Below are 57671 nucleotides of genomic sequence, written 5' to 3' on the forward strand. Positions count from 1 at the left end.
GGGTAAAACGTTTGTCCAGTCCCTGTGGACTAATGGGGAGCTGTTGGAAGGCGGCTGTCCGACTTAATCCATCCAATGTGCTGGCAGGATTGCCCATCCAGCCAAACACCAAGCTGCGGATGAAGTTCGAGCCGCTGAGTTTGCGCTGGCGTTGAATGAAGCCGCTTTTTTTGCTAACGCGTCCGCTTTTTCATACAAGATGGCTTGCAATGCGGTGGCTACTTTTGTCAGTATCAATGCGCGGTCTCCTTGTCGAAGTCGATCTATTCGGTGTGCAAAACTAATAGCCTACCAGAGAGGGAGACCGCTTTCGCGGGTTAAAGTTGATGCGTATAGGGCACTGATTTGCCCACCCTTGAATTCAACCCGTTTCAATTCAAGCACGGAATCTTCGCCAAGGGCGATTTCTTGAGCAGATTGTCGGTTGAATCTGGCATGGTTGTATCCTTCAGGGTGGTCTGGAACAGGAGATATGACGACTTGCTTAGGATAGCATAGTTGGATGGTGTCTAACCTTAGAACGGTGGTAGGTGCATCCACCGTGAATATGCGCGGGGACACAAGCCTACGTAAGTATTCACTCCACCTGTATGCCGCACCATCTCACTTGCCTGAATTTTATGCTAAAATAAAAAAATACTCACATAAATTAAATAAGTTGATCACGATTTACTTATTGTCTAACCACATAACATTGCGAGGTACGACTCATGAATCAGGCAAATGTAAAACGGACAAAAATAATTATATCAACCAAAAGAGACGTCAGGCTTCATCGTAAGAACAAGGCAAGAGTCGGCCTTGAGTTCTTAGCTAACACTCACCCTGCCATTCGGGAACACTTGGCTAGTGCAACTGATTTGCCAACGTTTATTAAATCGGCTGATTCTTTGAATCTTACAGAGCGCAAACAAATTGTTGAGCAAGCTCTCATTTTGTTCAATGATAACTATGTGCACTTGCCGTTTAAAAGGGCAATGCATGGCGTTAATCCTGTTCAAAAATTACACTTACTGAAACATCGTCTTGACCAAACCATAGAGACTGAATTGGATCACTCATGGTCATTTCATGATGAGATGTTAAAAATTTTTAACTCTGTTAGGGATATACACACTAATTATCTATTACCTAGCCCATTCACCGACAAATTTGCTTTTTTACCATTCCAAATTGAAGAATACTTTGAAAACAACAAGCCCCATTACATTGTTACTCACATTATTCAAGGTTTTTCACATCCATATTTTAAAATAGGTGTCGAAATTCAGACATGGAATGGCGTTCCTATTATGCGTGCCATAGCCTTATCCGCAGATATGCATACTGGGAGTAATTTAGCAGCCCGTCATGTTCATGGTATCGACGGGTTAACGATTCGCCCATTGATTGTTGCGCCTATGCCAGATGCTTTATGGGTTATTGTTGAATATACTGATCTTGATGGCATCCAACGTGAGTTGAAACATAATTGGATTGTGGCGACATTTATGCCAGATCTTGCCGGGATTGATGCTGGCTCATTGAGCACAAGCGCAGTTTCTATAGGAGAAGATTTACAAGCCGAACTTACCCACCAAGCCAAAAAGATGCTCTTTGCACCAACAGCAGTGGCAACAGAAAAAGGGGAAGTGTTGCCCCATGACACATCTGCCAGTCAAACTATTCCGACGTTAATGAAGGGGATTCTTCATGCAAAGAGCGTCGATACCTCATCGGGGCTATTTGGGTATATCCGAATCTTTTCTTTTAATGTTGAAAATCCTCATGCATTTATCAGTGAGTTTGTTCGCTTAGTTGAGTCACTACCACAAAAGGGGTTAATTATAGATGTTCGCGGCAATGGGGGAGGACATATTTGGGCTAGTGAAGGTCTTCTACAGTTACTAACTCCAACGGATATATCACCAGAGCCAATGCAGTTCATTAATACAGCCTTAAACCTGCGCATTTGTAAACGACATCAAGCAAGCTTACTAGGTGAAATTGATCTTGGAGCATGGATTCCATCAATCTTGCAATCAGTGGAAACTGGTGCCACATACTCATCTGCTTTCCCAATTACTCCTGTGGATTTTGCAAATCAAATTGGTCAGAAATATTATGGCCCAGTCGTACTAATCACTGATGCACGCTGCTACAGCGCGACAGACATATTTGCGGCTGGCTTTCAGGATCATGAAATTGGTCATATTCTTGGAGTAGATGCCAATACCGGAGCAGGCGGTGCCAATGTTTGGAGACATAGCTTCTTGAAAGAGTTGCTAGAGACGCCTCAACCATCGGATCCTGAAACACCCTATAAAAGTTTACCCAAGGGGGCTGATATGCGAGTTGCTATCCGCCGTTCACTTAGGGTTGGCAAACAATCAGGCACACCCATTGAAGATTTAGGGATTAAACCAGATTCACGCCATCACATGACAAGAGACGATTTACTAGACGGCAATATAGATCTTATCAACAAAGCTGGAGAAATTCTTTCCAGTATGCCAATCCATCAATTAAATGTAAAATTTAGAAATAATCAAGGAACAGCCACTATTCACGTAGAAACTATCGGACTCACACGTCTCGATATTTATATTGATGGCCGCCCCATTCATAGCATTGATGTTATTGATGGCATTCAGTCACTTACCATTTCAATTCCTCACTCAGCAACGTTGCTAGAATTTGCTGGCTTTGAAGACAATGAATATGTAGCTGCCAAAATGATTGATCTTTGATCAACCATTAAGATAAAAAAGCCGATCGATGTTTTTCAATGATACCATTGTTGAGAAACACCGATAGCCATACTAATGTTCCTAAAGAACCTTACCGCATATTTTTTTACATAATTCTTTTAATGGATCGTTGCTGTCGGCTGGTGTTACGGGTGGCCCCCCTAATAATGCAAGAGATGCATGGGTAACTGTCTTTTTCTCAATATTAAGTGACAACATATTTCTATAGTGACAGTTAATAGTCAACATAAGTTCTAGAAAATCTTCTTTCCAACCCATCAATTTTTCATCCGCCATTGTTATTTGGCAATTTTCCTGTCTCGTTAAGGAAATCAAGGATATTTTTAAGTATTGTATATAATCGTCATGAGTTTTCTTAATTAAATCAATTTCTTGATATAATTCCCTTATATCAATAAGTAACTCATCTCTGTTGGCTACCCCCTCGGGAATACACTTAATGGGGTCTGTACTTTCCTCTACCTCTCTTTCTAAAATAGGGTATGTTGCCTTCGCTTCTTCATAGTATTCTTTTAATTGCTCTATTTTCTCCGACTCTATCCTTGAGGTGTCAATATTGGGAATCGGGTTTTTGATGAATACATTCTTCATTCTGTCATTTTCCATGGTGGTCACTCCTTGTCTTCTGTCAGGATTTCATACAGGCAGGTATCATTATCAGTCAGTGTTGTTGCGAGATATTTTTTCGAAAGGTGGCTTTTCAAATGCTCTACAGTGATTATTGCCGTTTTATCCCCTTGGCAATGTTTTATTGCGTATGCGTGCATTAAATAATAAATAGCTTTATAATACATATCTTGCTTATTTAGTTTATTATCATAAGCATCATAGTCATTTATTTTTTCGAGCAATACTTTTCCATATATTATAGCATGGTCATTATCTGCTGTTTTTTCATTAGTTGTTCTGATTTTTACAACTGCTCTCATTAAAAATAAATTGGCAAGCATTTCGTACTTAAAAATTAAATATCTTTTATTAATTTTCTCATCTTCTATTGCTTCTAATTCCTTGCCCATGATAATAAGACTATCTTTTATTGCAATGTCCTTGTTTCTTGAGTTTTCCTTAAATTCACCAGATACTAAGCTATATTTTTTATTAATATCATCAATCTTATTCTCAATTTGTATATCTGGAAGCTGTATTGCAAGAAAAATTAAAAGAATGGATATAACAAAAATAGATATTAGTGCAGTTAAATTATAGATATTTTTATACCGATAATGTTTGCGACTTTTCTGAATGATGGCTGATTCAACCCTGTCCTGCTGCCAGTTAATAGTTCCGTATTGACCTTTTTCTATCATTTTCAAAGCAAAACTGTCCAATACAGGTTCTTTCCTCTCCCCTGTCACAGCTCTATCAGACCAGTTTTTTTTCCACTCATTTAATAATCGACGGGCTTTTTGTCCTGGAAGCTCAGACTCAGCAAAGCGAGTAGCAATGAGCTGTGCAATAGTATCATGGGCAAGACGGGTCTTCGTAAGGGTATCATTGTCTTTATCCGACTGAGGCTCAATAATCAGGTAACGGTTTTTTAAGGCTATTAGCAAAGGCAAACGATAATCGACATGGCTATATAAGTTGTCATATTCTTTGTAATGAAGTGTTTTGGCTGTATTTTGAGGAGTAACATGACTGTGGAGTACATCCAGTAATAGACCACTATTTTTGGCAGATTTCCCCCAAGCTTCCTTATCGGCAATATCTTGCACTTGTTGATCTAGATAGTTTTCTAGGAGCAGACCAGTTTTTTGCTCCTCCAGATATAACTTCTCATTCCAAATGCGATGCTCATGCTTTTCGACCCTCTGCCATAATTTAGACAAAATAATTTGCAAAGTTGGTGTGATATTGGAGTTTTTATCTTTTAATAAATCATCTGCGATTTGCTCAGCGAGCCTGTTGTCTTCTGTATTTTCAATTTCCAGACGGTATTTGTCATACAAGTAATGAACTTTAGCAGGTGCTTCAATTATCTCGATAATTGCCTGTTTATTCAAAGGGGGCAGAAAGTATTTCCAACAATCAAGCTTATACTGTTCACATGCATATTCGAGTTCTGAATACCACTCCTTGCGTATGCACAGAATGGCTTTTGTCTTTCCATCCAACGGGTAAAGCAAGTTGTGCAGAACTGTCAGTAATTCTTGCAGACGGTCAGGGATAATGTGAGCCGGATTGTCCCCACTGTACTGAAGAAAAATTTCCTCCATTTGGTCGATGATCCAAACTGTTGCCAAAACACTGTTTGTAGCTGGCAAGTCATTGCGCACATTGAGTGTTTCATCCTTGCCAAAAATCTGTATGCCTAAACTGTATTTTGGATCATATTCGCTGTAGCGGAAATAATGTAGTGTCTGCCCTCGACTCAACAGACGTGGTATTAGTCCTGCCTTCAGGAAAGAGGACTTACCAACCCCTGTCCCACCATGTAACAAGATCACTGGTTCTGGCTTATCTAGTGCATTCAGAATATCCAGAGTTGCCTGGCAGCGTCCGAAAAATATTTCGGCATCACTTTCTGTGTAGTAATACAGATTCTTGAAGGGTTTGGCTGGTAGTACGCCACCATGTAGCAGGGACGGTAGCCGGTTACATGGATTTGCCGCTTCTTCCAGCCGCCAGCCACCTCCCGTCGAAAATTCCCGGATCCACGCCCAATCCTGACTGGCTGCATCCTGATTTATAGCCAGTGAGCGGTATTGCTGCCCCCAACTGGTTTGTACATCGCTACATGCCTGTTCATAAGCACATGCCACGCTTAACCCTTGTTCTGCCAAGGCGCTGAAAAAACCCTCACTGAAATCTTGTGCCGTTTTATCCCCGATGGATTGCCGCGTACCAATCACATTCGGAATACCAACGTCCACCAACGCCTTGACCAAGCGGACATTGTTACAACCATTAAGGAAAACCAACTGCAATTGACTACATTCATTGAGTTTGGTGGCAAGCCCCTCGGCATACACAGTGCCTTCATCCAGTTGCAACAGCCTTGTGCCGGAATGCCCAGCAAAGTGCAAAATCACCAGCCGCTCACGGTCGATATTCAGTGCATCAATCACACCTGCGACCGTGCTGTAATCAAGTTCTTTCACCTCAAGATTCAGTTGTTCAGCAACAGGCTTCAATAGATGGCTCAGGCGCTGCCGTTCTTTGGGGATATTTTCAAGGTATGCAATCCTATCGTTGGCAAACACCAGTAGAATTAAGGGTCTGGTGTCATTGCCGCTTTGCCTCATCACCGAATCCCCGCCACAAACGCATCCACAATCCTCGTATACCCCGCCGTATTCGGATGCATATCATCAAACCAGTACCCATCTTGCGTCAAACCACGGCAATTGATAAACGTCACTTGTGGAAACTGGGCAGCAGCCTCCTGAATCCGCTGGTTCAACAAATCCATCATCGGGCTGAGAATGCCCCGCATCCTCTCCTCAGGAATATGCTTGGCGGTCAAATGCTGCCCGATATACTGGCTTTCCTCGGTGGGTTTAGGGTAGTCGTAGCCATACACCAGAATTTTCACATCCGGCTTGCGTGCCAAAACCTCCCGGATCAGCGCGGCATAAGTATCCCGAATCCAGACCAGCAAGTTATGCCCCGCCGGGTTCAGGTAATCATTGACCGCCCGACTGGGGTGGTAAGGGTGGACAATATTGCGCAAATTGACCTGCAAATCATTCCCCCCCGCACTCAGCAAAAAATACTGCGGCTGAAAGCTGTCAATAACCGTCAGGTATTCCTTGCGCTGGTAAATCTGCCCCAAGGTGTCACCCCAATGCGCAATATTCTTCACCTCCAGACCGGGGCGGTGCTGGAGCTGTGTGCCAATCGCCTTAGGAAACAGTCGCGGCAACAGGAAAATGCCCGGAATTTCCGGTAAGCGACACCACGAATCCCCCTCCACCAACACCCGAATGGCATCCAGTGATTTGGGCGTATCCAGCGCATCGCCCGGCAACAACACCAGATTAGCCGGGTCATCCCCCTCCTCTGGAATCTGCGCCGTGTCACCCTGCGGATTGACCAGCAGCAAATCCTGCAAGGCTTCATTCAAGCGCTGGTCAACGTCATAACCGGGTGGCAAACCCTCCACCGCCACTTCCGGCTTGATGCGCAGCTTGATGACGGGTGAAGTCGGGTCAAGCTCCACATAATCCCGCAGCGCCGAGCCGTTCGTACCCGCAAGGTTGTTGATCAGGTGTTCCAGTTCAGTAAACGTAACCGTCGTGTTCATGCCGCATTCTCCTGAAAACATTACTCACGCAATTGCTGGGCAATCTTCTGCACCGCCGCCGGGTCAGCAAAATAGGACAGGTGGTCACACTGCACCGGCTCAACCGTGACTGCCGCCTGCCATACCGGGTTGAACTGCACCATGCTGCCATGCCCCACCGCCATGTCGTTGGCTTCCTTAAACAGCTTTTCCGTTAACAAGTCGTAAGCAGCGAGTTTGGTACGTTGCCCCAAGTAGGCTAACAATGTGCTAAGCCGCGCTGTATGCCTGCCGGGGGCAATCATTTGCCCACTGGTATCCCCTGCCACCACCCGGTAACGCACATTGGTGGGTTCCGCCGCATTTGCCAGTTCATGGATGAAATCACTGTCCGGCGCGAGTTGATCAAGGGTGTTATCGACCGCATCCAGCAATTTCATTAGTGCCGCGACCACCACACCACCCACCGCTACTGTGGTCAGGCCATTCAAGATAGCGACCAGATTGCTGTACGCCCAAGTTTTAAGGACGGCATAACCGTGCTCTTTGAAAGACGCCAGCGGCGAACCACCATTGGGCGTGCCGACCATCACCAGCGTATTGACGAGCTGATCACCCCCCTCACGTTCGATAAACCAACGTGCCACCAGCCCCCCCATCGAATGGGCGAGGATGTCGAGGCGTTTGCCACCCTCTGGCGTAATCCCGGCCTGTTCCAACTGGGCTTTCAAAGCTTTGGCAACGTCTTGAATACGGGTATTGAGGTTTTCGTAATCAAAGGTCAGGATCAGGTCATACGCTGCGCCCAACGGCGCTTGCCCCGCACTGTGGACGAGGTTGACGCAACCCACCATAGCGCTGCTGTGACCGATAATGCCGTGAATCAGCAATAGGATGCGTTGGGCATCCTTAGCTTTGGCGACAACTGTGGGTTTATCGTGGGTATAGCCCTCTAGTCTGGCGGGGTCATTGGGGGCAAAACGCGGTGTCCCCAGCACGTGAATTTCCTCATCAATCCGCAGCAAGTCACGGTAAACCAGTTTGCGGAACAAGACTTTCAGAGCGCTGCCAAGGCTTTTGGTGCCATCATCCGGGGTGGTTGCTGCTGCTTCTGGCAAGCTTTCGATACGGATAAAAGTACGCCCATCCTCCCCTGTTGTGGCATAACCCAGTGGCAAAAAGAACTGGTTTGCACTGTCATAAACATAGGGGATGATCTGCTCACCCGCAGCCAGAGGCTGGTTGATGGAAAGTGTGAGTGGATTCGCTGGGGAAACAGCCGCCGCATCACGGGTGAGATAAATATCCAGCGCATCCAGCCCCAAATCCGCGCCGCGCCCATCGCTAAACGTAAACACACTGGCATCAGCGCTGAGTACGCTTGGTTCGTAGACGGTTTGTGCCATGCCCCGGCTATTTTCCTGATGTGCCGTTGTCAGGCGCACCATCCCCCGAAAGGCAGGATGTGGCTCAATGTATACCGCGTGATTGCCAACTTGCAGCAACAGTTCGGCATCCTGTTCCGGGACAGCCTTGCTTTCCTGTGGGCGGATCACCGTCAGATTGATGACTTTGCTCGTCCAATCCGTGGGTGCTGCGGAAACCTCGTCACCTAATGAACGAAAGTGGGAGTCAAACGCCAGTTGTTCCAAACTGTTCATCAAAGCGCGTGTACCCGCCGCTTTGCCGTCATACAATTGCAACCCCGGCTGGTTTAACAGACTGGAATCAAAAACGCTTTCACAAACAATCAGTTTAAGGGAATCCTGAATACGGGTAATGCCTTGTGTCAGCAATTCATCCTTGATTTTGAGGGGGATGACTTTACCTTCGCGGGCTTTGACCTTGGGCTGGGCTTTGAGCTGGTTTTCCTGATCGGAACCTTCATGGCTAAGCCAACCACCACTCGCCAACACATTGGAAACCTCCCCGGTGCTGCCATCGAAATACAGCAAGGCATAATACAACGGGGGCTGGTTAGGCTTAAGGCGCAGTTCCAGATGAAAACGGGGTTGCTCCCATTGCGAGCCGTTAAACGCATACTTTAAGGTGACATCCTCATTTATGTATTCCTGACCGTCGTAAGTCACCACCATCTCAACCGGATCACCCAACCGGGTTTGCGGATTGTGCAAATCCCGTTTCTGCTGCCAACGCACCAGCGCCGCCGCCTGTTCCAACACCTTCAAGGCATCATCCGCCTTTTTAAACAGCGGGCGTGTATCGCTGGTTTGGGTCAGGTAATACGCGCCCGCCTGCGCATGGACAATATAATGCGCTTCACCATGTTGCTCCTCCTCCTTGAGAAAACAACCGGGATCAGCCGGTGATTCCCCGGCTTGCAGAATGGCGCGTGCCTCCTGAAGACTGCTGGCATCACCCTGCAAACGTATGGCTGTTTTGGCAAAATGCTGGCGGGTAATAATAGCGGTATAGGGCTGGTCAGCCACCTTCAACACCGAGGCATCTTTAATCAGCAAGGTGCTGTTGAAACTGCCTGCCTGCTGGATGCGTGCCGTCGTCAGGCAAGTATCCGGTTTGCCAATAGCAGCGTCTTTGCCAAACAACGCCAACTCATCCCCTGAATGCAAACCGTGCATCATGCCCGCATCCAGTTTCCACTCCCCCGCTTCCTGTGAAACCAGAATCCTTAACGACAGACGTTCCGCCCCCAACACCACTTGGGTAACATCCGCCCCAGCCACCGCCTCAATTTGCGGAACCTGACTGAAGTTTTTGCTTTGCAGGCGCAAATGGATGTGGTTGCGCAATTCCTGATAACTGATCGGGTATTGCAAAGCAGACAGGGTTTCGCACAAGGCAAACGTAAACAGACCGTGTTTCTGGAATCCAGAGGACACCGAACCTTGTGCTTTCTCAATCGACACCTGAAAGTCCTGACAGCCCGACAGCAAAATGTGTTTGCCCGATGCCGGGATCAGGGTTTTGAGTTGTGCCTGATCTAGGGTTTTATCCACCTGTTGCCAGAAAATGAAACTATCGAGTGGGTATTCAGCCGTATCAACCGGGGCAAGCCGCCATTCCTCTTCCTTGTCACCCAATACCCGCGTGCCATGCCCGCCATGACAACAATCCAGCAAGACAACAATGTGTTGGCAGTGGTTTGCTGCCAGTTGCGCAATCAGGTAACGCAATTCCTTGTCGCGCAAATCGGGAATACCGGCGGTACGGCTATCATGGCAAACCAGTGACTCATTCAAATGGTCAGGTTCCATATCCCAGAAAATCTCCGGTGCAAGCGTCTGCGCCCCGTGACCAGAAAAGTAGAAAACGGCACTATCCTCTGCTTGCCAGTCACGCCCCAGCAAATGCTGCTGGAAATGCCCGATAATGTTTTGCCGGGTTGCCTGCGCACTCAACAGTACGTCAATATTTTCCGGGGGGATACCAAACTTTTTCTGCAAGGTATTGGAAAACAAGTAGACATCATTTTCACAGCCATACAGCGTTCTAGCCTGTGAACTCTGATAATGGTTAATGCCAACCAGCAAGCCATAAACAGCCATTTATTACCCCCTTCTTTGTTGCCTACTGTTTACCTCTTACATAAACAAGGAACCATACCCAAATTCGCGGTATATTTCCCTGATTTCACCTTCCACAGGTTCTTTTATCAGATCACTGAGCTGATCTTGCATGGATTTGCCGGTCTGCTCACCTTTGAGCGCAATATCCACCGCAAAAAAGAAAGCACGCCCGTAGCGGGCAATCAGTTCCGCCCGATCCAGCCCGTTAACGATCTTGCGGGCGTTGTACCAGTCGCTATCTTCATGAAAATACTTGCCCAAGCCCACACCGGTAAACAAACCGTGGATCATGCCTTCAAACAGGATTTGGGTAGCAATAGGCATATCCAACGCTTTATCAGGGTAGTTCAGCAGATCCACCTTCAACCGTTCACCCATGGTCTTGTAATTGTAATCCCACGTAAGCTGTACAAAACCGCGCCCGTAATAAGGCGTATTGCCATATTTTCTGCCAGCCCCCTTGCCATACTCCTCAATCGGCTGCATGGTACGGGCGGTTTCATGGTAGGTGGTCGCCAAAATGTAAGCCAACCAACGGGCATCGCTTAGCTTGCGTTTATCCCATTCAGTAAGAATCGCCTCCATCCCTTCCACTTGGCTTTTAGCTAGCACCCCATCAAACGGTGCATTGCGCACTGCATTGTAAAAAATTGCCTTGTCCATGGTTCATCCCTCTTATTTGGAAGGTTTCAAGTCCGCATAAGCCTCATAACGCAAGTCTTTATACTTGGCTTCGCTCAGAAACTTATCAATATCTTTGGGAGCGCCCGGTTTCTTGTTTAACCACGCTTGTAAAACCGCCTTATTGCCATCCTGCTTAATCCATTCGCGGAAATATTCATCCGGGGTTCCGGGTGCGTTTACAATGGGCGAAGGCTTGGGTTTAGGGTCAGGTTTTATTGTCGGAGGTACAGGTTTAGAAGATCCCGCTCCCGTGTTTGCCACCGGAGGCGTTTTATCCTTATCAGGTAGCTCAGCAGATTGTTCAAACACAGAACAACCGGCAAGGAATACAGCAGCAAAGGCACAGGCCAAGATTGCACTCTTTTTCATCACTTTCACCCCGCTATCGTGATTGGCTAGTCATCTTAAGTGTATAGCCTAAAGATCACTCAAATACTGATTTTTCTGAGTATTTTATTGACTTATATCATGAGATTTTTTTATGAAAAACAATGAAAAATAGTAATTAACCTTGGTTTACAGGCTAATTAATCATACCCCGACATCTCCAAATACCCCCGCCCCAGCACTTCGCCATTCGCCACATCCACCACGCGCACTGCCCCTTCCCAGTACGTAATCCCCGTCTGCATCAACTGATCATCCACCACCGCCTCAATCCGCCAGCGTTTTCCTTGCTGCGGCAAAGACATCTCCCACGCCACCGGATACCGCACCCCGCTTGCCGCCTGCCAGTAACGCAACGGTTTCAGCATTACATCATCACTGGCAAGCGTTTGCGCCGTACCCTCCGGTAACACCCACTTCCCCGCACTGTGCGCATCCGCCTCCCCCGACTTTTTGCGCAAGCGGTAAAACATCAGCTCATGCCCATCGTGCAATTGCAGCGAAAACCAATCCCACCCCGCCTGATCCGCCCCCAGCGCACTGGTACTCCATTCCCGATCCAGCCAAGATTCGCCCGTCACGGTGAAACGCTGCCCATCACGGTAAATTTCCCCCAGCGTCTGCAAGCGCGTCAGCGAGTAATAATACGAGGCATTGCCCACCTCACTGCTTTTCTGGCTCAAACCCTGATCACCCTGCAACACCGGCGGCTTTTGCGGGCGCAATTGCAAATTCAGGGTGAAATCGTGCGCCTTCACCGCAATCGCCCAGGGAAATTCCCCCGCCCCATTGCCGACCATCTGCCAATCTTCCAACCACACCCGAAACGGCTGCACGGATTGCCCCGCCAAGCCTGCCGCTCCCCGCGCCAACCGCTGATCATGTAAATGCTCACCAGCTTGCACATCGGTCAGCGCCACATGCGCCATCCACACCTGATTGCTTGCCCACGGTGAAGCACTCACAGGCTTATCGGGCATGAATGCAATCCGAAACCACGTCACCTGATAGCCGAATTGCCGCCCGTCATCGGTTTGCACATTGCCCGTCACATACCACCATTCGTTACGGAAATCGGGATGCGCCGCGTGATCTTGCGGAAACTGGAAGGCGCGGGGCGCAAGCGCACGGCTAAACCGCGCATCCGCCACCCCGCCGAGAGCGGCGTTTAAATCGAAGGTGTCAGGTTCGGGAGTTTTGCTACACCCCGCCAACAACAATAAACAGAAGAGAAAGATAAGAGGGCGTATGCAATACGCCCCTACCATCCCCTGTAGGGGCGTATTGCATACGCCCTCTTCCTCTTCACAACATTTCCATTTACCGCGCATCCAATCCCTCCCGCACCGAGGCTCGCCCAATACGCCGCACCGGATAAATACTTGCCAGCAACGCCGCCACCAACGCCAGTGCAACCGCTTGCAACGGCACCAACGCGAACACATGCGTTTGCATCGTCCACCCAAACGAACGCTGGTTAATAATCTCGATCAACACCACCGACAGCAACCACCCCAACGGCAGCGACAACAACCCAGCCAGCAACCCAATCAACGCCGCCTGCCCCAACACCAGCCGCTGTAATTGCTGCGGCGTAAACCCCGTCGCCCGCAAAATCGCAAACTCACGCCCCTTTTCCAAAAACAACGCCATCAACGCACTGAACACGCCCACGAACGCCACAATAATTACCAGCAAGCGCAACACATTGGTAATCGCAAATGTCCGGTCAAACACCTGCAAGGAAAACTCGCGAATATCCTGATTGGAACGCACCACCAACGGCTGCCCCGCCTGCTGCAATTCGCCCGCCCAGGTTTGTAACTGCCGCTTCAGCGCCGCCACATCCGCCCCCGCTGCTGCTTGTATCCCAATCGACGAAATTCCCCGATCCGCCCAATAACGCTCGTACAACCCACGCGGCAATACCACCATGCCCTGCGTTGCACTGTAATCGCGAAACACCCCCAACACCGGCAAATTCACCTTGCCCGCCACTTCTGTCGTCACTTGCACCGTATCACCGCGCCGCTTGCCCCGATGATACGCAAACGGCTCTGACACCAGCAGCCCTTCGCCTGCCAGAAACCGTTGCCAAATCGCCGCCGCATCACCCTCCAAAAACGCAAACCCGCGCCCGCTATAACGACTCGGCTGCAACACCAACACAGGCATCGGAAAATCTTCCACTGTCAACCGCGTCGTGCGCCCCGTACTTACTGCTTCTACGCCCTCTAACGCCTGCACCCGTGCCAACCAATCGGGATGCAATGAACCATCCACCCGCGACGCTTCCTGCGACGTTGCCGACACATACACATCACTGGCAAGCGTCATTTCCAGCCATTCCGCCACACTCGCCCGAAACGAGCCGATCATAATGCTCACACCCACCGTTGCCGACACCGCCACCGTCAGCGCAATAATCGCCAAACTGGTACGGCTCAAACTCGCCTGCACCCCACGTATCGCCATGCGCAGCAACAAGTGCAACCGCAGCCGTTGCAAACCGTGCAAGGCCATGCGCAATACCAACGGTACACACAAGCTATACCCCACAATCAGCAAAAACAGCCCGAAAAACCCCGTTACCAACTGCTTACCGGAATAGCCAATCAACCCCGCACTCGCCAACATCAGCACCACACCAGCCACCGCCAAGCCCGTCCCCCTACGCTGATTGCCCTGTTCCAAGGTCGATTGCCGTTGCACTTGCACGGGCGACACCTGCGCTGCTTCCCACGCAGGCGCTAACGTCGCCACCAACACCGCCAGCAAGGTAATGCCCACGCCTTTCAGCAATACCACCGGCGTCAACAGCAAATCCGTCGCCCGCACACTCACGTATAAATCGCTGATGGTTTGCGTCACCAACACCAGCAAACCCTGCCCCAACAACACACCCAGCAAGACTCCCAACACACTACCGACCACACCCAATACCAAGGCTTCCAGCAACAAATGGCGGAACAACTGTCCACCCGTTACCCCCACCATGCGCCCAATCGCAAACGCCTGCCGCCGCTGCAACACCGAAAACGTCATGGTGTTGTAGACCAGAAACGCCCCCACCAACATTGCCAGCAAACTCATCGCCAGCAAATTGGTACTAAACGCTTGCGTCATCTGGGTGAACACTTGTTGGCGGGCGGCGAAGGATTCGAGCTTGAGCGCAGGCGGCAACCGCGCTTGCAATTCAGCCGCTTGTTCGTCGGTAAGTTTGAGCTGGATTTTGGTGAGACCGGACGCCGAACATTCCCCCCATCCTAACCTTCCCCCGCAAGGGGGGAAGGGACAAGAAGTACGCCCATCTTCTGTCTTACTCCCTTCACCCCTTGCGGGGGAAGGGCTGGGGATGGGGGGGCAGTTCGGAGCAAGACCCTGTACCGTCGCAATATCCGCCACCCACAACTCGTCACTGATTCGCACCCGCGCCCCCGGCTCAGTCAGCAACTGCCGCACTTCCTCAGCGTCAATGTCTACCCCCGCCGCCTGTTGCAACGGCGCAGCGAACGGATCAATCCCCAGCAACGTCGCCTGCAAACCCTCCTTCTCAATCGCCACTTCCACCACTGGCGCAGATTCCCGATACCCCCATTCCACCCGCAACTGCCGGTAAAAATCATCAGGAACATTGCCGCGCACGGCAGTGATTTCATGCGTCATCGTCCCCGACAGCGCATTTACCGACGCCCGAAACGATTGCCCCGCGCTCTGATTCGCCAAATCCACTGCAATAATCACCGCCGTCCCCAGCGCAATGCTCAACAGCGTCAGCCACAACTGCCAGGGATGTCGCGTGAAAAACCGCCAACTGGCACGTGCCAGCAAAGTATTGCTCATGTCATAAACCGCACACGCCACCTTCGTACACATCCATCACCGCTTTCAGTTCCTGATAGATATAGTCACGCTCGTCAACACTGAAGGCCACGACCCGCTCAGGCACATCACCGTTTTCCATTGCATACAGCAACTTGTTTACCTGAATACAGCCCAGACTCGCCAGTACATCCACCTCTGCGTCCAGCCGGTGCGTATCGAGTGTTTGCACCGCACACGCCACTTCAGACGCAATGCTGCTGTTATCACCAAACCAGAAATCCAAGCCTTTGGACAAGAACTCCTCATAACTCAGGTAATGCGAACCGTCACACGAGAAATTCAGCCCCACCGTGCCATTCACAATATTCAACGAAGCCGAACGCAAATAAATGGTTTCATCCGCAAACCGCAAGGCTTTTAACTGCTTCAATACCCTGCCCACATCGGCAGGCGGCACAATGGCACGCTCGAAATAAGGTCGGCGTGGGTAAGCCAAACAAATGCTGGGGTCAATCAATTCCTCATTGGTCAGGATGCGGTACACATACGGGTCATCCCGATGCCAAATCGTGGTACGGCTGCTGGAAAAGTGAATCTGAAAATGGTGTACGCCCTGATCAAGAATCAGCGCCTCATGCACCGACAGCACCACATCAATGTGCCGATCCATCACACTCTCCACCCGCTGTTGCGCAAACAAACCACTACGAATCGCGGGGTCACCCTTGATTTGTCGCCACTGACTCGGCTCTTCGTAGATCACTTCCGAATGCGGCAATTCGCGCAAGTCGTAATCCACGCCCAAAAACCCGACGCGTTGCCCATTGGCATCCCGAATACTTTGAATCGCCGTGATCGATGGGCGCTTTTTATTGCGGCTGATGTAAGCTTCCGATAGGTTAAAGTCGATACTGGCATCGTGCATGTGCTTCATGTACGGGCGCTCGGAACGGTCACGCCCGCGTGCTTCCGGGTCAGCGCCGTAACGGTTCACCGTGGAGCTGATTTGTACCCCGTGCGCATCCAGCACGTACACGTATTTGCAATAATCCAGTGCGCTGAATACCCGCCGCATACACTCATCCAGCCGCTCGACCTCATCCATCTGCGGCAAGATTCTGCCCGCATACTCATTGAGCGCATTACCTAACAAATCCGTGAGCAACGCACGGTGTGAGTTAATCGAATGTTGTAGTGATTTCGCCATAAATACCCTCATCAATTATCCGTGGTGCTTACCACGCCAAGGCTTGTGCGCCAGTTTGCAAGCCACCATCCACCATCACCAAAATACGCCCTGCGCGTTCTGCCACCGTGCGGCTATGCGTCACCACCAGCAAGGTTTGTTGCGCCGCATCCGCCAGTGAAAACAGCAAATCCAACACCAATGCACCGGTTTTCGCATCCAGATTGCCGGTGGGTTCATCCGCCAATACCAACGCCGGTTGATGAATCAAGGCGCGTGCAATCGCCACACGCTGCTGTTCCCCGCCGGACAATTGATCAGGAAACGCCGCGCCACGTGTCGGCAATTGCACCGCTGCCAACCAATGTTGCAAACGGCGTTGCTGTTCCGCAGCTTCAACCCCCAGCAACATCAGCGGTAACAAAATATTTTCTGCCACCGTTAACGTCGGAATCAGGTTGAACTGCTGGTAAATAAACCCGATGTGTTGGCGGCGAAACAGCGTCAATTCCGGCTCACGCAAGCGTGACAACACCTTTCCCGCCAGTTGAATTTCACCGCTGGCAGGCATATCAATTCCTCCCAGCAGGTTTAATAGCGTAGACTTGCCCGAACCACTGCTGCCCACCAGCGCGACGTGTTCGCCCGCTTGCAAGCTCAGGCTGACATCACGCAGCACCGTGTGTTCACGACCGGCTTCGGGGTAAGCATAATGAAGGTGGCTGGCTTGTAACAAAATACCGATCCGTCAGTCAAAAAAGCAGGTGTAACACGGAAACCCAGCGGCGGTAAAATACCTTTCAACCCATCAATGGAATGGGGAAGCAGAAACTTTCTGCTATTCTCCACACATCATACGACTAACGAGAATTCGACATGAGCGGAATCACCAAATGGATCATCGGCGCGGTGCTGGTCATCTTCGCCCTGATTGGCATCAAGAGCCTGTTTGCCCCCAACCCGGCGGAAGCCCCACCTAGCGCTTCCGGCTGGGAACAGCCGCTAGTCATGCCCAATGCCAACCTGCCCTCTCCTGATGCGATTGGCGACAAATCCATTTTCACGCGCCCCCTGAATGACAAACCCGTGGAAACGGAAGACAACACCATCGAACTGGTGGGTGAACCGGAAGACAAAGAAGACACCACGGAAACAGTTCCCACCACACCACCCAAACCCACCACACCCGCTCCGGTTGCCACAACGCCAGATGACAACTTACCCCCTGATGAAGTCACCACCGCATTGCCCACACCCCCGACGCCAACACCTGCGCCTGCACCGGCTCCCCCCGTCATCGGCAAAACTGGCACGCTGGAAATTGTGACGCAAACCGAAACCGGCAAGCCCATCAAAGCCAATGTCTACGTGCAACAAGCCAACGGCGTGAATCTGGACAAAGCCATGTACACCAATAAAGCCGCTTTCACGCTCAAACCCGGTAAATACAAAATTACGGTACGCGCCGAAGGTTACGCCAGCCTGTCACGCACAATCAGTGTGCCTGATGGTGCTGTGGTCAATGAAATTTTTCCATTGCCTGCCCTTGCTGCTGCACCCGCACCAGTGGCACAGCCGCCACGCCAACCTGTACCCGCACCTGTTACCCAAACCCCACCGGCAACACCTAGCGGTAAACTCAGGGTCGTGGCACTCGCGGCGGATGATGGCAGCCCGTTACCGGTCAATTTCACCATCGCCCGCTTAGATGGCACAGTGGTAGAACGTGCAAATAACGTTTCCCTCACCGAACTCACTTTGCCTGCGCAAGAATTTGTCGTAAGCTTTGAATACCAAGGGTTTCAAGGTTACAAATCCCTGACTGTGCAAGCGGGGCAAACGCTAACGCACACCTTCAACATTCGCGGCGTGAACGGCGAGCAACCACAAGCCGCCATGCCTCCATCTGAGATTCCCCCCGCACAACAACCGCAACAACAGCCCAATATCGAAGACCTGATCATGCAGAAATTGCAGGAAGAATTGCAGAAACGTTTAACGAACTAGGATTTGCACTTATTGGTAGTGATACCGACACATCGCTATCAGGAAGTCCTCGCCTTCCACTTTGTAGATCAGCCGATGTTCATCATTGATTCGGCGTGACCAATAACCAGAAAGCCCGTGCCGCAACGGTTCGGGCTTACCTATACCGTCAAACGGATCACGCGAAATCGCTTTGATTAGGTCATTGATGCGTTTGAGGATTTTCTTATCGGCTTGTTGCCAATGCACGTAATCCTCCCACGCTTTGGATGAAAAGATTATTCGCATTCGATCAACTCACGCACTTGCCCTTGACCACGCTCCAATTCCGCAATGGACTCCAGCAAGCGGCTAGCATTGGCAGGGCTACGCAATAAATACGCGGTTTCTTCCATCGCTTTGTAATCTTCCAGCGAAATCATCACCACGGCTTGCTCGCGGTTGCGGGTAATGATGACGGGTTCGTGATCTTCGCAGACCCGATCCATCGTTTTGGCGAGATCCGCTCGCACAGCGGTGTAGGAAATGGCGTTCATAGCTAACAAACCTGTACGTGATTATGTACATAAAACTATAGACTAGAGAGTCAAGCAACACAATACCCATAACCTAATCGTAAGCATACAAATCGGAAATCTAGTTGCAACTTCAAAAAAAGATTTACAAAGATAGAACTGGTTGACAAAAATTAAAAAAAGCATACTATCAGGGCATCTCTAATCCATGTGCAACATAACTAAAGTAAAAAGCATGATGAACCCATGGGACGTTAACCCTGACCTTCAACAAGAACGACTGATCCAACTTGCAAGTATGTTAGCGAAGGTGAGAGCTGATGTCGTTGATTTACATAATCCAGAACTCGGTGATACAAAAAAATCTTTAGGTCTTCGAGTGTACGAATGTTCCAGAAGCCAAAGCATAGTTCAAGCAGGTCAATCAGATTTTGAATGGTTAGGTATTCTAACAGAGGATGGGAGATTTACTCTCAGAATAGGTTCGACACCTGTCCGATTTTGGAAAGGAGAACCAGAAAAACTACCGTCGGGAAAGTTATTGCGATCCCCGGAAGCACTCAAACAAATTGAACTTTTTCATTCTGAAAACTCAAGCGATGAACTGATTTGGTTCTGTATTTTAGACACAAACTCAAAAAAATTAGTTGAACGCGCTTATTTTGTTGGCTATACAGAGACTGGTGAAATCTCTATTAACTGGCAAATTCCTATTCGTAGCCATATCATACTAATGGCTGATATGAACCATACACTATCTGAGAGCATTGAACTTGACTCAGCAGTTAATCGTTTAAAGGCAAAAATATCCAAGAGCGATGCGGTAAAAAATGAATAAAGAATTTTTTGGTGACAAAGTAAGGCTAGCAAGACTAATGAATGGCTTAACTCAACAAGAACTGGGTGACTTAGTTCTTGTTAGCAGACAATTCATTCATCAGCTAGAAAGTGGTGTCAAACAACCAGCAGATGATACCTTATTTGCTATTGCAGAAGTTTTACGTGTAAACACAAGATTTTTTTACATTCCATTGGCAAATGACGTAAAACCCGAGCAATGCCACTTTAGAAAGAGAAAAACCACACCAGTAAATCTTTCAAATAGAGTACTTGCTTTAGGGACTATTTTTGAACAATTAGTTTTTATATTGGATAAAAATCTAGAGTTACCTCATATTGATTTCCCTGATATTAATATTCCGAATGAACTAACTGCAGAAGATATAGAACGTTCTGCTGAGGAATGTAGAAAATATTGGGGACTAGGAAATAATGCCCCTATCTCAAACATGATTAGAGTTTTAGAAAATGCAGGTGCTGTAATTACATGTTTTGATGGCGTTTCAGACAAGGTAGATGCATTATCCATAAATAGGAACAGACCTATTATTGTTCGTAATAATGCAAAGGAAAGCATATGCAGGATGCGTTTTGATTTAGCACATGAAACTGCTCATATCGTTCTACATCAGGGTGTAGAAACAGGCTGTTCAAAAACAGAGTCTGAAGCAAATGCTTTTGCTAGTGCTTTCCTTTTTCCACGCTCCGCATTCCTGAGAGAGTTTCAAGGCTGCATTGGTAAAATCAGAATAAACTGGGATAAGGTCTATGCCTTAAAACTACGCTGGAAAATGAGTGTTAGGGCTATTATGTATAGAGCATACTATCTTGGATTGTTAACAGCACAGCAATTTCGAAGCGCCAATGTCTACTTAAATAAAAGCGGACAAACAAAAACTGAGTATTTCGATGAAAAAATACCCGATGAGCACCCGGAAATATTATCAGCGGCATTAGATATTTTGAATCAAGATATGAATATTTCAATTTACGGGATCGCTGAAAAACTTGGCATTTCTGAGGAAATCATTGCTCAATTAACTGGTTACGATTTATCAAAACAAGTAAAGCATAATAATGTCAGAAGCTTATCCCTTGCCCGATAAAGTCTGACGTCTATAATCTGATACACAACAACTTGGAATTCAAAAATGTGCGGCATTTGCGGTGAACTACGCCTCGACGGGCAACTCCCCGAACTGAAATACCTCAACAGCATGATGGCAAAGCTGGAAAAGCGCGGCCCCGATCACGCGGGCAGCTTTTCCGACGGTGGCTTGATGTTTGGGCATCGCCGCTTGGCGATCATCGACCTGTCGTACAAATCCAGCCAGCCGATGGTCGACATCGAATCCGGCTTGGCACTGGTGTTCAACGGCACGATCTACAACCACCCCGAATTGCGGGCGGAATTGAAGGCTCGTGGGCATCATTTCTTCTCCGAAGGCGATACCGAAGTCATCCTCAAAGCCTACGCCGAATGGGGCGAAGACGTACCCAAGCATTTGCTCGGCATGTTCGCCTTCGCGATCTGGGATATGCGCAAGAAAACGCTGTTCCTGGCGCGTGACCGCATGGGTATCAAGCCGCTCTACTACGCCGCCGATAGCAAAAGTTTCCGCTTTGCCTCCAACACGCAAGCCTTGCTGACCACACCGGGGATTGATACCAGCCTCGACCCGCTCGCAATCCACAACCTGTTTTCGCTGCACGCGGTTGTGCCAGCACCGCGCACTGTGCTGAACGGCATCCGCAAGCTGCAACCCGCGCACAGCCTCACCATCCACGCCGATGGGCGACAAGAGCTGAAACGTTACTGGAATTTGGTGGCACGTCGCCCCGCCGAACCACGCACCGAACAGGAATGGATCGACGCGGTACACGCATCGCTGAAAACCGCCGTGCGCCGCCGCAACAATATCGCCGACGTACCCGTGGGCGTGCTGCTTTCCGGCGGCTTGGATTCGAGCCTGTTGGTCGGTTTGCTGGCTGAAATCGGCATCAAGGACATCCGCACCTTCACCATCGGTTTCGACGACCAGCCGGAGGAAAAAGGCAGCGAATACGAATATTCCGACGCAGTAGTAGAACGCTTCCAACCCAAACACCACAAGTTCCACATCCCCAACGAACACACCCTGTCACGCCTGCCCGAAGCGGTGGCAAACATGGCGGAACCGATGTTTGGGCAAGATGCGATTGGCTTTTACCTGCTCTCCGAACAGGTCTCCAAGCATGTGAAAGTGGTGCAATCCGGGCAAGGCGCGGATGAAGTGTTCGGCGGCTATTTCTGGTATCCGCAAGCGCACGCCGACAAAAACCCCGACATGCTGCAACGCCTCGCACCGTATTATTTCGACCGCGACCACAGCGAAATGGCGGAAATGTTGCAAACCCCATTCCAGACTCGCGATTACACCGGCGAATTGGTGCGCGAATTGCTGGAATCAGCGGATGCGGAGGAAACGCTGGATGCGGTATTGCGTGCTGATGTGACCACGTTCATCGTCGATGATCCGGTCAAGCGCGTGGATAATATGACGATGGCGTGGGGGCTGGAAGCGCGTGTGCCGTTCCTCGATCACGAATTGGTGGAACTGGCAGCTCAAATGCCGACCGAATTGAAACTGCGTGATGGCGGTAAATACGTGCTGAAACAAATTGCGCGGGGGCTAGTGCCGGATAGCGTGATTGACCGCCCCAAGGGGTATTTCCCCGTGCCTGCCTTGAAGTTTGTGCGCGGTGAGTTTTTGGAAATGATGCGTAATTTGCTGGATTCGCAAGCGTGTCGGGAACGGGGCTTATACCAGCGTAGCTATATCGACAAGGTGATTGCTCAACCTGAAGCGCATTTGACGCGGATTCAGGGAAGTAAGCTGTGGCACATGGCGGCGTTGGAAATGTGGTTGCAGAGTCAGGGCGTTTAGTATCAATCCCGAAACTGCTCCCTGTCCAAACCGTACTTTTTCATTTTGTCCGTCAAGGTTTTACGGGGCAAATCCAATGCCTCCATCACCGCTCGTGTATTGCCTTGGTGGTGATTTAACGCCTGTACAATCAAGGTTTTCTCGAAACACGCGACTTGCTCAGTCAGTGACAACCCTTCCAATTTGTCACCGGCATTCATTAGGGTCGCCAGATCGAAATTGTATGCCTCCCCCAACAACACATAACGCTCCGCAATATTGCGTAATTCACGAATATTGCCCGGCCAGTCATGCCCCATCAGCACATGCAAGGCTTGGCTATTGAGCGGTGGCACTTCGGTTTCGCAACGGGCTGCCGCAATCAACACAAAATGCTGAAACAGCAACGGTATATCCTCACGTCGCGCTCGCAACGGGGGAATTTCCAAGGTCACCACATTTAAGCGGTAGTACAAATCCTGTCGAAACTCAGCCCGTTCTGCTGCATCTTTCAAATCGACTTTAGTGGCAGCAATCACCCGAATATCCAGAGGGATCAGCTTATTAGACCCAAGCCGCTCAATCTTGCGCTCTTGCAGTACCCGCAATAAGGGGGCTTGCGTGGTCAGTGGCATTCCCTCGATTTCATCCAGAAATAGCGTGCCACCGTTTGCATGTTCAAACTTGCCAATGCGTTTGCCTTTTGCCCCGGTAAATGCCCCCGCCTCATGCCCAAATAGCTCACTATCGAGCAAACTGGCGGGAATCGCCGCACAGTTAATTGCCACGTAATTGTGATCGCGTCGCTGGCTTTGTTCGTGGATAGAACGGGCGACCAACTCCTTGCCCGTGCCGGTTTCCCCCATCACCAACACATCGGCATTGACGTTGGCAATGCGCGTAATCATTTTACGTAACATCATGATAGCGGGGGTTTGCCCAATAATCCGGGGGCCGGGGCGCGTTTGGTTTGCCAGTGCTTCTTTCAAGGCACGGTTTTCTAGGGTCAAACGGCGTTTGTCGCTGGCGCGTTTCACCACTTCCACCAATTGTGTATTGGAAAAGGGTTTTTCCAGCAAGTCATAACCGCCATTGCGGATCGCGCTCACTGCCGTCGCCACATCCGCATGTCCGCTGATCAAAATGACCGGCAGATCACGATCAATACGCAATACCCGCTGAAGAAACTCCAAACCATCCATTTCCGGCATTCGGATGTCAGAAATAATCACGCCCTCGAATTCAGCCGTTAGTTTTTGCAAGGCATCAGCCGCACGGCTAAAGGTTTCCACCGTGTATCCGGCTAACAGGAGGGATTGCGCGGTAGCATCCCGGACTGTCTTTTCATCATCAATCAACAGGATATTAGGGGCAATCATGGAAAACCTCCGTGAGTCGCTGCTTGCAATGTGAGCGTAAACACTGCGCCGCCTTGTGGGGCATTGGCTGCACGTAAATCACCATTCATCTCACGTGCCAAACGATAGGAAATCGACAACCCCAAGCCCAAGCCTTTACCAACGGTTTTAGTGGTGAAGAAGGCTTCAAAAACATGGGGCAACGCTGCTTCACTGATCCCCGTGCCATTGTCACGTACACTCACCTGCACTTGCCCATCATGTGCTTGTAACACAACCCATAGGCGCTGCTCGGTTTGCTCTTGCACCGCTTCGGCGGCATTGCTCAATAAGTTGACCAGAATCTGTTCCAACCACACCAGATCCGCTTGTACATAACGGGTCTGTTCACCCCGTTGCTGTTCCAATACGATATGTGTTTGTGTCAGCTTAGGCTGGACAATGCTTAACGCTGAATCCAACGCCCAATGCAAATCACAGGTTTCAATTTGCCCGGCACTTTTGCGTGAAAACGTTTTAAGTTGGCGGGTAATCGTCGCCATGCGTTCGGTTAGCCCCACGATTTCAGTCAGGTTGTTGCGGGCAATATCGGGCTTGCCAAGTTCAAGAAATTGCGCGGCATTGTCAGCGTAAGCACGAATCGCCGTCAGCGGGTTGTTGAGTTCGTGGTTGATTCCGGCGGAAAGTTGCCCCAAAGCTGCCATTTTTGCCGCCTGTACCAATTCCTCTTGGGTACGGTGCAATTCTTGCGTGCGTTCTGCGACTTTAGCTTCCAAATCTTCGCGGGCTTTTTGCTCGTATTCACGGCGTTGGCGCTGATTTTTCCACAATACGTACAATAACAACAACGTTAGCAATAACATAAAAGCCGTCATCAGCACCATGGTGACTACTGTACGGGTGACACTGCTCCAGTCCGTTAGGATGTACACATCCCAGTCGATGAAATCCATCGGGCGTTTATGTACCAAATACTGTTGCTGAGCGGTGCTGACACGTTGCCATTCTAATGCCGGGTTAATACGCCAGTTGCCAGGCAAACGTTCAATGGCTTGTTGATCGTAACGCTGGTTTTGGTGCAATGCTGCTTGAGTGGCAGCGGATAAAACCTGCAAAGAACGTAAACGCCATTCGTCACGGCTGGACATGAACACCACAGTGTCACGATCCGCCACCATGAAATCAGCCGTTGTCTGTTTCCAGCGTTCTTCTTGCAGATCAATATCGACTTTCACCACCATCACGCCGATGGCCTTATCCTCACGATCATGCACTGCATGGGCAAAGTAATAACCACGCTTTTTTGATGTCGTGCCTAAAGCATAATAGCGTCCTAACTGTCCTTGTATCGCTTGCTGGAAATACTGCCGAAACGCGAAGTTTTTGCCGACAAAAGAAGCACGGGTATTCCAATTACTGGCAGCAATGGTCAAACCATCAAGACGCATCAGGTAAATATCCGCAGTACTAGCGATGCGGTTCGCTTTTTCCAGCGTCTGGTTAAACGCTGCTAAGGCGGCTAGATCAGGTGAAGGAGAGCTGAGTAGCGAGCGAGCCTCTGTGGATTGAGCCAGTAGCTCCGGTAAGTAGCGGTGTTTTTCTAATTCAGCCGTTAATTGCCCTACCAATTGTTGTGAGAGGCCGCTGGTTTCTTGCTGTAAACGCTGCTCTGCACTTTGACGTACTGCGTAATACACAGTAAGCAACGTTAACGCCACAAACAGCACGGTTAACCCACCGGCAACCGTGCTGTTATGGACAGGTAAACGGGAGGAATGCTTTATTCCAATACCTCAACTTTAACTTTGGCAGTACCCGTAGCAACCATACCGATTTCTTTAGCGGCTGCTTTCGACAAGTCAATCACACGCCCGTGCTTATGGAAACCACCCCGGTCATTGACTTTCACTTCCACCGCTTTGTTATTGCGCAAGTTTGTCACACGTATACGGCAACCAAAGGGTAGACTACCGTGAGCACACGTCAAATCATTCTGATCGAAACGTTCCCCACTCGCCGTCTTACGACCATTAAATTTGTCGCTGTAGAAAGAGGCTGTACCTACCTGATGGGCTTTGCCTGATTCAGCCACTGGTTTGGCGGAGATAGGTGCTTCGGGGGGTAAAAAGGCGGGCTGGCTCGGCGGGTTTGCGGCTGTACCGGCAACGGATGTAGGTATTGTGTAATAAGCTTGCTTTGGTTCTTGAGAAGGGTTCCATACCCATTGCTGCGATTCATTCGTGGACTTACTTCGTTGTTTACTAAGCACACGACTTTTTGCTGCTTTGGTATGCTTGGCACGTATTTTGGTTTTATGAACCTTTTTACTTGCCTTGTTGTGACTGACTTTCTTGCTCGACTTCTGCTGAGCACTCACTTTACTGGCAGCTTTTTTCTCTTTGGCTATGGCTGCGGTAGGCAAGCTAAACGTAGTGGCAAGGGCTAAGGCAGTGATACTCACCCCGATACGGCGCGTCCATCCTGTCCATAACGATTGTTTTAATATTTTCATTATTTTAAATTTCCTCCGACTAAAAAGTTGAGTCGAATAAAAGCATAACATGCTACCGGACATTCTCAAACCCTGCCCACCAATAGCACATTTCTTCACCACATCGTGATAATTCAAGTATGAAATGTAGTTGTTTTTGACAGACGCTAAAATCTGATTTAACGTCTGGAAAATTACACCAAATTCGGGCTACGAACCTACAAGCAATGCTTAGGAGCTAGTTTATGAATAAGTATGATGTAGCAGTCGTTATGCATATCGACGAAGAACTTTCCGATGCCGAAATCCACACACTGGAACATGACCTATCCTTTTCCCCCGGTATTCTCTCCGCGTGTATGAATGAACGCACCCGTCACTTAATGGTCGTGGATTATGATCCCGAACAAGCCTATTCTTACGACATATTGAGTAATGTCCGAGACCGTGGCTACCACGCTGCATTGATTGGTCTTTGAGCAACATCCCCAAAATCGAGCCTACCCCAAGATTGATCCGGGTAGGCTTTTTCGTGAGACTGTCAAGCAGAATCGGGAACTTTTGAGCCGGATTAAGTCTCTATTTATGCAAGTCGTGAAAGACTTATCAGGCAACAGGGCTTACAATATTTATTTTTCATCTCACCTGTTTTCAGACGGGGCGCTAACATTATTGGGTACGGAAACATGAAGAACGGGGAATCTATGCGCATTTTGCATCTGGGCACATTACTGATGCTTTCTGTATCGCTGGTAGCGTGCAGTTCACAAAATGTCCAACCGGGTACGGCTGTCGCGAGTGCTGGTACTACTCACACGCAAGCGGAATTGTTTGGGGAGACACCCTCTCAGACTTCTGTACCACAGGCGGCGACACCCGTGCAGCAAAGCCAATGGCAAGCACGTACCGCTAACCACCAAGCAAGCGCGGAGCCTGTCGCCAAGTTACAACCAACGCCATTAAATTCAGCCGGTGGTGACAAGACTTATCGGGGTGCGGGCAAACTCAACCGTTTACCCGACAACATCGCCAGTAGCCTACGTTTACGTGGCCTGTCAGAGCAAAACCTTGGCGCTTATGTGCGTCCGGTAAATGGTGGTCAACCCTTACTCGTGGCTTATGCGGATACCCCTCGTAACCCAGCATCGACCATGAAACTGGTCACTAGTTATGCCGCGCTAGGGGTACTAGGCCCGGATTACCGTTGGCCAACCGAAATTTACACCATCGGCAATGTAGCAGGCGATACTTTGCAAGGGGATGTCATCATTAAAGGCTACGGCAACCCGGATTTCCGTGAAGCTGACTTCCGTCAATTATTACAAGCGCTGCGAGCACGGGGTATCCGCAATATCGCGGGTAACTTTGTGGTTGATAAAACCTATTTCAATGTTCCCTACCAAGCAGCGATTGATGGCAAGGAGGGTGCAAGTTACAACGCCCAGCCCGAAGCCCTGCTCTATAATGAACGTGGCAGTTGCTATGAAATGCGCAATAAAGCGGGGCAAATTCAGCGTATCTGCCCGATTGCGCCACGCAATGGCAATGATTTAAACGTTAATCTGTTCGGTGATTTCTGGAAAATCTGGGTTGGCGAAATGGGCGGGCATCTCAACGGTGGGCTTCAGGTACAAGCCGTCCCGGCTGGTGCACAATTAGTCAGCACTCACCAATCAGCACCTTTACGCGACGTATTGGTTGAAATCAATAAAGACAGCAATAACGTCAAAGCTCGCCAAGTCTTGTTGTCCATGGGGGCTAAACAATTCGGCGCACCCGGCACAACCCAAAAAGGGGCAGGTGCTGTTGGACAATTCATGGAGAGCAGAGGCTTACGCTTCTCTAACCTCAAAATTGAAAATGGCTCCGGTCTAAGCCGAGTAGAACGGATTTCAACCCGTGAAATGGGTGAAATGCTCGTCGATGCGTATAACAGCCCTTACCGTGATGAACTGATGCGTTCGATGGCTGTGTTAGGAGTGGATGGCACGGTGAAAAGCCGCCTGAAAAACCTTGCAGGGCGTGGCAAATTTAAAACCGGCACGTTGCGTGATGTACGCGCACTCGCGGGTTATTTAACCGCAGCCAATGGGCAAACTTATGTGGTAGCGCTCTTGCACAATGACGCCAGCATCCGGGCGACAGCCAAAGAATCACACGATGATCTTGTCGAGTGGGTGTACTACGGCGCACAAAACAATGTTGCCAGTGCGCAGTAACCCCTTACCTTGTTGATCCGCTCAAAAAACCCGCTCAAGCGGGTTTTTTGATGTTTCACAGAATCATGGTCAAACCAAAAGCGACGAATACAATCCACCCTAACATGCCCACAATTTCAGAGAGCGGGATCTCAAGAATCGTCATCTGATAAAACAAAACAATAAGCAGAATAGGCAAGGCATCGTGCAGATTCGTTGCGATAGAACCACGCAACTGGTTGAAAAATTTCATCATCTTTATCAGCCCTTATTTAGGCATTATAATTAAATAGCTATAACTTATATTAATGGATGTTGGTTACATAGTACAGTAGCAACACTTACATTAGATGCAAATTAACTAATTAATTCATTGCCATCATTTAATTATTTTATTTTTAATCAAATCTTCGCAAAAAGATCTAATAATTAACATAAGTAAACTAAGCGGCTAAAGCAAGATAAATTATTTTATAAGGAAGGATTAAATTTCCCCCCAAAGATCATGTTCATCCGCATGAGTAATACGTACTTGAGCAAATTCCCCAACCGGTAACTCCACCCCTTCGATAATCACCTGTCCGTCGATTTCAGGTGCATCACGGTGAGTACGGGCAATACTTTGACCCTCTCCCGCTTCATCCACTAACACGGTCATGGTTTTACCAATTAAACGGCTGAGTTTAGCGGCACTGATATCAGCCTGTACTTCCATGAAGCGTTCGAGGCGTTCCTCTTTGACCTCTTCAGGCACAGCACCGTCAAGCGCATTCGCTTCCGCACCCTTAACAGGGGAATACGTGAACGCCCCCACACGGTCGAGTTGCGCTTCTTGCAAAAAATCCAACAAGGTTTCAAAGTCATCCTCAGTTTCACCGGGGAAACCCACAATGAAGGTACTACGCACCGCAATATCCGGGCAGGTTTCACGCCACTTAGCCAAACGCCCCAAAACTTTTTCAGCATGGGCGGGGCGACGCATCGCCTTTAATACCGTAGGGCTTGCATGTTGAAAAGGAATGTCCAAATACGGCAGAATTTTGCCTTCCGCCATGAGGGGCAGTAGATTATCCACATGCGGATACGGGTAAACATAATGCAAGCGCACCCATACCCCCATTTCACCTAAGGCTTCCGCCAGTTGCTGCGAATGCGTTTTAATCGGGCGACCTTGCCAGAAACCCGTGCGGTATTTAACATCAATCCCATAAGCACTGGTATCTTGCGAAATCACCAGCAATTCTTTCACGCCTGCATTCACCAAGTTTTCGGCTTCTTGCAACACATCGCCAATCGGGCGCGAAACCAAATCACCCCGTAGCGAGGGAATAATGCAGAAAGAACAACGGTGGTTACAGCCTTCCGAAATTTTCAGGTAAGCATAATGACGGGGGGTGAGGCGAATCCCTTGCGGTGGAATCAAGTGCGTATAGGGGTCATGCAACGGCGGTAAGTGCTGATGCACCGATTGCATAACAGCCTCATACGCATGAGGGCCGGTAACAGCAAGTACATTCGGGTAAGCGTCTAATACTGTGCCTGCATTTGCACCTAAACAGCCGGTGACAATCACTTTGCCGTTTTCATCCAATGCCTCACCAATGGCTTCCAAGGACTCTTCCACCGCCGAATCAATGAAACCACACGTGTTCACCACCACCAGGTCAGCGTCATCGTAACTGCCACTGATTTCGTAACCTTCGGCACGTAATTGGGTAAGGATGCGCTCGGAATCGACCAATGCCTTGGGGCAACCGAGACTAACGAAACCGACGCGGGGTTGAGCTTGCTTCATAACAAATAACAGGTAAGTGATTGGAAAGCTGGTAATGATAGCTGATCCCGGCACATTATGCTGCCCTATCAGTAAAATCCCACGTAACACTACATCTTGTGTCAAGGCTTTTTGGTGACAGCAATCGAGTTATGCACACAGCACAAGCGATGGAACACGCATTACAATATTTATTAACAATAACCAAGCAGAACACTACAAAAAACACAACATATTGATTTTAAAAAATAAAATAATAGGTTGTTTTTTAAACAATCTGGCAAGAACCGTTATAAAACAAGCCTTGCAGGACACTATCCACAAAAGCGTCCACATACTTATCCACAGGATATGGGGATAACCCACCTAAACACCTGATTAAGCTAATATTAAGATTATGTGACAGACCGATTTTCCGTATCCCTATCGAAAGGCATATACAGACACACTGCCCGTTTAGTTAGAATGTTGGTCGATTGCGCATTCACAGTTCTGAGAGGAGAAGCTCTAATGTCCCAAAAACACCCAGTTATCGCTGTAACAGGTTCCTCTGGTGCAGGTACTACCTTCGTCAAGCGTGCTTTTGAGCACATTTTCTTCCGCGAAAAGATTACAGCAGCCGTCGTCGAAGGCGATAGCTTCCACAGCGTTACCCGTACTGAATTTAAACAGCGTTCTGCGGTTGAAACCAACTTCAGCCATTTTGGCCCTGAAGCTAACGATTTCCATTCATTAGAAGCACTGTTCAAAAGCTATGGTGAAACCGGCAGCGGTAAAAAGCGTTACTACCTGCACAATGATGCGGAAGCCGCTCACCATCAGAAGCGCTTAGCGGCAATGGGCGTTACCTGTGCAGCAGGTTCAGGCGAATTCACCCCATGGGAAGATACTGAACAGAACACCGATATTCTGTTCTACGAAGGTCTGCATGGCCTAGTAAAAGACATTACGCCTGACCAAAAATACGGTGGTTATGACGTTGCGAAATACGTTGACCTCGGTATTGGCGTTGTACCCAGCGTGAATTTGGAATGGATCCAAAAGATTTCCCGTGACCACGCCGAACGTGGCTATTCACCGGAAGCCACCGTCGACACCATCATGCGCCGGATGCCGGATTACATTAACCACATCACCCCGCAATTCTCACGCACCCACATCAACTTCCAGCGTGTACCGACAGTGGATACCTCGAACCCATTCATTGCGCGTGATATTCCGACGGCTGATGAAAGTTTCGTGATTATCCGTTTCGCGGATCCGAAGCGGTTTAACGTGGATTTCCCGTTCCTGCTGTCCATGATCCACGACTCCTTCATGTCGCGTCGCAACAGCATTGTGGTACCGGGTGGAAAAATGGTACTAGCAATGGAATTGATCCTTAACCCAATCATCCACGACATGATTGAGAGTAGAAACAAAGCGTAATCGCATCATATGTAGCGGCGACTAATTGAGTCGCCCTACTTACTGCAACAGCCGACGCAATACCTCGCAGCGTGAGGCTGCTGAGTCTGCTGAATAAGATTCAGGCAAAAACTTCCCCCAAACCGGCGCAGGCCAAGCCGCATCTGTCTGGAACCGCGCAATATGGTGTAAGTGCAATTGCGGAACCATATTCCCCAAAGCGGCAATATTCAGCTTATCAGGCTGAAACAAGACCATTAGCACCCGACTCACCGCATCTGACTCTTCCCACAACTGCTGGCGCTCTGCTGAAGCCAACTCATGGATTTCACGAATACCCACGCGACGCGGTACTAAGATACACCAGGGATAACGCACTTCATTCATCAGCAAAACGCGGCACAGCGGTAAATCGGTCACGTTGTAGGTATCTTGCGCCAATTGAGGGTGCAAGCTGAACGCAGCCGTGCTCATGATAGGCTTTCCTGCATGGCTTTTAAGGTATCCGGGCTATACTCGAAGGAATCGTAAAACAGTTGGTTTTCGGGTAAGCCTTGCGCCCAAAATGCGGCTTTTGCTGCATTCACCATGGGCGGTGGGCCACTCAAATACACATCATGCCCAGACAAATCAGGAAAATCAGCCGCAACAGCCTCATGAACCCAACCGGTGCGCCCTGCCCACGCATCTTCTAGGTGTGGCTCGGAAAGTACTGGTACGTAAACCAGTTGCGGGTGACGAGCTTCCCAACTACGTACCACACTATCCATGTACAAATCGGCTTTGGCACGCACCCCCCAATACAAATGCACCGGCTTATCCATGCCTTGCGCCATCATCTGTTCCAACATGCCTTTCAGAGGCGCAAAACCAGTGCCACCACCTATCAAAATCATCGGGTGCTCAGATTCGCGGATATAGAAACTGCCCAACGGCCCCTCAATCCGCAACAAGGCTTTTTCTTTCATTTCGTTGAACACATGGCTGGTGAAATAACCACCCGGCACATGGCGAATATGCAATTCCAGAAATTGGTCGTTGAACGGTGCATTCGCCAGCGAAAAACCACGGCGCTTGCCATCTTTCAGCAAGATGTCGATGTATTGCCCCGCCCGAAACCGCAAGCGTTCGGAAGCGGGCAATTTCAGCGTCAACTCCATCACATCCGCCGCCAACTTGCGTAGTTTTTCGACCCGCACAGGTAACGCTTTGATTTCGATGTCAGGCTCCATGCCTACTCGCGGTGAATCAACCTCCAGATCACTCAGCGCTGCTGCCATGCACAAAAAGGCTTTGCCACGCTCTTCATCATAAGGCGCAAGCCCTTGCGGCTCACCAAAGGGGTAATGTACCTGCCCGCTCAGCACGGTAGCAGCACACGAACCACAGACTCCCCCTCTACAACCATAAGGCAAGGCCACACCTTGACGTAAACCCGCTTCTAAAATCGCCTCGTTCGCCTCTGCCCAAAACGTATGCCCCGAAGGCTGTACTGTTACCTTAAAAGTCATGGCTGCATCCATTAAAACCTCGAATTCGCAGATTCTAACGCGCTATAGCGGCTTGTGCTATTCTCCAGACTTTTCACCCACTATGTTGCCCGCTCGGAGGATATTCATGCGCATCGGAACCCCGCTTTCCCCCTCAGCCACCCGCGTCATGCTGCTCGGTAGCGGCGAACTCGGCAAAGAAGTCATCATTGCACTGCAACGGCTGGGCGTAGAAGTCATCGCGGTCGACCGTTACGCCAATGCACCTGGGCATCACGTTGCCAACCGCTCCCATGTCATCAATATGGCAGACCCTGCTGCGTTACGGGCGCTGGTGGAAGCCGAACAGCCACATTTTATCGTGCCAGAAATTGAAGCGATTGCTACCGATGAACTCGCGGCTATCGAAGCGGCGGGACTTGCGACCGTCATTCCCACGGCTCGCGCTACGCAATTGACTATGAACCGCGAAGGTATCCGCCGTTTGGCAGCGGAAGAGCTGGGTGTGCCGACATCGCGCTATCACTTCGCTTCCAGTCTTGCCGAAATGCAAGCAGCAGCGGATGACGTAGGCTACCCCTGCTTCGTCAAGCCGGTGATGTCGTCATCAGGTAAGGGGCAATCCATGCTAAACAGTGCGGATGAAGTAGCCACCGCATGGGAATACGCGCTGTCGGCAGGTCGGGTGAATCACGGGCGCGTGATCGTGGAACAGTGCATTCATTTTGATTACGAAATCACCTTGCTGACCGTGCGGGCGCTGGGTGCAAATAGCGAAATCGAAACGCATTTCTGCGCCCCAATTGGGCATCGTCAAGTCAAAGGCGATTACGTGGAAAGCTGGCAGGCACAGCCGATGAGCGACACGGCATTGAGAAAAGCACAAGACATTGCCGCGAAAGTGACTGGCAATTTGGGTGGACGCGGCTTATTTGGGGTGGAATTGTTCGTATGTGGCGATGACGTATGGTTTTCCGAAGTCAGTCCGCGCCCACATGATACCGGCATGGTAACGATGGCGACACAATTCCAGAACGAATTTGAGCTACATGCCCGTGCGATTCTGGGCTTGCCAGTGAATACTGCGTTGCACTCCACCGGCGCAAGTGCAGTGATTTACGGCGGGCTGGAAGCAGAAGGCATCGCGTTTGAAGGCGTAGAACATGCGCTACAAGTGCCAAAAAGCGACATTCGCTTGTTCGGCAAGCCCGTAGCGTTTGAGCGGCGGCGCATGGGAGTAGCACTGGCTCGGGGTAAGAATACCGATGAAGCGCGGGCGCGGGCGGCAGAAGCTGCGAGCCGTGTTAAACCCGTTGCTGGCTAAGGTTTGCTACGGCAATGGCGGGTGAGGAAACGGTCAAGCTGATTCGCAAACGCCTGCCGATCACTCAAGCTCAGGGTCGCAGGCCCACCGGTCATCACCCCGCTGTTACGCATTTCCTCCATCGCGTTACGCACCCGTAAGCGTTCCCGGATATTTTCCGGGGTGTAAAACTGCCCACGTGGATTCAGCGCGTGTCCCTTTTTCTCGATGACCTCTGCCGCCAATGGAATATCAGCGGTAATCACCAAATCACCTGCTGCCAAATCCTGCACAATGCGGTTATCCGCCACATCAAACCCCGCCTGTACTTGAATGGTTTTGATATACAACGACGGTGGAATCCGCAACGGCTGATTCGCCACCAAGGTAGTACGGATTTGCAAGCGTTCCGCCGCGCGAAACAGGATTTCCTTGATCACATTGGGGCAGGCATCGGCATCGACCCAGATTTGCATGGTGGTTTCCTCAATCACAGTGATTTGAAAAGTCTAAAATTAGCTAAAATTTTCAAAATAGTTAAACTATACTTTAACTAAACAAGCCATTTAGTATTATTTCCATGAAAATATCACCATCTGAACTCATCAGCGTACTCGCACAGTTTAACCCGTGGTGGCGTGGTGGGCATATAGCCGGTTTGCCTGCTTGGAAACGTGCCGCTTGGCATGAACTCAATCAATGGGTCACACAGCCGCCGGTTCACCGCGCAGTGTTGCTATCGGGAGCGCGGCAGGTCGGCAAAACCACCTTGTTGCTACAGTGTATTGAAGATTTGCTGCAACAAGGTGTGCCCGCTGCCAATATTTTGTATGTCACTTTTGATCACCCCATGCTCAAGTTGGGTGGTATTGATGCGGTGTTAGCCGCTTGGCGTGAACGTGAGCCGCGTGCTGAAGGCATCGAATATCTGTTTTTGGATGAAGCGCAATTTATTCGCGATTGGGGAACGTGGGTCAAACATCAGATTGATTTTGTTAAAGATCGCCGTATTGTGTTTACGGGTTCAGCCACCCCCTTGTTGGAAGCCGATCAGGAATCCGGGGTCGGACGTTGGCACGCTATCCGTATTACCACCTTGTCGTTTTATGAATACCTGCACATCAAACAACTCGCATTGCCTGAATTACCGCCACTGCGTTCATTGCGCCACCTGTTCGATTGGACAGCACCCGATTTTTACCGCGTGACCGAGTTAGCTGCACCGTATACAGGGCATTTCCATGAATATTTGGTGCGGGGTGGGTTTCCGCAAACGGCACAAATTGAGAGCGTGGCACAAGCCCAACGCTTGCTACGCGAAGACATTATCGACAAAGTGCTGAAACGCGATATGACCGCTTTGTTTGGGGTGCGGCGTATTTTAGATTTGGAACACACCTTTTTGTACCTGTGTATGCACGATGGCGGACTGCTGGACATGACCGACTTGTGCAGCAACCTGCAAGTTAAACGCCCTACGGCACAACATTTTATCGAGTTGCTAGAAGCTACCCACCTGATTTATCGTTTACCGCCGTTCGGCTATGGCAAAGATGTGCTGCGGGCGCGTTACAAAGTGTATCTGGCAGACGCGGCGATTTCCTCTGCCGTCTTATTGAAAGGCAAAAACATTCTTGATGACCCGACAGCACTGGGTGTAGCGACCGAAACAGCCGTTTTTCGTCACTTATTCGCCCGTTATTATGCCCAACAAGTACGTTTCACCTATTGGCGCGGCAAACAGGAGCGCGAAGTCGATGTTGTCGCAGAAGTCGGCGGGCAAATTGTGCCGTTTGAAGTGAAATACCGCACCCAACACACCGGCGTGCGCGAACTCAAGGGCTTGATGGAATTGTGCCAGCAAAAAAATATCAGTCGTGGTTACGTCGTCACTAAAGCCTTGGATGATTTTGGGTTACTGGCGGGAACGCCAGAAGGGATCAACATTATGCGCTTGCCTGCACCGTTATTGTGCTACTGGATGGGTGAGGCAGAATTGCATGGGGTGGTGGAATAACACATGGCTAACTCTGATTTAATGCGTTTTTACAGTACAATCACACGATGAATAATACCCAATCCCCCATACTCGCCCCCCTAAACCCGCAGCAACAACTCGCCGTTGCCGCGCCGCCTAAATCCGTCCTCGTCCTCGCAGGCGCAGGCAGTGGTAAAACTCGCGTGCTAGTTCACCGCATTGCGTGGCTAATCGAAGTCGAAAACGTCTCGCCATTAAGCATCCTCGCCGTGACCTTCACCAACAAAGCGGCGGCAGAAATGCGCGGGCGTATCCAAGACCTGCTGCAACTGCCCAGCGGCGGCATGTGGGTTGGCACTTTCCACGGCATTTCACACCGCTTGCTCCGCCTGCACTGGCAGCAAGCCAAATTGCCGCAAACCTTCCAAATCCTTGATTCCGAAGACCAGATTCGTATGGTCAAGCGCATCCTCAAATCTTTGGAACTTGATGAAACCCGCTTCCCACCGCGTCAGGTCGCCGGTTTCATCAATGCGCGTAAGGACGAAGGTTCGCGCCCGCACCACATTGAAGACAAAGGCGATTTCAACCAACGGCAAATGGTGCAAATTTACAGCGTGTACGAACAAACCTGTCAGCGTAACGGCGTGGTCGATTTCGCCGAACTGTTGCTGCGCTCGTTGGAATTGCTGCGCGATAATCCCGACCTGCAACAACATTACCGCAACCGCTTCCGCCACATTTTGGTAGACGAATTCCAAGACACTAACGCGCTGCAATACGCTTGGTTGCGCCTGTTGGCGGGGGATAAGAATCCGGTGTTTGCGGTGGGCGATGACGACCAGTCGATTTACGGCTGGCGCGGCGCGAAGATCGAAAACATCCGCAATTTCACCAAACATTTTCCCGATTGCGAAACCGTGCGGCTGGAACAAAACTACCGTTCCACTGCGAACATCCTCAACGCTGCCAACACCTTGATCAGCAACAACAAAGGACGTTTGGGCAAAAACTTGTGGACGGATGGCAAAGACGGCGAACGCTTACACCTCTACGCCGCTTTCAACGAAATCGACGAAGCCCGCTTTGTTGCCGGACGCATTCAAAAATGGGTAGATCAAGGCGGAATGCGCCGCGACGTTGCCATTTTGTACCGTTCCAACGCGCAATCGCGGGTGTTTGAAAGCACGTTTAACGAAAACCGCATTCCTTACCGCGTCTACGGCGGCTTACGCTTCTTTGAACGTGCCGAAATCAAGGACGCGCTGGCGTATTTGCGCCTCACCGTTAACCACCAAGACGATGCCTCGTTTGAACGCATCGTCAACCACCCGCCACGCGGCATTGGCGAACGTACCGTCGACATCCTGCGCAGCCACGCCCGCGCCACCAACCTGTCTTTGTGGGAAGCTGCCGCGCAAGCCGCTGACATCGGCGATTTCACCCCCCGTGCCAGCAATGGCGTACTCGGTTTCGTGCAACTGATCAAACGCATGGCAAGCGACATTCACAGCCTGCCCTTGCGCGAACAAGTCGAAATCGTCATCGACCTTGCCGGACTCAAGCCGCATTTTCTCGCCAAAGAAAAAGGCGAAGCAGGGCAAGGGCGCGTCGACAACCTCAACGAATTAGTCACCGCCGCACAGGGTTACACCTACGTGCAATCCGAAGAAACCCCGGACATGAGCGAACTTTCCGCCTTCCTCTCGCACGCGGCGTTGGAGGCGGGCGAAGGTCAGGGCGAAGCCGGTGAAGATTGCGTGCAAATGATGACGCTGCACTCCGCCAAAGGGCTGGAATTCCCGCTGGTGTTTTTGTGCGGCTTGGAAGAAGGCTTGTTCCCGCACCAAATGTCCGCCGATGACCCAGCACGCTTGGAAGAAGAACGCCGCCTCTGCTACGTCGGCATTACCCGCGCGGAAAAAGAACTGGTGATGAGTTACGCCGAACAGCGCATGTTGCACGGGCGCACCCAATTCAACCCGCCGTCACGTTTCCTGCGCGAATTACCGCCGGAATTGGTGGAAGAAGTCCGCCCGAAAGTGAAAACCTATTCCACCGGCTTCGGCGGCAGTAACCAATTCCGCTCCCCAGCCAATGCCCCCAAACCCGTAACGCGCACCACCAACTTCAATGAAACCGGCTACCGTGTCGGGCAACGGGTACGTCATGCCAAATTTGGCGATGGCGTAATCACCGATTCCGAAGGCGCGGGCGCACATTCGCGGGTACAGGTGAATTTCAAAGCGGTCGGTGTCAAATGGCTGGTATTGGGTTACGCCAATTTGGAAAAAATTTGAGGACGTTTAACGCATTACACATAAGTGCCCTGTTGCATCATCAGCAGGGCATTCAATGCCGCCGCTGCAAGTACCCCACCGCCACGTGTACCATCCACCACAATGCACTCCACGCCTAATTCCTGATGCAGTTTCCAGAGTAACTGCTTCGCGTGTGAGGCATTCACAAACCCACGGGGTGCGGCAATCACCAAGGCAGGAGGACGCACACCTTCTTGGAGAATTTCTAACAAACGTAATAATGCGGTGGCGGACTGCCCAATCAACACAATCCCGCCGGACATATACGGCTTCCAGCAATCCACTGCCGTCATCGCACGTGTATGTTTGACGCTCTTAGCTTGAGAAATGACTGATGCCCGCCCCAGAAAACCGAGCGGTTCTTGATACAAAAGCGCCTCATTCAGCGCGTACTTGACCAGTTCCACATCGTATAACAAGTTATTGCGCTGCTTGATGGCTTTACGGGCAACGCCAAGTGCATTCTCACTAAAGCGAATATACTTGGCAAGCTCAGGATCACCATAAGCCAACACCATCTGAATAACCACTTGCTGCTGATCCGCTGAGAATGCGGTCAAATCAACTTGTGTACGTAAATTAGCGTAGTTTTGTTCGCGAATACGCTCCGGGTCACGTAAGTATTCCATCAGCGTGCCAGCGCTGCCAACAAACTGGTATCAGGAATCAGATCATTAATAGCGTCATACGACACGGTAAACTCCGTCGGCCCCATGGCGTAAGGTGCAATTTCGTAAGGGTTGAAATTAAAAACCAAACCATTGCTCAGCACACCAACATTGGTGTTGATCTTAAAGGTATCATTAGCAAACCAAAATCCCGCCTCTTCCAAGCTTGCTTTAGCCGTAAGACCACGCGCCTGACGGAAAGCTTGCTCACCTGCTGCATTCAAACGCTCCGCATAGCCTGCTATCAGCAAATCATTCAGCGTCAATTGTTTGCCAGTATTCACATCAAACACTACATAGCGCTGACCGCTGAAGGGATGCGCCCCCCCGGTATAACCCGATTCGCGGAATGTTAAGGTCACTAAATGTTTGGAGGCGAAACTGACTTCCACATCGCGCTCCATTTCCCACAGCCCCATCGCTTCTGGCACGCTGTTGTAATCTGCGATGAACATACTGGCAAGCTCCTCCAACGTAGCAGGCGGCTTGCCTTCGGGGTCGCTGTATTCCAGCAGTTGTGTCTGAATATACTGATTGATGGCAGTGGCTGCGGCTGGATTACCGGCTGCCACGATATTGGGATACGTCAGGCGTAAACTAGCGCACCTGATATTCTCTGGTGTTGTACCCTCGACATCCGGGCATTGTGGCCCCCCAGCCCGCTCAAACGTGAGTGTTTCCAGCTTTAATGGCCCGCTGATACTATTACCACCAAGACTTGGCAGCTCCAATTTACAGCCAGTTACCAGCAGCAGACTTGCTGCCAACAGCATTGCTTTTGCTAACATTGATGAATCCTTACCACAACCAACGGCGTACATGCGCTTTATAATCACGATACGCGCCGCCAAAGGTTTGTTCCAGAATTTTTTCCTCAGGAATAATTTGCTCCACCGTCAGTACCCACACAAACAACGGTAGCACGAGAAACGGGCTAAGCCCCCCCAGCCAAATCCCCCAACCGGTTAGAATCACCAGCATCCCCACATACATTGGGTTGCGGGTATAACGGTAAGGGCCGGTCGTTACTAACGCTTTAGTGCGTTCGGGGTGAATCGGGTTAAAAGTGGTATGCGCCCGGAAAAACAAGCCAAGCGACCAAAAGTCAACCACTACCGCCACCACAATCAACAACAACCCCAATCGGTTCCAAGGCGCAGCAATCCAATGAAACAGCGGCAACCACGCATTAACGAACCACATCACCCCCATAAACGTCAACAAGTAAACCGGCGGGGGAATTTTCAACTGCAAGGTATTCATGGCGCTAACCTCGCGATCTCCCACCCTTCAACCTGACGGCGGTATTCAAAACGGTCATGCAAACGGCTGGGGCGACCTTGCCAGAATTCGATGGTATCCGGCACGATGCGGTAGCCACCCCAAAAATCCGGCAGCGGAATTTCGCCCGCACTGAATTTACGCTTCATTTCATCCAGCTTGATTTCTAGCAACGTGCGCGAAGTAATGACAGAACTCTGCGCGGATACCCATGCCCCCAACTGGCTACCTCGCGGACGGGTTGCAAAATAACGTAAGGATTCCAACGTTGGAATTTTTTCAGCGCGCCCGGTAATTTCCACCTGACGTTCCAGCTCTTTCCAAAACAACAAGAGCGCCACTTGCGGGTTTTCTGCGATTTGTTGGGCTTTTTGGCTGTGGTAATTGGTGAAAAACACAAAGCCATTCGCATCAAACGATTTCAACAACACAGTGCGTAGGGTCGGTTTACCCGTCGCAGATACCGTCGCAATTTGCATCGCCGTAGGTTCTACCACCTCACTGTCTATCGCCTGCTTTAACCACAGACTGAACTGTTGGTAAGGGTCAGGGTCTAGTGTTTCACGGTTCAAGCCTGCTTTGGTGTATTCTTGGCGCAATGATGAAAGATCCATGCTCTCACTCCCAATAATTGTTGTGTGGTTGGCGCGGATATTACCTGAAAATAAAAAAGCCAGACCCAAAAATAGCAGGTCTGGCCAAAAAGACACAAAGGAAGGGCTAAGACCTTTGCGTCAAAGCGGAGTCCACGGTGGACTCCAGGGGCTAACAAATAGGGTTTATAGCATATAATTTTATTGCAGTGAGTAATATTGCGAGATAAATTGTGTTTCTTGCTCCGAAACAGTGCGTGACACATTGAGTAACGCACCAGAAACTGTATCCAACGGGTTACTCAATACAGGGCGGTAAGGCATAGCAGCACTCATAAAGGGGCTTGTAGAAGCCGTCGGTACTGGCATCCCATAAGCGCCATACGCACGTTCTTGCCACATACTGTAAAGTGAGTTTTCCTGCATTGTTGTACAGCCCGGTAATAAAACCATAGCCACTAGTGCCCACAACACACTGTTTCTTCTTATTTTCATAACGTTGTTTTTGGGTTCGGGTTTGTGATGTGCTTATGATGACAAAAACTTGAGAGCATTCATATCACTTATTGACATATGGATAAAAAAAATCGATGAAGTGTTAACGATCTTAGCTATCCGATTGTTTTTGTTGCTCAAGTGCCCAGTCGATATGTTCCCGCACCAACTCACTGCTAATCGCCATTTTGCGATGCTGTAATAATGCCATGACCGAGACACTCACAGGCGCATTTCCCAATGCTACAGCGATATTGCGCAACCAACGCTCGTAACCAATCCGCCGAATCGGCGAACCTTCCAGCTTGCGCATAAACTCGCTTTCACTCCATTGGAACAACTCGCTTAATCGCGCACTGTCCAAGCCATTGCGCACTGCAAAATCCGCTTCCGGCGAGGTTTGCGCAAAGCGATTCCACGGGCAAATAAGCTGGCAGTCGTCGCAGCCATAAATACGATTGCCCATGAGCGGGCGCAATTCCAACGGAATACTGCCTTGGTATTCAATCGTGAGGTAGGAAATGCAGCGTCGCGCATCCAATACATACGGCGCGAGAATGGCTTGTGTGGGGCAAACGTCGATACACGCGGTGCATTGCCCACAATGCTCAGACACGCTGCCCGTTTCATCCAAGGGCAAATCGGTGTAAATCTCACCGAGGAAAAACCACGAACCCGCGTCACGGCTGAGAACATTGGTGTGCTTACCCATCCACCCCAGCCCTGCTTTCACGGCAAGGGGCTTTTCCAGTACCGGAGCGCTATCGGTGAACGCGCGGTAGCCGAATGCACCGATTTCGGTTTGCAATTGTTGCGCAAATTTTTCCAGCCGCTGCCGGATCACTTTGTGGTAATCACGCCCTAAAGCATAGCGGGAAATATAAGCGCGTTCGGGGTGATTGAGGATCGATACTGCATCCATGCTATCCGGCGGTAAATAATCCATGCGCACACTGATCACGCTCAACGTGCCGGAAACTAATTCGGCGGGGCGGCTGCGTTTTGTGCCATGGTGCGCCATCCACGCCATGTCGCCGTGATAGCCTTGCGCCAACCAATCCAGCAGACGCTGCTCGGCAAACGACAAGTCGATATTGCTGACACCGACGGCGTTGAAACCGAGTGCCTGACCAATGGCTTGAATCTGCGCAATTTTCATTTAGCCGCACGTCACCCCAGTACCCCCCAAGCCGCAATAGCCGCGTGGATTTTTCTCCAAATAGCGCTGGTGGTATTCCTCAGCGGGGTAAAACGTTGGTGCAGCCAGAATTTCAGTAGTAATTTTACCCAATCCCGCCGCCGTTAATGCCACCTGATAACGCGCCCGACTCGCTTCTGCCGCCGCTTGTTGCTCAGGGGAATAGGTGTAAATGCCGGAACGGTATTGTTCACCCACGTCATTGCCTTGACGCATCCCTTGGGTGGGGTTGTGTGCCTCCCAAAACACTTTCAGTAGCGCGTCGTAACTGATCTGTTCTGGATCGAACTCCACCCACACCACTTCATTATGTCCCGTCGTACCGCTGCATACTTGGCGATACGTAGGGTTTTCGGTATGCCCTGCTGCATAACCCACAGCGGTACGGATGACACCCGGTGTTTGCCAAAACTTGCGTTCTGCGCCCCAAAAGCACCCTAAGCCAAACATCGCTTGTTGCATAACACGCTCCTTTTCTCCTGTTTCAAGGCTGTGACTTGTACACCCGTTTTACGGTAGGATACAGCAACCCAACCAAGGATGTGACTATGCTACTGATTCCCGCAATTGATTTGAAAGACGGCCAATGCGTGCGCCTGCGCCAAGGTCGGATGGATGACACCACCGTGTTTGCCAGCAACCCCGTCGATGTCGCCCAACGCTGGGTCGATGCGGGCGCACGCCGTCTGCACCTAGTCGATTTAAACGGTGCATTTGCAGGCAAGCCGGTGAATGGCGACGTGGTTCGTGCGATTGCAGCGCGTTTCCCGAATGTGCCGGTACAAATCGGCGGCGGTATCCGCGATGCAGCCACCGTAGCGGCGTATCTGGAAGCGGGCGTGCACTATTGCATTATCGGCACAAAAGCGGTGCAAGAGCCGCAGTTCGTCATCGACTTGTGCCAGCAATTCCCCGGTCACATTATTGTTGGCATTGACGCCAAAAACGGCATGGTGGCAACCGACGGTTGGGCAGAAGTGTCCTCGGTTTCGGCGATTGAACTTGCCAAGCAATTTGAGCAAGCCGGTGTCAGCGCGATTGTTTACACCGACATTGCCCGCGATGGCATGATGACGGGGGTGAACGTGGATGAAACCGCCAAACTCGCGTCTAGCATTAGTATTCCTGTTGTCGCTTCGGGCGGTGTCACCAATATGGATGATATTAAGGCGTTGTGTGCGGTAGAAGATCAGGGAATCATGGGGGCAATCTTAGGGCGGTCGATCTACGAAGGGACGATTGATTTGGCAGAAGCCCAACGCTACGTTAACGAATTGTCCTAATTTATCCAGAAACAACACAGAGGGATGTGCGAACATCTCTCTGTTTCAAGTCAAGCAGTTTCAAAAATTACCGTTGTGCGCTGCCTATAACGTTTCCAAGTGTTTTGCAACCTGCATAAACCACGGGGTCAGTGCCGCCACCAAGGATTCACGCTGCGCCCAATCCGCTGCTCGGTAGCACAAACGCTGGGCTTGCGGCAGGGTTACACCGATGTAGTCATGCGCTAAAATTTCCTGCATATCCCACCACTCATCCCCCTCTTTTTTATAGAGGATCAAACCCAAACGGGCAGCACAATGCAACACCCCCGCAATGCAGGCATAGCGGTACGCTGCCTCCAAAGAAGCCCCATCCGCAAACTGTGGCAGGTATTCCGCCAACAACGCCTGCTCCGTCTCCGCACAAAACGGCACACTTTCATCGCACAATAGCCAGACCAGATCATCCAAACGGTTACGCGCCCCACAATTTTCCCAGTCAAACCAATACACTTGACCTGCGGTATTGACCATCGCGTTACCGGGGCGGGCATCCCATTTGACGAAACGGGGTTTGAGGGGCAGTAAAATGTCGTGAATGTCCTGCGTGGACAAGGGAGGCGCGGGGATTTTTAGTGCTTCGCCCATTTTGTGGACTTGGCGGATATGGCGCTGAATCCAGTATTGTTCAGCCCCCAACAATGGCACGGCTTGATCCAACCCAGCACGTTCGGCAGCCTGATGAATAGCCACCAAACTACTTAAGGCGGCGGATAATAAGGTTTCACAGGTTGGGCGGTCAGCGGTTGCCAAGCGGTGCGACAGGCTGTCACCTTGCAGTGACTCCTGCACCAACACAATGCCGTTAAAGTAAAACAACTCCGGCACGGGGGCAGCTTGTGGGTGCAAATGGTGCAGTACCTGCGCTTCCAGACGCGCACACCCATGCTCGGTACGGAAACTGGCAATGGCTACCCGCCCACTTTCCCAGATGACTCGGCACGCGCTGCGCTCTTCACCACCGAGAAACTCAATCTGTACGACCACGCCACCGAGATTGTCTTCGCATAATCTTGCCAGCGTGTCACAAAAGTAAGGGCGGGACTGCCAAGACCTGACACGCGCAGGGGATGAAGAGGGTTGGTTGGTGGGGGGGCGGCCATTAAGGGGAATAGTGGCATCAGACCAATACTGTACGGGGGTTTCATCATGACCGGCGATATACATGCCGAAATGAGTGGGGAAATCGCTCATACATCAATAACCTTGGGAGAGAGGAGGAGAAGCCCTCCCATCTCAAGAGGAAAAGCTAGTAATTACTTGCAGCCAGCTTTCTTGCCAGAGCCAGCTTTCTTGCCAGAGCCAGCTTTCTTGCCAGAGCCAGCTTTCTTGCCAGAGCCAGCTTTCTTGCCAGAACCAGCATTGCCGCTGTTACCACAGCTACCATAGTTGTCTTTGCCAGAACCAGCTTTCTTGCCAGAACCGCCTTTCTTGCCAGAACCAGCTTTCTTACCAGAACCGCCTTTGCTGCCACCAATATTACCACATTGCTGTTCAGCAATATTGCCCCACGCAGAGGGTGAACCGTGCGGGTTAGAGCCACAACTTGGCATAGAGCCAGTGTTGTTGCCGCATGAACCTTGGGAAGGGTTGGAAGTAACGGGTGCTGTAGTGTTGCAGCCTGTGCTTGTAACATTAAAAGTCATGATATAAGTCCTTTTACAGAGTTCCAAAAATCAACCTCTGGATAGGCTTGATTTCTTAGCCACATCCATTGGCTCAAAAGATGTCACAGAAACGTCATGCTCAACCAATCAAAGCAGGATAAACGCCAAAGCATTGCCTACCAACGGTCAATCAGCATAGGATACGGGCTTGAATTCTTAACGACAGGCCAATCTCATGGGCTTAGCCAAACGCATTATCCCCTGCCTTGATGTGAACAACGGTCGTGTTGTCAAAGGCGTGAACTTCGTCGACATCCGTGACGCGGGCGACCCGGTGGAAATCGCCGCGCGTTACAACCGTGAAGGCGCGGACGAAATCACCTTCCTCGACATTACCGCCAGTTCCGACAACCGCGATACCATCGTACACATGGTCGAAGCGGTTGCCTCGCAAGTGTTTATTCCGCTCACCGTTGGCGGCGGCATTCGCAAGCCCGAAGACGTGCGCCGCATGTTGAATGCGGGTGCGGATAAAGTCGGCATTAACACCGCTGCGATTACCAACCCCGATTTGGTACGCGAATGCACTGACTATTTCGGTTCGCAATGCATCGTGGTGGCGATTGATGCCAAGCGCGTCAATGAACCGGGCGAACCGGATCGCTGGGAAGTCTTCACCCACGGCGGGCGCAACCGTACCGGCATTGATGCCGTGGCATGGGCAGAAAAAATGGCGCAATACGGCGCGGGTGAATTGCTGGTCACGAGCATGGATCGCGATGGCACGAAAGTCGGTTTCGACCTCGGTTTAACCCGTGCGATTACGGATCGCGTAGGCATTCCGCTGATCGCTTCCGGCGGGGTTGGCAATTTGCAACATTTAGCCGATGGCGTACTCAAAGGCGGAGCGGATGCGGTGCTTGCTGCGAGTATTTTCCACTTTGGTGAATACACCGTGAGTGATGCTAAACGCTACATGGCAGCCCAAGGCATTGAGATGAGGCTGTGAATCTGATGGCAGCAGCACCCGCGCAAATCCAAATTCGCTATATTCAGGAAGAAGACCGCATCCTGATGCGCATGAATACTGTGGCTAATGAAGAATTTCGTTTCTGGCTAACGCGGCGATTTCTGGTTCGCCTCTGGCCAGTTTTGCAGGAGTCGCTGATGTCATCCCCTGCGGTCAAACAGCACAGCGATTACAGCTCCCGCCAAGCGATTGTCGCGTTTGAACACGAACGGGCGCAAAGCAAAGCCGCGTTTAATAACCCCTTCCGTGAAACCGACAACCTGCCGTTGGGCAAAGACCCGTTGCTGGTGGTGAAAGCGGGCTTTCGTCACAAAGAGAACGGCGCGTTGCAAATTGCTTTCAAAGACAACCATGATAAAGGTGTCGATCTCAACTTGAGCAACGAGCTATTGCACTTGCTGTGCAAGTTATTGGACGATGCGGCACAACAATCCGACTGGAAAATGACGGCTTTGTTACCAAACATTACCGAAACCGCTTCATCAGTCGCCGCACACCAATTGAATTAGGTATACTCCAGCCCCATGATGAATGATAACGTACTTGCACAACTTGCCGAGGTGCTGGAAAGCCGCAAACAAGCGGAGCCAGACAGTTCTTATGTTGCCAAACTCTACGCCAAAGGGCTGGATGCGATCCTGAAAAAGATCGGCGAAGAAGCCACCGAAACCGTGATGGCAGCCAAAGACGGCGAAAAAGACAAAATTGTGTATGAAGTTGCAGATTTGTGGTTTCATACATTGGTATTACTGGCACAGCAGGGCTTACACCCCGATGCGGTACTGGAAGAATTAGCCCGACGCTTTGGCGTCTCCGGTCTGGTCGAAAAAGCCAGCCGCACACATTAACTTAAGGAGAAACGAAATGGGTTTAGGTGGCATCAGTCCTTGGTCATTATTACTGATTCTGGTCATTATCCTTCTATTGTTTGGCACTAAACGCTTACGCAATATGGGGAGTGACCTTGGTGAAACCTTCAAAAACTTCAAAAAGTCCATGAAGGACGGGCAGGAAGAAACCTCAGAACAAGTCCCACAACAACCACCGAACAATATCCCCGGTGGACGTGTAATCGATGCGGAAGCAAAAGAAAAAGACAAGGTGTAACCCCGATACTCATGCTAGGGTCATACCATGTTTGAAGCCAGCTTCTTTGAAATGCTTGTTGTCGGGGTCATTGCCTTATTGGTGATTGGCCCCGAACGTTTGCCCGGTCTTGCTCGCAAAGCTGGGCGTTTGCTTGGCAAAGCACGTGCCTTTATTGCCACTACCCGCACCGATATTGAGCGCGAGTTACGCACTGAAGAAATGCGCAGCATGTTGAGCAAACAGGAAGAAGAAATTCGTTCTTTGCGTGATCTGATGCAACAAAACACCACCGACGTTCGCCACAGTATTGAAGACGCCACCAAGCCACATGACGAAAAATCCTAACACGCCTCACTCCGAAGGCGAGGAACTCGGTTTCCTGCAACACCTGCTGGAATTACGTGACCGTTTATTGCGCATGGTGCTAGCAATTGGCATTGTGTTTTTGATTCTGATGCCATTTGCTCAAGATTTATACAACCTGTTATCGGATCCGCTGGTTCGGCATTTACCAGAAGGACAAAAACTGATTGCTGTCGGTGTAGCCTCACCCTTCTTTATCCCTTACAAACTCGCATTGATGGTGGCGTTTGTGTTGGCATTGCCTTACGTGCTGTATCAAGTGTGGGGATTTATTGCCCCCGGACTGTATCAGCACGAAAAGAAAATTGTCACACCGCTATTACTCTCCAGCGTGGCACTATTTTATACCGGCATGGCATTTGCCTATTTCTTAGTACTGCCGATGATGTTTAGCATCCTTCCAGGCTTCGCTCCCTCTAATGTCGATGTTACCCCGGATATTGCCGAATACCTCGATTTCGTCATGATGATGTTCATGGCATTCGGCATTGGCTTTGAAATGCCGGTAGCGACCATTTTATTAATCACCACTGGCATCACTAGTCGAGAAACCCTTAAACAATCAAGACCGTATGTAATAGTCGTCGCTTTTATCGTCGGCATGTTTTTAACGCCACCCGATGTGCTATCACAGGTGATGTTAGCTGTGCCCATGTGGTTACTGTTTGAAGTGGGTTTGCTTGCCAGCCGCCTGTTTGATCAACGCATTGCCGAAGCGAACGCGGAAAAAGAAGACCGCGAGAAACTCGAATACCAACGTGAAATCAAACCACCAGCAGCACCCACGACTACAGCAGCGGCAACAGGTGCAGCAGTGACAACTGCCTGGGAAAATGATCAGTACATTTTCGAGGAAACTGCTCCAGTCCAATCTACCGATGATGAAGCTTTCCGCCCCTTGACTGATGAAGAAATGGAAGCTGAATTAGAACGCATGGATGCCGAATTCAAACGCATGGAAGAAAACTTCCGTCAGCAGGAAGAAGACGGCAAATCAAGCTGAGTGGGCATTCAACATATTGTCTTCGTCACTTGGCTCAACCGGGTCAAACACGTCGCGGAAGCTGGCATAGCTGGCTCCCGTGACTACCGGAATCAACACCAAATAGCCTAGCCCAAAAGCAAACGATGCGAATACGCTCAACGTCATGACCAGCAAGGCAAACGTGGTTAACGGCACAATATTTCTCAAACACGCCAACAAACTTGTGGAAACTGCGTCTAATGGTGCTTGACCTTCAAAAACGACCAAGGGCGTAGCATAAAAAAACGCCATCATCACCACAATAATAACACCCGCTGGTAATAGCAAACCCATTGGGGAAGACACTGCCATGTCCTCAAGCATCATCGTCACGTGGGTATCACTATTGGGCAAGTAAAGCGCGGTTAGCACTTCAGCACTCAGTGGATACAATATTGCCAACATCACCAACGTTCCCACCACCATCATTCCGCCCAGTAGTAATAATGGCTGGCGAAACCGCTGATCATTGAAGCCCTGCAATACATCCTCAACCTGTGCCAAATTCCCTGTCAGGGATTTGTGAGCTGTTATCAGCAGCCCAGTGAGTAGCAGAGGGATAAATAAGGCAATCAACGCGATGCCCACAAAAGGCAGCATTCCCAGCAACATCAATGCCAGCAAGAATACCATTGCCATCACCAACCAAGCGCCCAGATTACTTTTGAAAGCGTACCAACCTGCGCCGAGCCAAACAAAAGCGCGTCGAAATCCAACCAACTGTATTTTCATGAGGCAGCCCCTTATCGTAAAACTTATTGTTATTCTTATGATTAACCTATTACGTGACAGTTCATTGACGAGAGTCACGTTTTTTACAAGTCCATTCCACAAGCCAAATTAACTGATTACCTGTTACAATGCATGACTTCACGACAGACTGTATGATGAGAGCAAACAGTGAAACCAAGACATCCCAACGTTCCACGTCGCAAAACCATTCTAGTCATTTTGGATGGTGTTGGCGTCAACCCTAGCAAACGCTTTAACGCGGTACACGAAGCCGATACGCCCAATTTTGACCGCTATTTCGGCAGTTACCCCCATACCACGCTGCAAGCATCAGGGCGTGCTGTGGGGCTACCGGATGGGCAAATGGGCAATTCCGAAGTCGGGCACATGACCATTGGCTGTGGCACAATTTTGCGTCAAGATTTGGTGCGTATTGAGGACGCGATTGAGGATGGCAGTTTCTACAAAAACCATTCCCTGCTGAATGCGTTGGAAAGCGCCAAAGCTGACAAACGCCCGCTACATTTACTCGGTTTGGTGTCGGACGGCGGCGTACACAGCCACATGACGCACATTATCGCTTTGCTGAAAGCTTGCATGGAACACGATGTAAAGCCGGTATTGCACGTGATTACTGACGGACGCGACACCGCACCGAAGATTGCCAAGCAATTCATTCAGCAAATTCAACACGTCATGGAAATGACCGGCGGTGAAATTGCCACCGTCACCGGCCGCTTTTACGCAATGGATCGGGATAACCGCTGGGAACGCACCAAACTCGCGTGGGATGCAATGGTACAAGGCATCGGCACACCCGCCAGCAGCGCCTTGCAAGCGGTGGATGATGCATACGCGGCAGGTGAAACCGACGAATTTATCAAACCGCGTATTATGCCGGGTGCTGAACGCATCCAAAGCAATGACACCGTGCTGTTTTTCAACTTCCGCAATGACCGTCCGCGCCAGATGGCGAAAGCCTTAGCTGATGAAAACTTCACTGACTTTGATCGCGGCGATTTCATCCCCGTTTCGCTCACCACCATGACGGAATACGACAAACGCCTGTTAGCCCCCGTGATTTTTTCGCCCGAACGCCCAGCAACCAACTTGGCACAAACCATTAGCTTGGCGGGCTTGAAACAACTGCATTGTGCGGAAACCGAAAAATACGCGCACGTCACCTTCTTCTTCAACGGCGGGCGCGAACGCACTTACGCGGGCGAAGAGCGTATTGTCATCCCCTCGCCCAAGGTGGAAACTTATGACGCTCAGCCGGAAATGAGCGCTAAAGAAGTGGCTGACACCATTATCAGTGCGATCGAGCAGGATAAATATTGCTTCATCGTGGTGAATTTCGCCAACGGTGACATGGTAGGTCACACCGCCGTTCCCAGTGCGGTGATTAAAGCAGTGGAAGCGCTGGATCGTGAAGTCGGGCGTTTGTTAGACAGCGCGGCGGCTCACGGTTACTCGGTGATTTTGACTGCTGACCACGGCAATTGCGACGAATACATTGACCCACTGACTGGCGAACCGAATACCCAACACACTGTTTATCCCGTGCCCTGCCTGATTATGGACAAATCCAACTGGCGGCTATCCACCGAAGGCGGCTTGAGCAATCTTGCGCCGACAGTGTTGCATTTGATGGGGTTGCCTAAACCGGATGGCATGAAAAGCAAATCGTTATTGCTGGAAGAACTTCCACGCTAATACTCATCACGGCAGTTCCTCCACTTTGGTTTCCGCAGCTACGAAAGTGGAGTTTTCTGTTTGCTGTAAAAGAGCTGTAAGCAATTTCAAATTCTGTTGCAAGCTTAACGTGTCACGCCCTAGATGAGCGAAGGCAACGCTCTGACGAGCATAACTAACACTGGCAGCAATATTCCCCTGAATCAACGAGCATTTATGCAGTTGCAAAGCTAAGTCTGCTGCTTGGCGCCAATTTTTAGCTTCAACCGCATGAAGCAGTAAATTCTCCATCACGCTCACTGGTTCTGGTTCACGCTTAATACAGGGGGATAATGCAACACTTACTTCGTTTCCAGCTCTTAGTATCTCCTGTAAGTGAGCGCATTCAACCATAAACGTGATTTGAAACTTCCGATAAAAAAACTCTCGTGTCACGGTATGCATCTCCAACATCTCAGAGCTTGCATACGGTGTCAGCAGGTGTAAATCATGCAAACGTTGTTGCAAATACAGCAATTTCTTGTAATTGATCCGCACTAGTGGCGACAATATGCTAGGTAATCGTTGACGAATGAAAAAAAAGCGACGGCGGAAAGCGACACGGCAAAAGTCTAATAAACGACTCATAGAAACAGGGCGGTCAAACAAACTCAACACGTAAACCAGAGCCAACTCAGGTGTATTGGCAAGCCAATTCTCATAAGCCGCTAGTACTCGCCGAGTATTACGTCCACTCACCTGTGAGTCAAACCAAATGGGAATAGTATCGAGTTTCCCTAGATCGCTCCCACAAGCCTCCTTCAAATAAGACCCCAGCAAGGTAAGCGTCAACGGATGATGATCAAACAAAGCAGAAACTTTACCCAAAAGTTTTTCATTACCCTCTAATCCCTGCCGCATCAACAGCGATACACCCTCTGAAGGTTCTAAATTACCTAACTTGAGGCAATGCCCACCGAATTCTCCAGTATGATCAAAAACAGTCATATCTTCCAAGGTGACAAGACACAAACCAGGATTGTGCAGCACCAAAGGTTTCAATAACGCATACAGGCAATTGACTGCCCCACTCGCCTCCAGCTCCCGTTTGAAAATGGCAGCAGGCAAATGCTCAAGAATCAACAATACACGTTGCTCCTGAAGCTGCTTAACCAATAAGCTTGCTTTTTCTATACACGTCTGCTCTGCTGTAAAAGTCACACCAAACCAAGCTAATGCATATTCCAGAAACCCACGTACCGTCGCTTGTGGATCATCCTCATCAATATCAAAAGGGAATGCCCAACCCAATACTGCATCAAAATTAGTCCAGCCAGCAGCTTCACATTGCCACAACCAATGATGCATCAATGCTGTTTTGCCTGTGCCTGCCGAAGCGGTTAATAGCAGCACACGGGTATCAGTATCGGAACAAGCCACGTTCAATTGAGCTATTTCTTCATATCGTCCAAAGAAAACGGCTTTTTCTCGCATTTTTAACGGTACTAAGCAACGAGCAGCGCCATACGCCATAAATACGCTCATCGTCACATCCCTCATTTTTATATTATGTTACCTGAATGATACATCTTAGAACTGTCGTCTTCTTCTGGATAGATCAAAAAAATTATGTCAATATTAAAATTACTTCTTTTCGCTAATGTTCATGAGCCGTTGTGAATACACTGACATACACGCCTGCTTATGATGTAATACCCCTTTTACCAATAAACCGGATAGCGTGATGGAAATACTCGTGAATGATACGCCGCACACGATCGCAACCGACACCACAGCGGCACAATTGCTGGTGATTTTGGACTTACAAGACAAACGCCTCGCGCTCGAAATCAATCAAACGCTCGTGCCGCGCAGTCAATTTGACACCTTCGTACTGCAACCTCATGATACGGTTGAAATCGTCCACGCTATCGGTGGCGGCTAAAACAAGGAATTTACAATGCAACACAATACCCTCACTATTGCAGGCAAGGCATACGCATCCCGCCTGTTGGTTGGCACTGGCAAATACAAAGACTTAGCAGAAACCCAAGCCGCCACCGAAGCCAGCGGTGCGCAGATTATTACCGTCGCGATTCGCCGCACCAACATCGGTCAGAATAAAGACGAACCCAATTTGCTGGATGTGATTTCCTTGGATAAATACACCCTGCTGCCGAATACCGCAGGCTGTTACAACGTCGAGGATGCCGTGCGCACTTGCCGCTTAGCACGTGAATTGCTGGATGGTCACAAGCTGGTCAAACTGGAAGTGCTGGGCGATGCCAAAACCCTTTACCCTGACACGATTCAAACACTGAAAGCGGCTGAAATTCTGGTAAAAGATGGCTTTGATGTCATGGTATACACCAGCGATGACCCGCTGATTGCGCGTCAATTGGAAGAAATCGGCTGTGTGGCTGTCATGCCGCTAGCTGCCCCGATTGGTTCTGGGCTTGGCATTCGCAACCCGTATAACATCCTTGAAATCATTGAAAATGCTAACGTTCCGATTATCGTGGATGCCGGTGTTGGCACGGCTTCAGATGCGGCGATTGCGATGGAAATGGGCTGTGACGGCGTGTTGATGAATACCGCGATTGCGGGCGCAAAAAACCCCGTGCTAATGGCGTCTGCCATGAAAAAAGCCATTGAAGCCGGGCGTGAAGCCTTCCTTGCTGGGAGGATGCCACGTAAACGTTACGCATCTGCCTCCTCTCCGCTGGAAGGCACGTTCTTCTAAACACTGGCAGGGTCATGGATACAACAACAGCACCGCATCGCGCCATTAAGAGTTTCGTCTTGCGGCAAGGTCGCGTCACCAAGGCGCAGGAAGAAGCATTAACGAATCTATGGCCGATTTTCGGCATCGAACCCAGTGACACGCCGCTCGACTTCCCCACCCTATTCGGGCGTGCGGCTCCGGTAACGCTGGAAATCGGCTTTGGCAATGGTGATTCCCTCGCACAAATGGCAGCCGCCGCGCCGGAACGTGATTTCATCGGCATTGAAGTGCATACCCCCGGTGTGGGGCATTTGCTCAAACTGATCGGCGATCGGGGTTTGCAGAATGTGCGGGTGATGAATACCGATGCGGTCGAAATCCTGCAACAACGCATCCCCGTCCATTCGCTGGATCGGGTGCAACTGTTTTTCCCTGATCCTTGGCACAAGAAAAAGCACCACAAACGGCGCATCGTGCAAGCACCGTTTGTCAACCTGATTGCAACACGCCTACAGATGGGCGGCGTGTTCCATTTAGCGACGGATTGGCAGCCTTACGCGGAACACATGGCGGAAGTGCTAGAAAACGACTCCAATTGGCTAAATTTAGCTCAAAACACCTCTTATTCGCCACGCCCGGATAGCCGCCCACTCACAAAATTTGAGCAACGCGGCTTACGTTTAGGTCATGGCGTGTGGGATTTACTCTATACAACCGTTAATCCATCCCATTTATAGGCAAAACCAAACCTTTTATCAGCATCCGAATTGCGTTCACGAGCGCTCTGACGGAAACTAAACACACACGAAGACAAACAAAAAACGTTTAGTTTCAATAACTTATAACAAGGAGCACTTTTATGAAAGCCATTCGCCACACATTAGTCCGTACCATGACGGCTGCCGTTGCCTTCTCTGCTTTAACACTGTTCAGCATGGAGGCCAGTGCTGCCGTTCAATACCGCATTGGTTTTGACACTGCCAGCAACAGTTATGTGGTCTACATGACCCCCGACTCCACTCCTAGCCCGGATATGCTGTTATCTGCACAAGTCACGCTCGTTGTACCGCATTCAAGCAATAACACCTTTTCCGTGGATAATATTACCAGCCATATTAACGGCGTGAATTGGATGGATCATTCACGGGTGGATGCACCCAGCGAAAACGCTCAAGCCGACTATGTATCATTAGGCTATTATTTCAGCGGTTCCGGTGTCCCGAACTTTGGTTGGGTAGCAGGCCAAGAAAAGAAAATTCTGAGTTTTACCAGCAATCAAGGCTGCGTAGCCGGGGTCAAACTGATTGACAACCAAGATGCCTTTAGCCAACTGCCTAACTCGGCTGGCACTAACCCTGGCAACGACTTCTTAAACCTCGGCTGGCAAATGAGCAATGCGTATACCGGCAATTACGGTGGTGCTGTGACCTGTGATGCGCCTACGCCAGCGTGTGATGCCAGCCAAGACCAAGCCACGCTGGATACCATCGCAGCATTGGAACAACGTTTACAAACCGTTACCAACCCTAACACCAAAAAAATGCTGTTGGGTCAAATCCAACGCTTGCGTGACAGCTTGGTATGCCAATGAATCTAGCAGCAAACCGCCGGACAGTAGCAGTCCGGCGGTGAACGGGTACGGTAAAGCATTTAATTTCCCGCCTACTAGGGTAAAATACGGCCTTTGTGAAAAACACTAGCTACCAGCACAAGGTCATCATGCACGCAAATGCCTACATCCTCACCGTCACCTGCCCCGCCAAAACGGGTATTGTCGCTGCTGTCACCAGCTTTTTAGCAGAATCCCAATGCTACATTACCGAAATGGCACAATACGATGACGAGATGACCCAGAAATTTTTCTGCCGGATTATGTTTCGCCGCGATAGCCAGTTATCACCAGCGATTGAAGCGCTGCGCCAACAATTTGCGGTGATTGCCGGAAATTTTGCGATGCAATGGGGTATCACCAATGCCACCCGCGCCACCCGCGTGGTGCTAATGGTCTCCAAAGCGGATCATTGTTTGGTGGATTTGTTGTACCGGAAGAACAAAGGCGATTTGAATATGAACGTCGTCTGCGTGGTTTCCAATCACATGGAGTTACGTTCTTTAGTGGAACGTGAAGGCATCCGCTTTGTGTGCCTGCCTGTCGACAAAACCAATAAAGCCGAACAAGAAGCGCGGATGTTGGAAATTGTCGCCGATACCCAAGCCGAATTGGTGGTACTGGCGCGTTACATGCAAATCCTTTCGGACGACACTTGCCGGAAATTGGCGGGTATGTGCATCAATATCCACCACTCATTCCTACCCGGATTCAAAGGCGCACGCCCTTACCACCAAGCCTATGACCGTGGGGTAAAACTGATTGGGGCTACTGCGCATTACGTCACTTCCGATTTGGATGAAGGCCCGATTATTGAGCAATCGGTAGAGCGCGTTGACCACACCTACCAACCCGAAGCCCTCGCTGCATTGGGGCGTGACCTCGAAAACAGTGCCCTCGCCAAAGCCGTGAGGCTGCACATTGAGCGACGCGTGTTTATGGATGGCAATAAAACTGTGGTATTCAAATAATCAGTACTCAATGCATAAAAATCTAACCACCAACTCAATTTCGTACCGTACCTCAACCTAAACGTTTCATCAAATAACACAAGCAATCCTGACGGATAACGGTTTCATCCAACGT

At 50.1% G+C, this 57671-nt stretch carries 57 protein-coding genes (1 of these 57 running past the window's edge); 24 read left to right on the forward strand and 33 right to left on the reverse strand.

Annotation, left to right across the window (positions count from 1 at the left end):
* Positions 1-63 precede the first annotated feature (63 nt).
* Positions 64-237 (reverse strand): hypothetical protein, encoded by a 174-nt coding sequence (locus tag BLV87_RS19175; protein WP_175517799.1) that lies wholly within the window; start codon positions 235-237, stop codon positions 64-66.
* Positions 238-710: 473 nt separating this feature from the next.
* On the opposite strand from BLV87_RS19175, the gene BLV87_RS01440 reads away from it, so the two are divergent.
* Positions 711-2729, forward strand: a complete 2019-nt coding sequence (locus tag BLV87_RS01440) for a S41 family peptidase (RefSeq protein WP_093064666.1) — start codon at positions 711-713, stop codon at positions 2727-2729.
* Between the two features lie 81 nt (positions 2730-2810).
* Here BLV87_RS01440 and BLV87_RS01445 read toward each other — a convergent pair whose 3' ends face one another.
* The 10 genes from BLV87_RS01445 to BLV87_RS01490 form a co-directional block, all read right to left on the reverse strand.
* Positions 2811-3356: a hypothetical protein gene (locus tag BLV87_RS01445; RefSeq protein ID WP_093064668.1), complete on the reverse strand. Its 546-nt coding sequence runs from the start codon at positions 3354-3356 to the stop codon at positions 2811-2813.
* A 5-nt stretch (positions 3357-3361) separates the two neighbouring features.
* Positions 3362-5998: an nSTAND1 domain-containing NTPase gene (locus tag BLV87_RS01450; RefSeq protein ID WP_093064670.1), complete on the reverse strand. Its 2637-nt coding sequence runs from the start codon at positions 5996-5998 to the stop codon at positions 3362-3364.
* Complete coding sequence (locus BLV87_RS01455) at positions 5998-6999, reverse strand: SGNH/GDSL hydrolase family protein (protein ID WP_175517800.1); 1002 nt, start codon at positions 6997-6999, stop codon at positions 5998-6000. The genes BLV87_RS01450 and BLV87_RS01455 overlap by 1 nt, the downstream gene beginning before the upstream one ends.
* Before the next feature lie 20 nt (positions 7000-7019).
* Positions 7020-10505, reverse strand: a complete 3486-nt coding sequence (locus BLV87_RS01460) for a caspase family protein (RefSeq protein WP_093064674.1) — start codon at positions 10503-10505, stop codon at positions 7020-7022.
* Between the two features lie 36 nt (positions 10506-10541).
* On the reverse strand, positions 10542-11189 hold the full coding sequence (locus BLV87_RS01465; RefSeq protein WP_093064676.1) for a glycoside hydrolase family 19 protein: 648 nt from the start codon (positions 11187-11189) through the stop codon (positions 10542-10544).
* Positions 11190-11201: 12 nt separating this feature from the next.
* Positions 11202-11588: a hypothetical protein gene (locus BLV87_RS01470; RefSeq protein ID WP_139282100.1), complete on the reverse strand. Its 387-nt coding sequence runs from the start codon at positions 11586-11588 to the stop codon at positions 11202-11204.
* 149 nt (positions 11589-11737) lie between these two features.
* Complete coding sequence (locus BLV87_RS01475) at positions 11738-12928, reverse strand: lipocalin-like domain-containing protein (RefSeq protein ID WP_245706874.1); 1191 nt, start codon at positions 12926-12928, stop codon at positions 11738-11740.
* Positions 12918-15473, reverse strand: a complete 2556-nt coding sequence (locus BLV87_RS01480; RefSeq protein WP_093064680.1) for an ABC transporter permease — start codon at positions 15471-15473, stop codon at positions 12918-12920. Before BLV87_RS01480 ends, BLV87_RS01475 begins: the two co-directional genes overlap by 11 nt.
* A complete protein-coding gene (locus tag BLV87_RS01485) occupies positions 15442-16629 on the reverse strand; it encodes a PDC sensor domain-containing protein (RefSeq protein WP_175517801.1) in 1188 nt (395 codons plus the stop codon). The genes BLV87_RS01480 and BLV87_RS01485 overlap by 32 nt, the downstream gene beginning before the upstream one ends.
* A gap of 28 nt (positions 16630-16657) precedes the next feature.
* Positions 16658-17344 (reverse strand): ABC transporter ATP-binding protein, encoded by a 687-nt coding sequence (locus BLV87_RS01490; RefSeq protein ID WP_093064682.1) that lies wholly within the window; start codon positions 17342-17344, stop codon positions 16658-16660.
* A 140-nt stretch (positions 17345-17484) separates the two neighbouring features.
* Here BLV87_RS01490 and BLV87_RS01495 point away from each other — a divergent pair, with 140 nt between their 5' ends.
* Positions 17485-18615 carry a PEGA domain-containing protein gene (locus tag BLV87_RS01495; protein ID WP_093064684.1) on the forward strand — a complete coding sequence of 377 codons (1131 nt, stop codon included), beginning with the start codon at positions 17485-17487 and terminating at the stop codon, positions 18613-18615.
* A gap of 9 nt (positions 18616-18624) precedes the next feature.
* Here BLV87_RS01495 and BLV87_RS01500 read toward each other — a convergent pair whose 3' ends face one another.
* Together BLV87_RS01500 and BLV87_RS01505 are read right to left on the reverse strand one after the other, a co-directional pair.
* Positions 18625-18882, reverse strand: a complete 258-nt coding sequence (locus tag BLV87_RS01500; protein WP_093064686.1) for a Txe/YoeB family addiction module toxin — start codon at positions 18880-18882, stop codon at positions 18625-18627.
* Positions 18873-19130 (reverse strand): type II toxin-antitoxin system Phd/YefM family antitoxin, encoded by a 258-nt coding sequence (locus tag BLV87_RS01505; protein WP_093064688.1) that lies wholly within the window; start codon positions 19128-19130, stop codon positions 18873-18875. The genes BLV87_RS01500 and BLV87_RS01505 overlap by 10 nt, the downstream gene beginning before the upstream one ends.
* Before the next feature lie 214 nt (positions 19131-19344).
* On the opposite strand from BLV87_RS01505, the gene BLV87_RS01510 reads away from it, so the two are divergent.
* From BLV87_RS01510 to BLV87_RS01520, 3 genes are read left to right on the forward strand one after another with little or no spacing between them, the layout of a single operon-like run.
* The gene (locus BLV87_RS01510; protein ID WP_139282101.1) at positions 19345-19947 is read left to right on the forward strand and encodes a hypothetical protein; all 603 of its coding nucleotides are present in this window, start codon (positions 19345-19347) and stop codon (positions 19945-19947) included.
* The gene (locus BLV87_RS01515; protein ID WP_093064692.1) at positions 19940-21055 is read left to right on the forward strand and encodes a helix-turn-helix domain-containing protein; all 1116 of its coding nucleotides are present in this window, start codon (positions 19940-19942) and stop codon (positions 21053-21055) included. The genes BLV87_RS01510 and BLV87_RS01515 overlap by 8 nt, the downstream gene beginning before the upstream one ends.
* 45 nt (positions 21056-21100) lie before the next feature.
* Positions 21101-22876 (forward strand): N-acetylglutaminylglutamine amidotransferase, encoded by a 1776-nt coding sequence (locus tag BLV87_RS01520; protein ID WP_093064694.1) that lies wholly within the window; start codon positions 21101-21103, stop codon positions 22874-22876.
* Between the two features lie 2 nt (positions 22877-22878).
* On the opposite strand, the gene BLV87_RS01525 is transcribed toward BLV87_RS01520, so the two are convergent.
* From BLV87_RS01525 to BLV87_RS01535, 3 genes are read right to left on the reverse strand one after another with little or no spacing between them, the layout of a single operon-like run.
* The gene (locus tag BLV87_RS01525; RefSeq protein ID WP_093064696.1) at positions 22879-24234 is read right to left on the reverse strand and encodes a sigma-54-dependent transcriptional regulator; all 1356 of its coding nucleotides are present in this window, start codon (positions 24232-24234) and stop codon (positions 22879-22881) included.
* Entirely contained in the window at positions 24231-25940 is a 1710-nt protein-coding gene (locus tag BLV87_RS01530; RefSeq protein ID WP_093064698.1) for a sensor histidine kinase, read from the reverse strand. The genes BLV87_RS01525 and BLV87_RS01530 overlap by 4 nt, the downstream gene beginning before the upstream one ends.
* 53 nt (positions 25941-25993) lie before the next feature.
* On the reverse strand, positions 25994-26725 hold the full coding sequence (locus BLV87_RS01535; protein WP_093064700.1) for a septal ring lytic transglycosylase RlpA family protein: 732 nt from the start codon (positions 26723-26725) through the stop codon (positions 25994-25996).
* Between the two features lie 224 nt (positions 26726-26949).
* Between BLV87_RS01535 and BLV87_RS01540 the strand changes: the two genes are divergently transcribed.
* Positions 26950-27183, forward strand: coding sequence for an acyl-ACP--UDP-N- acetylglucosamine O-acyltransferase (locus BLV87_RS01540; RefSeq protein WP_093064702.1), 234 nt, complete (start codon positions 26950-26952; stop codon positions 27181-27183).
* 207 nt (positions 27184-27390) lie between these two features.
* Positions 27391-28923, forward strand: a complete 1533-nt coding sequence (locus tag BLV87_RS01545; protein WP_245706875.1) for a D-alanyl-D-alanine carboxypeptidase/D-alanyl-D-alanine-endopeptidase — start codon at positions 27391-27393, stop codon at positions 28921-28923.
* A gap of 55 nt (positions 28924-28978) precedes the next feature.
* On the opposite strand, the gene BLV87_RS01550 is transcribed toward BLV87_RS01545, so the two are convergent.
* The gene (locus BLV87_RS01550; RefSeq protein ID WP_093064706.1) at positions 28979-29158 is read right to left on the reverse strand and encodes a hypothetical protein; all 180 of its coding nucleotides are present in this window, start codon (positions 29156-29158) and stop codon (positions 28979-28981) included.
* 228 nt (positions 29159-29386) lie between these two features.
* Positions 29387-30697 carry a 30S ribosomal protein S12 methylthiotransferase RimO gene (gene rimO, locus BLV87_RS01555; RefSeq protein WP_093065096.1) on the reverse strand — a complete coding sequence of 437 codons (1311 nt, stop codon included), beginning with the start codon at positions 30695-30697 and terminating at the stop codon, positions 29387-29389.
* A 489-nt stretch (positions 30698-31186) separates the two neighbouring features.
* On the opposite strand from rimO, the gene BLV87_RS01560 reads away from it, so the two are divergent.
* The gene (locus tag BLV87_RS01560; protein ID WP_093064708.1) at positions 31187-32104 is read left to right on the forward strand and encodes a phosphoribulokinase; all 918 of its coding nucleotides are present in this window, start codon (positions 31187-31189) and stop codon (positions 32102-32104) included.
* A gap of 39 nt (positions 32105-32143) precedes the next feature.
* On the opposite strand, the gene BLV87_RS01565 is transcribed toward BLV87_RS01560, so the two are convergent.
* Together BLV87_RS01565 and BLV87_RS01570 are read right to left on the reverse strand one after the other, a co-directional pair.
* Positions 32144-32557 (reverse strand): HIT domain-containing protein, encoded by a 414-nt coding sequence (locus tag BLV87_RS01565; protein ID WP_093064710.1) that lies wholly within the window; start codon positions 32555-32557, stop codon positions 32144-32146.
* Positions 32554-33594, reverse strand: a complete 1041-nt coding sequence (locus BLV87_RS01570) for a CDP-6-deoxy-delta-3,4-glucoseen reductase (protein ID WP_093064712.1) — start codon at positions 33592-33594, stop codon at positions 32554-32556. The genes BLV87_RS01565 and BLV87_RS01570 overlap by 4 nt, the downstream gene beginning before the upstream one ends.
* 106 nt (positions 33595-33700) lie before the next feature.
* Between BLV87_RS01570 and purT the strand changes: the two genes are divergently transcribed.
* The gene (gene purT, locus BLV87_RS01575; RefSeq protein ID WP_093064714.1) at positions 33701-34897 is read left to right on the forward strand and encodes a formate-dependent phosphoribosylglycinamide formyltransferase; all 1197 of its coding nucleotides are present in this window, start codon (positions 33701-33703) and stop codon (positions 34895-34897) included.
* On the opposite strand, the gene BLV87_RS01580 is transcribed toward purT, so the two are convergent.
* Positions 34894-35352 carry a YaiI/YqxD family protein gene (locus BLV87_RS01580; RefSeq protein WP_093064716.1) on the reverse strand — a complete coding sequence of 153 codons (459 nt, stop codon included), beginning with the start codon at positions 35350-35352 and terminating at the stop codon, positions 34894-34896. The two genes, purT and BLV87_RS01580, sit on opposite strands and share 4 nt — an antisense overlap.
* A gap of 104 nt (positions 35353-35456) precedes the next feature.
* Here BLV87_RS01580 and BLV87_RS01585 point away from each other — a divergent pair, with 104 nt between their 5' ends.
* Both BLV87_RS01585 and uvrD read left to right on the forward strand, forming a co-directional pair.
* Complete coding sequence (locus BLV87_RS01585) at positions 35457-36893, forward strand: ATP-binding protein (RefSeq protein ID WP_093064718.1); 1437 nt, start codon at positions 35457-35459, stop codon at positions 36891-36893.
* 47 nt (positions 36894-36940) lie between these two features.
* A complete protein-coding gene (gene uvrD / locus BLV87_RS01590; protein WP_093064720.1) occupies positions 36941-39154 on the forward strand; it encodes a DNA helicase II in 2214 nt (737 codons plus the stop codon).
* Positions 39155-39168: 14 nt separating this feature from the next.
* On the opposite strand, the gene BLV87_RS01595 is transcribed toward uvrD, so the two are convergent.
* From BLV87_RS01595 to msrA, 7 genes are all read right to left on the reverse strand, one after another.
* A complete protein-coding gene (locus BLV87_RS01595; RefSeq protein WP_245706876.1) occupies positions 39169-39804 on the reverse strand; it encodes a precorrin-8X methylmutase in 636 nt (211 codons plus the stop codon).
* Positions 39804-40631 (reverse strand): DUF3298 and DUF4163 domain-containing protein, encoded by an 828-nt coding sequence (locus BLV87_RS01600; RefSeq protein ID WP_175517802.1) that lies wholly within the window; start codon positions 40629-40631, stop codon positions 39804-39806. Before BLV87_RS01600 ends, BLV87_RS01595 begins: the two co-directional genes overlap by 1 nt.
* A 10-nt stretch (positions 40632-40641) precedes the next feature.
* Positions 40642-41106 carry a methyltransferase family protein gene (locus BLV87_RS01605; RefSeq protein WP_093064726.1) on the reverse strand — a complete coding sequence of 155 codons (465 nt, stop codon included), beginning with the start codon at positions 41104-41106 and terminating at the stop codon, positions 40642-40644.
* Positions 41103-41738 carry a pyridoxamine 5'-phosphate oxidase gene (gene pdxH, locus BLV87_RS01610; RefSeq protein WP_093064728.1) on the reverse strand — a complete coding sequence of 212 codons (636 nt, stop codon included), beginning with the start codon at positions 41736-41738 and terminating at the stop codon, positions 41103-41105. The genes BLV87_RS01605 and pdxH overlap by 4 nt, the downstream gene beginning before the upstream one ends.
* A gap of 180 nt (positions 41739-41918) precedes the next feature.
* On the reverse strand, positions 41919-42119 hold the full coding sequence (locus BLV87_RS01620; RefSeq protein WP_093064732.1) for a hypothetical protein: 201 nt from the start codon (positions 42117-42119) through the stop codon (positions 41919-41921).
* A gap of 205 nt (positions 42120-42324) precedes the next feature.
* Positions 42325-43371 (reverse strand): tRNA epoxyqueuosine(34) reductase QueG, encoded by a 1047-nt coding sequence (gene queG, locus BLV87_RS01625; RefSeq protein ID WP_093064734.1) that lies wholly within the window; start codon positions 43369-43371, stop codon positions 42325-42327.
* Positions 43372-43872 carry a peptide-methionine (S)-S-oxide reductase MsrA gene (msrA, locus tag BLV87_RS01630; RefSeq protein WP_093064736.1) on the reverse strand — a complete coding sequence of 167 codons (501 nt, stop codon included), beginning with the start codon at positions 43870-43872 and terminating at the stop codon, positions 43372-43374. It abuts the gene before it with no gap.
* Positions 43873-43958: 86 nt separating this feature from the next.
* Between msrA and hisA the strand changes: the two genes are divergently transcribed.
* The gene (gene hisA, locus BLV87_RS01635) at positions 43959-44693 is read left to right on the forward strand and encodes a 1-(5-phosphoribosyl)-5-[(5-phosphoribosylamino)methylideneamino]imidazole-4-carboxamide isomerase (RefSeq protein ID WP_093064738.1); all 735 of its coding nucleotides are present in this window, start codon (positions 43959-43961) and stop codon (positions 44691-44693) included.
* Between the two features lie 84 nt (positions 44694-44777).
* Here hisA and BLV87_RS01640 read toward each other — a convergent pair whose 3' ends face one another.
* Both BLV87_RS01640 and BLV87_RS19180 read right to left on the reverse strand, forming a co-directional pair.
* Positions 44778-45926, reverse strand: a complete 1149-nt coding sequence (locus tag BLV87_RS01640) for a phosphotransferase family protein (protein WP_093064740.1) — start codon at positions 45924-45926, stop codon at positions 44778-44780.
* A 62-nt stretch (positions 45927-45988) separates the two neighbouring features.
* Positions 45989-46378: a hypothetical protein gene (locus tag BLV87_RS19180; protein WP_175517803.1), complete on the reverse strand. Its 390-nt coding sequence runs from the start codon at positions 46376-46378 to the stop codon at positions 45989-45991.
* Positions 46379-46574: 196 nt separating this feature from the next.
* On the opposite strand from BLV87_RS19180, the gene hisF reads away from it, so the two are divergent.
* The 6 genes from hisF to tatC are packed head-to-tail and all read left to right on the forward strand — an operon-like array spanning position 46575 to position 49824.
* On the forward strand, positions 46575-47348 hold the full coding sequence (gene hisF / locus BLV87_RS01650; protein ID WP_093064744.1) for an imidazole glycerol phosphate synthase subunit HisF: 774 nt from the start codon (positions 46575-46577) through the stop codon (positions 47346-47348).
* A 5-nt stretch (positions 47349-47353) separates the two neighbouring features.
* Positions 47354-47878, forward strand: a complete 525-nt coding sequence (locus BLV87_RS01655; protein ID WP_139282104.1) for a hypothetical protein — start codon at positions 47354-47356, stop codon at positions 47876-47878.
* A gap of 18 nt (positions 47879-47896) precedes the next feature.
* Positions 47897-48217, forward strand: a complete 321-nt coding sequence (locus BLV87_RS01660) for a phosphoribosyl-ATP diphosphatase (RefSeq protein ID WP_093065098.1) — start codon at positions 47897-47899, stop codon at positions 48215-48217.
* A gap of 16 nt (positions 48218-48233) precedes the next feature.
* Positions 48234-48476 carry a twin-arginine translocase TatA/TatE family subunit gene (gene tatA / locus BLV87_RS01665; RefSeq protein WP_093064748.1) on the forward strand — a complete coding sequence of 81 codons (243 nt, stop codon included), beginning with the start codon at positions 48234-48236 and terminating at the stop codon, positions 48474-48476.
* 27 nt (positions 48477-48503) lie between these two features.
* Entirely contained in the window at positions 48504-48803 is a 300-nt protein-coding gene (gene tatB / locus BLV87_RS01670; protein ID WP_093064750.1) for a Sec-independent protein translocase protein TatB, read from the forward strand.
* Entirely contained in the window at positions 48787-49824 is a 1038-nt protein-coding gene (gene tatC / locus BLV87_RS01675) for a twin-arginine translocase subunit TatC (protein WP_093064752.1), read from the forward strand. The genes tatB and tatC overlap by 17 nt, the downstream gene beginning before the upstream one ends.
* On the opposite strand, the gene BLV87_RS01680 is transcribed toward tatC, so the two are convergent.
* On the reverse strand, positions 49816-50577 hold the full coding sequence (locus tag BLV87_RS01680; protein WP_093064754.1) for a BPSS1780 family membrane protein: 762 nt from the start codon (positions 50575-50577) through the stop codon (positions 49816-49818). The two genes, tatC and BLV87_RS01680, sit on opposite strands and share 9 nt — an antisense overlap.
* A 168-nt stretch (positions 50578-50745) precedes the next feature.
* Between BLV87_RS01680 and gpmI the strand changes: the two genes are divergently transcribed.
* Positions 50746-52293, forward strand: a complete 1548-nt coding sequence (gpmI, locus tag BLV87_RS01685; RefSeq protein WP_093064756.1) for a 2,3-bisphosphoglycerate-independent phosphoglycerate mutase — start codon at positions 50746-50748, stop codon at positions 52291-52293.
* 6 nt (positions 52294-52299) lie between these two features.
* On the opposite strand, the gene BLV87_RS01690 is transcribed toward gpmI, so the two are convergent.
* Entirely contained in the window at positions 52300-53796 is a 1497-nt protein-coding gene (locus BLV87_RS01690; RefSeq protein WP_093064758.1) for an ATP-binding protein, read from the reverse strand.
* A gap of 199 nt (positions 53797-53995) precedes the next feature.
* Between BLV87_RS01690 and thiS the strand changes: the two genes are divergently transcribed.
* The 5 genes from thiS to purU all read left to right on the forward strand — a co-directional run bounded on the left by thiS (position 53996) and on the right by purU (position 57556).
* A complete protein-coding gene (gene thiS, locus BLV87_RS01695; RefSeq protein ID WP_175517804.1) occupies positions 53996-54196 on the forward strand; it encodes a sulfur carrier protein ThiS in 201 nt (66 codons plus the stop codon).
* A gap of 15 nt (positions 54197-54211) precedes the next feature.
* Positions 54212-54994, forward strand: coding sequence for a thiazole synthase (locus BLV87_RS01700; RefSeq protein ID WP_093064762.1), 783 nt, complete (start codon positions 54212-54214; stop codon positions 54992-54994).
* A gap of 14 nt (positions 54995-55008) precedes the next feature.
* Entirely contained in the window at positions 55009-55713 is a 705-nt protein-coding gene (gene trmB / locus BLV87_RS01705) for a tRNA (guanosine(46)-N7)-methyltransferase TrmB (RefSeq protein WP_093064764.1), read from the forward strand.
* Between the two features lie 122 nt (positions 55714-55835).
* Positions 55836-56567: a hypothetical protein gene (locus BLV87_RS01710; protein ID WP_093064766.1), complete on the forward strand. Its 732-nt coding sequence runs from the start codon at positions 55836-55838 to the stop codon at positions 56565-56567.
* A gap of 95 nt (positions 56568-56662) precedes the next feature.
* Positions 56663-57556 carry a formyltetrahydrofolate deformylase gene (purU, locus tag BLV87_RS01715; RefSeq protein WP_245706877.1) on the forward strand — a complete coding sequence of 298 codons (894 nt, stop codon included), beginning with the start codon at positions 56663-56665 and terminating at the stop codon, positions 57554-57556.
* Between the two features lie 52 nt (positions 57557-57608).
* Here purU and BLV87_RS01720 read toward each other — a convergent pair whose 3' ends face one another.
* Positions 57609-57671: the 3' portion of a M14 family metallopeptidase gene (locus BLV87_RS01720; RefSeq protein ID WP_093064768.1), read on the reverse strand. The gene runs 945 nt beyond the window's last position; the window shows 63 of its 1008 coding nt (coding positions 946-1008); its start codon lies off the right edge, out of view — the gene reads right to left on this strand; its stop codon occupies positions 57609-57611.

This window comes from Thiothrix caldifontis, assembly GCF_900107695.1.
GTDB lineage: Bacteria > Pseudomonadota > Gammaproteobacteria > Thiotrichales > Thiotrichaceae > Thiothrix > Thiothrix caldifontis.

Excerpts from the sequence above, each read along its gene's own strand:
- BLV87_RS01480 (WP_093064680.1), bottom strand. The coding sequence starts at position 15,473 with ATGTGTACGAAGGTGGCGTGTGCGGTTTATGACATGAGCAATACTTTG.
- BLV87_RS01580 (WP_093064716.1), bottom strand. The coding sequence starts at position 35,352 with ATGCAAATCTGGGTCGATGCCGATGCCTGCCCCAATGTGATCAAGGAA.
- hisA (WP_093064738.1), top strand. The coding sequence starts at position 43,959 with ATGCTACTGATTCCCGCAATTGATTTGAAAGACGGCCAATGCGTGCGC.
- BLV87_RS01525 (WP_093064696.1), bottom strand. The coding sequence starts at position 24,234 with ATGATTGCCCCTAATATCCTGTTGATTGATGATGAAAAGACAGTCCGG.
- thiS (WP_175517804.1), top strand. The coding sequence starts at position 53,996 with ATGGAAATACTCGTGAATGATACGCCGCACACGATCGCAACCGACACC.
- BLV87_RS01560 (WP_093064708.1), top strand. The coding sequence starts at position 31,187 with ATGTCCCAAAAACACCCAGTTATCGCTGTAACAGGTTCCTCTGGTGCA.
- hisF (WP_093064744.1), top strand. The coding sequence starts at position 46,575 with ATGGGCTTAGCCAAACGCATTATCCCCTGCCTTGATGTGAACAACGGT.
- BLV87_RS01505 (WP_093064688.1), bottom strand. The coding sequence starts at position 19,130 with ATGAACGCCATTTCCTACACCGCTGTGCGAGCGGATCTCGCCAAAACG.
- BLV87_RS01690 (WP_093064758.1), bottom strand. The coding sequence starts at position 53,796 with ATGAGCGTATTTATGGCGTATGGCGCTGCTCGTTGCTTAGTACCGTTA.
- BLV87_RS01445 (WP_093064668.1), bottom strand. The coding sequence starts at position 3,356 with ATGGAAAATGACAGAATGAAGAATGTATTCATCAAAAACCCGATTCCC.
- BLV87_RS01485 (WP_175517801.1), bottom strand. The coding sequence starts at position 16,629 with ATGGCGAAATCACTACAACATTCGATTAACTCACACCGTGCGTTGCTC.
- BLV87_RS01620 (WP_093064732.1), bottom strand. The coding sequence starts at position 42,119 with ATGTGGCAAGAACGTGCGTATGGCGCTTATGGGATGCCAGTACCGACG.
- BLV87_RS01540 (WP_093064702.1), top strand. The coding sequence starts at position 26,950 with ATGAATAAGTATGATGTAGCAGTCGTTATGCATATCGACGAAGAACTT.
- BLV87_RS01655 (WP_139282104.1), top strand. The coding sequence starts at position 47,354 with ATGGCAGCAGCACCCGCGCAAATCCAAATTCGCTATATTCAGGAAGAA.
- BLV87_RS01600 (WP_175517802.1), bottom strand. The coding sequence starts at position 40,631 with ATGTTAGCAAAAGCAATGCTGTTGGCAGCAAGTCTGCTGCTGGTAACT.
- uvrD (WP_093064720.1), top strand. The coding sequence starts at position 36,941 with ATGAATAATACCCAATCCCCCATACTCGCCCCCCTAAACCCGCAGCAA.
- BLV87_RS01535 (WP_093064700.1), bottom strand. The coding sequence starts at position 26,725 with ATGAAAATATTAAAACAATCGTTATGGACAGGATGGACGCGCCGTATC.
- msrA (WP_093064736.1), bottom strand. The coding sequence starts at position 43,872 with ATGCAACAAGCGATGTTTGGCTTAGGGTGCTTTTGGGGCGCAGAACGC.
- queG (WP_093064734.1), bottom strand. The coding sequence starts at position 43,371 with ATGAAAATTGCGCAGATTCAAGCCATTGGTCAGGCACTCGGTTTCAAC.
- BLV87_RS01440 (WP_093064666.1), top strand. The coding sequence starts at position 711 with ATGAATCAGGCAAATGTAAAACGGACAAAAATAATTATATCAACCAAA.
- BLV87_RS01460 (WP_093064674.1), bottom strand. The coding sequence starts at position 10,505 with ATGGCTGTTTATGGCTTGCTGGTTGGCATTAACCATTATCAGAGTTCA.
- BLV87_RS01570 (WP_093064712.1), bottom strand. The coding sequence starts at position 33,594 with ATGACTTTTAAGGTAACAGTACAGCCTTCGGGGCATACGTTTTGGGCA.
- BLV87_RS01520 (WP_093064694.1), top strand. The coding sequence starts at position 21,101 with ATGTGCGGCATTTGCGGTGAACTACGCCTCGACGGGCAACTCCCCGAA.
- tatB (WP_093064750.1), top strand. The coding sequence starts at position 48,504 with ATGTTTGAAGCCAGCTTCTTTGAAATGCTTGTTGTCGGGGTCATTGCC.
- tatA (WP_093064748.1), top strand. The coding sequence starts at position 48,234 with ATGGGTTTAGGTGGCATCAGTCCTTGGTCATTATTACTGATTCTGGTC.
- rimO (WP_093065096.1), bottom strand. The coding sequence starts at position 30,697 with ATGAAGCAAGCTCAACCCCGCGTCGGTTTCGTTAGTCTCGGTTGCCCC.
- pdxH (WP_093064728.1), bottom strand. The coding sequence starts at position 41,738 with ATGGATCTTTCATCATTGCGCCAAGAATACACCAAAGCAGGCTTGAAC.
- trmB (WP_093064764.1), top strand. The coding sequence starts at position 55,009 with ATGGATACAACAACAGCACCGCATCGCGCCATTAAGAGTTTCGTCTTG.
- BLV87_RS19180 (WP_175517803.1), bottom strand. The coding sequence starts at position 46,378 with ATGACTTTTAATGTTACAAGCACAGGCTGCAACACTACAGCACCCGTT.
- BLV87_RS01585 (WP_093064718.1), top strand. The coding sequence starts at position 35,457 with ATGAAAATATCACCATCTGAACTCATCAGCGTACTCGCACAGTTTAAC.
- BLV87_RS01515 (WP_093064692.1), top strand. The coding sequence starts at position 19,940 with ATGAATAAAGAATTTTTTGGTGACAAAGTAAGGCTAGCAAGACTAATG.
- BLV87_RS01550 (WP_093064706.1), bottom strand. The coding sequence starts at position 29,158 with ATGATGAAATTTTTCAACCAGTTGCGTGGTTCTATCGCAACGAATCTG.
- BLV87_RS01700 (WP_093064762.1), top strand. The coding sequence starts at position 54,212 with ATGCAACACAATACCCTCACTATTGCAGGCAAGGCATACGCATCCCGC.
- BLV87_RS01500 (WP_093064686.1), bottom strand. The coding sequence starts at position 18,882 with ATGCGAATAATCTTTTCATCCAAAGCGTGGGAGGATTACGTGCATTGG.
- BLV87_RS01465 (WP_093064676.1), bottom strand. The coding sequence starts at position 11,189 with ATGGACAAGGCAATTTTTTACAATGCAGTGCGCAATGCACCGTTTGAT.
- BLV87_RS01455 (WP_175517800.1), bottom strand. The coding sequence starts at position 6,999 with ATGAACACGACGGTTACGTTTACTGAACTGGAACACCTGATCAACAAC.
- BLV87_RS01545 (WP_245706875.1), top strand. The coding sequence starts at position 27,391 with ATGAAGAACGGGGAATCTATGCGCATTTTGCATCTGGGCACATTACTG.
- BLV87_RS01660 (WP_093065098.1), top strand. The coding sequence starts at position 47,897 with ATGAATGATAACGTACTTGCACAACTTGCCGAGGTGCTGGAAAGCCGC.
- BLV87_RS01510 (WP_139282101.1), top strand. The coding sequence starts at position 19,345 with ATGATGAACCCATGGGACGTTAACCCTGACCTTCAACAAGAACGACTG.
- BLV87_RS01710 (WP_093064766.1), top strand. The coding sequence starts at position 55,836 with ATGAAAGCCATTCGCCACACATTAGTCCGTACCATGACGGCTGCCGTT.
- BLV87_RS01680 (WP_093064754.1), bottom strand. The coding sequence starts at position 50,577 with ATGAAAATACAGTTGGTTGGATTTCGACGCGCTTTTGTTTGGCTCGGC.
- purT (WP_093064714.1), top strand. The coding sequence starts at position 33,701 with ATGCGCATCGGAACCCCGCTTTCCCCCTCAGCCACCCGCGTCATGCTG.
- BLV87_RS01565 (WP_093064710.1), bottom strand. The coding sequence starts at position 32,557 with ATGAGCACGGCTGCGTTCAGCTTGCACCCTCAATTGGCGCAAGATACC.
- BLV87_RS01495 (WP_093064684.1), top strand. The coding sequence starts at position 17,485 with ATGAGCGGAATCACCAAATGGATCATCGGCGCGGTGCTGGTCATCTTC.
- BLV87_RS01475 (WP_245706874.1), bottom strand. The coding sequence starts at position 12,928 with ATGCGCGGTAAATGGAAATGTTGTGAAGAGGAAGAGGGCGTATGCAAT.
- BLV87_RS01450 (WP_093064670.1), bottom strand. The coding sequence starts at position 5,998 with ATGAGGCAAAGCGGCAATGACACCAGACCCTTAATTCTACTGGTGTTT.
- BLV87_RS01640 (WP_093064740.1), bottom strand. The coding sequence starts at position 45,926 with ATGAGCGATTTCCCCACTCATTTCGGCATGTATATCGCCGGTCATGAT.
- BLV87_RS01595 (WP_245706876.1), bottom strand. The coding sequence starts at position 39,804 with ATGGAATACTTACGTGACCCGGAGCGTATTCGCGAACAAAACTACGCT.
- tatC (WP_093064752.1), top strand. The coding sequence starts at position 48,787 with ATGACGAAAAATCCTAACACGCCTCACTCCGAAGGCGAGGAACTCGGT.
- BLV87_RS01605 (WP_093064726.1), bottom strand. The coding sequence starts at position 41,106 with ATGAATACCTTGCAGTTGAAAATTCCCCCGCCGGTTTACTTGTTGACG.